A 52,949-nucleotide genomic window follows, 5' to 3' on the forward strand; every position below is an offset into this window, starting at 1 on the left:
TCCAGCGCCGATGGTAGTTGGGGCCAGCGCCCCTGCAAGAGTAGGTCGCTGCTAGGCGGAAAACAGAGCACCTCATTGTGCATGACGCGCAATGGGGTGTTTTTTTTACCCTTTATCGTCTACTAGTATAGAATGTTATCAGTGTGGGAAACATAGAGAATGGGAGGTGGAGAGCGTGGGGGCGCCGGTGATTGGGAAAAATCGACGTGAAAAAGTTTGTCTCGTTTGTGAGCAAGAAAAAGAGAAGGGCATTTTCCTTTTTGGCCATTTTCTTTGTATTGACTGCAACCAAGCGATTGTACAAACGAATACGGATGATCCAAATTACGCATTTTATGTGCAGAAGCTTCGGAAAATGGTTGCGTCGAAAATTTACTCATGAAGGCCTGTACAAGGCCTGTTTTTATTTTTCTTCGGGAAAAATGGCGGCCGCTGTCTGTTCATTTTCTTTCCGGCTGGTTCATGTTAATATTATTTTTAGCATTTCCCATCAGGCTGGCGAAACACAATGATTTCGGCCGACCCGTGTTTTGGGCTGCAAGGGAAGAGCTGTTTTGAAAAGGTTTCTCATCTTGGAAAAAGCACGTTTGGGGCCGATGGTTCAACCAATCATCAGCCTTCATACATATCGGGTGTCTGTGTACTTTTGGTGCATGCGGCCGTTGCACTTCGTAAATGATGATTAGGAAAGAGGATCATGATGGATCAAGCGAAAACTCCTTTATATGATGCATTGGCACGGCATTGGGCCCGCCGCCCCGTGTCTTTCCATGTGCCGGGGCATAAGTATGGGGCGTTGTTTCCGCCGCAGGCAACGGAATTTTTTGCGCCGTTGCTGGCTCTTGATGCGACGGAGATCGGGGGGCTTGACGATTTGCATCATCCGGAATCGGTTATCGCTGAGGCGCAGTCATTGGCGGCTGAACTGTATGGGGCTGCTAAGACATTTTTCCTTGTCAACGGGTCAACAGCGGGCAATTTAGCGATGATTGCCGCTGTATGCGATAAAAATAAACAGAAAGTCATCGTACAGCGCAACTGCCATAAGTCAGTGATGCATGCGCTGCAAATCGCGGGGGCGGCTCCGGTTCTCCTTTCCCCCGAATTTGACAGCGATGTACGCGTCGCCTCGCATGTTCGTGCCGAAGCTGTCAAGGAAGCGCTTGAGCTTCATCGCGATGCGGCGGCTGTTGTGTTGACCAATCCAAACTATTACGGGATGTCCATTGATGTAACGGACATCGTCCGCTTTGCCCATGAACGCGGCGTTCCCGTTCTAGTTGATGAAGCGCATGGCGCCCATTTTGCGGCTGGCCCGCCGTTTCCTCAGTCAGCGCTTGCCTGCGGCGCCGATGTCGTTATCCAGTCGGCGCATAAAACGCTGCCGGCGATGACGATGGGAGCGTTTTTGCATGTAAACAGCGAGCGGGTTGATCTTGAACGGTTGAAATATTTTTTGCAGTTGTTTCAGTCAAGCAGCCCGTCTTACCCGATTATGGCCTCGCTCGATTTGGCGCGGCGCTACGTCGCTCAGCTGACGGCGGACGATGTCGCGGCGATTGTCGCTGAAATTGACGGATTTAAGACAGCGCTTGATCGTATTAGCGGGGTGGCGGTCGTTTCCTCCCGTCAGCCCGGTGTTCAAACCGATCCGCTGAAGGTGACGGTGCAGACGCGCAGCTCGCTGACGGGCTATGAACTGCAGCGGCGTCTTGAGGAAGAAGGAGTGTTTGCCGAACTGGCTGATCCTTCCAATGTTTTGCTCATTTGCCCGCTTGCTGCCACTGGACGGTTGATGGAGGCGGCGGAGAAAATCAAATGGGCGTGGCGCGATCTGCCGGTTGAGGAAACGCCGCCGTTTGACTTCATCCCTTGCGTACATCCTCCGATGTCGACGGTGGTTCCATACGATGAGTTGCGCCATGTGCGGACAAAAGCCGTCGCGATCGAGGAGGCGGAAGGGTGCATAGCGGCGGAAACGGTTATTCCGTATCCACCCGGGGTGCCGCTCGTTTGGGTTGGGGAGCGGATTGACGGGCGCCATATTGAGCAGATTCGCCGTCTTCTCGGCCATCGGGCGCATATACAAGGAGGGAGCCGGCTTAGGCACGGGCAGCTGGTCGTCTATGAACTCGAATGAGAGAAAGGATGCCGTGAACGATGAACGGGTATTTTTTTTCGTTTGAAGGGCCGGAGGGGGCTGGAAAAACGACGATGGTCGGCAAGCTCGAATCGTTGTTGCGCAAGCGTGGATTTGACGTGATGGCGACGAGGGAGCCGGGCGGGGTGCGCATCGCCGAGGCGATTCGCGCCATTATTTTGAATCGCGATTATACGGAAATGGATGGACGGACGGAAGCATTGCTGTACGCGGCGGCCCGGCGCCAACACTTGCTCGAGAAGATCGTGCCGGCGCTTGAGGCGGGGCGCATTGTTCTTTGCGACCGGTTTGTGGACAGTTCGTTGGCTTACCAAGGGTTTGCCCGTGGGCTTGGCATTGAGGAGGTATGGAAAATTAACGAGTTTGCCATTGATGGATATATGCCATCGCTCACCATTTATTTCGATCTTGACCCAAAAATCGGGCTCGAACGGATTCGGAAACATACGGGGCGGGAGGTCAACCGGCTCGACCTCGAGGCGTTGTCTTTCCATACGAAAGTCAGGGAGGGGTACTGGAAGCTCGCCAAGCGGTTTGCCGACCGAATCGTGGTGATCGATGCGAGCCGGCCGCTCGATGTCGTGTTTGACGAGACGGCCGCGGCAGTGCTCGCCTGCCTGGAAGGAAGATCAAAGCGCGATTTCCATGAATCCGGCCGTGATGATTTGCCATAAACATGATAGAATAGAAGGTAAGAAATGAGAGAGAGTGATGGCGATGCGATGGGAGCAGCTGGCCAAGCATCAGCCGGTGGCGGCGAAAATGCTGCAAAGCGGCCTTGAAAAAGGGCGGATTTCCCATGCGTACTTGTTTGAAGGGCAGAGGGGGACGGGAAAAAAAGCCGCTAGCTTGTTGTTGGCAAAAAGCTTGTTTTGCTTGTCCCCGTCAGGAATCGCCCCGTGTTTGGAATGCCGCAACTGCCGGCGCATCGATTCCGGCAACCATCCGGACGTTCGGATGATCAGCCCGGATGGAGGGTCGATCAAGAAAGAGCAAATCGAATGGCTGCAACAAGAGTTTACAAAAACAGCCGTTGAGTCGGATAAGAAGATGTATATCGTCGAGCACGCCGATCAAATGACAGCCAGCGCAGCCAACAGCCTGCTGAAGTTTCTGGAGGAGCCGCATCCGGGAACGGTGGCCGTGCTGTTGACCGAGCAATATCACCGAATGTTAGGAACGATTATTTCCCGCTGTCAAGTTCTTTCTTTCCGACCGCTGCCGCCGGCGGAACTCGCGGCCCGGCTCATGGAGGAGCGCGTGCCGCCTTCGTTGGCGTTGCTGGCGGCCCACGTGACGAACAGCTACGATGAGGCGTTGGCGATCAGTCAAGACCGTTGGTTTGCTGATGCGCGAACGTTAGTGCTACAATTGTATGAGATGCTCGGCAAACCGGAGCTGCAGTTGCTGTTTTTCATCCACGATCGTGTGGTTCCGCACTTTTCGGAAAAACACCAGCTTGACCTTGGCCTCGATTTGCTTTTATATATATACCGCGATTTATTGCATATTCAGGTGGGACGGAGCGAGGGCGCCCTCTATCGCGACCATCTTGACCGCCTGCAGCAGTGGGCGCTTTCTTGCCCGCAGCGGCGGATTTTGGACAGCATGGAAGCGATTTTGCAAGCGAAAGCGCGTTTAAATACAACGAACATGAGCCAGGCGCTGTTGATGGAGCAGCTCGTTCTTCAATTAAAGCGGTAAAGGAGGGAGAGCGTTGTATACTGTCGTCGGTGTCCGCTTTAAAAAAGCGGGGAAAATTTATTATTTTGATCCAGGCGATTTCATCATTCCCGTCGGCGAATTTGTCATCGTCGAAACGGCGCGCGGCATTGAATACGGAAAAGTCGTCGTCGCCAATAAACAAGTCGATGAAAACGATGTGGTGCTGCCGCTGAAAAAAGTGATCCGCGTCGCGAACGAAAAAGACAAATGGGTCGTTGAAGAAAATAAAAAAGCGGCGCGCGAGGCGTACGACATTTGTTTGCGCAAAGTGGAAGAGCACGGGCTGGAAATGAAGCTTGTTGATGTTGAATATACGTTTGACCGCAACAAAGTCATCTTTTATTTCACCGCCGATGGCCGCGTCGATTTCCGTGAGCTTGTCAAAGACTTGGCCTCGATTTTCCGGACGCGCATCGAGCTGCGGCAAATCGGGGTGCGCGATGAGGCGAAAATGCTTGGCGGCATTGGACCGTGCGGCCGCATGCTTTGCTGTTCGACCTTTCTTGGCGATTTTGAGCCGGTGTCGATCAAGATGGCGAAGGATCAAAACTTATCGCTCAACCCGACGAAAATTTCCGGGTTGTGCGGACGTCTCATGTGCTGCTTAAAATATGAGAGCGAGGAGTACGAAACAGCGAAAGAACAACTTCCTGATTTAGGGGAATATGTCGAAACGCCGTATGGCTTTGGCAAAGTCGTCGGGTTAAACATTTTGGAGCGGGTGTTGCAGATCGAATTGCCGGAGCACGGGCGGGTCGTTGAATATACGCTCGATGAGCTGATGAAGAACGGGACGCTGTCCATTCGTGTCGCAGATTAATTTGGGGTGGGGCCATGTGGAAAAGGTAGACAAAAAAGAAGTGTTTCAATTGGTGGCCAATATGGAGGAGCAGCTGAGCCATTTTTACCGTGAGCTTGTGCAGCTGAAGCAACGCGTATCAGAACTTCTCGAGGAGAACCATCAGCTGCAGATTGAAAACGCCCATTTGCGCCGGCGGCTCGAGCAGATGTCGGAAGCATGGGATGAGGAGAAGAAAAAAGAAACGAAACAGGGCAAAAAGCTGCTTGACATTGGCGAAGGGTATGACAATTTGGCACGCCTTTACCAAGAAGGATTCCATATTTGCCACGTCCACTACGGAAGCGTTCGCACGGAAGGCGATTGTTTGTTTTGCTTGTCGTTTTTGAACAAAAAATAAAGGCAGTGCTCCCCTTTCCATTTCGGAAAGGTTATTTTTTTCTATGGAGGATTGTGCGCAAAATGGTGGAATTGTACGCAGATGAACGACTCGATTATTTGCTCAATGAGGAGCTTCGCATTATCCAAAGTCCGTCTGTGTTTTCCTTTTCCCTTGATGCCGTGCTGCTTGCCCATTTTGCCTACATGCCGATTCAAAAGGGGAAGATTGTCGATTTATGCACAGGCAATGGGGTCATCCCGCTGCTGTTAAGCCGGCGGACAAAGGGGAAGATTATCGGCATCGAAATTCAGGAGCGGCTTTGCGACATGGCGAGGCGGAGCGTCGCATACAACGGACTTGAAGGACAAATTGAAATCATACACGGTGACATTAAAGAGGCGCCGCAGCGCATCGGCTACAGCCAGTATGATGTTGTCACATGCAACCCTCCGTATTTTCCGACTGTTGGCCGAGAGGAGCTAAGCAAAAATGAACATTTTGCCATCGCCCGCCATGAAATTTACTGCACGCTGGAGGATGTCGTTCGTGTCAGCAGCCAGCTGCTGAAACAAGGCGGAAAGGCGGCGTTCGTCCATCGGCCTGGACGGCTGTCCGACCTTGTGACGTTTATGCGCCGATACCGGCTTGAGCCGAAACGGCTTCGGTTTGTATATCCAAAAGCGGGCAAAGAAGCGAACATGATTTTAATCGAGGGGATGAAAGATGCGAACCCGGACTTAAAAGTGTTGCCCCCGCTCATCGTGTATGGTGAGGATGATGAATATACCGAAGAAACGAAGCGCATTCTATACGGCATCATTTCATCGTAAAGGGGCGGGAGACGGATGCTTTGGCACCAAAAAAGCTTTGCTGACCGGGATAAACAAGGAACGCTGTACATCGTGCCGACGCCGATCGGCAATTTGGACGATATGACGTTTCGCGCTGTGCGGATCCTGCGGGAGGCGGACGTGATCGCTGCGGAAGACACAAGGCAGACGAAAAAGCTGTTGTCGCATTTCGACATTCATACGCCGCTCGTCAGCTACCATGAACACAATAAATATGCGAGCGGCCGGCAGCTTGTCGAATGGCTGAAAGAAGGGAAAACGGTGGCGCTGGTGAGCGACGCCGGCATGCCCGGCATTTCCGACCCTGGCTATGAGCTTGTTGCTGCTGCACTGGATGAACGGTGCCGCGTCGTGCCGCTTCCCGGAGCCAACGCGGCAGTGACGGCGCTCGTCGCCTCCGGGCTGCCAACGGAGCGTTTTTTGTTCGTCGGTTTTTTGGACCGGTCGAAAAAAGAAAAACGAGAGCAGCTGCTGTCGTTGAAAACAGCGCGGGAAACGTTGATTTTTTATGAGGCGCCCCATCGCTTGAAAGAAACGCTTGCTGTCATGTACGACGTGTTCGGTGAACGGCGCATTGCTCTTTGCCGTGAGCTGACGAAACGGTTTGAGGAATTCATCCGCGGCGATTTGAGCGAGGCGGTTGCTTGGGCCGAGACGGCGGACATCCGCGGCGAATTTTGCCTCATTGTCGAAGGGGCGCGCGGCGGTGGACATGAAGCCATGCAAGAGGAGGGGGCATGGTGGCAGCCGCTGTCGATTGTCGAACATGTCGACTATTATGTTCAAGAGCAGGGCCTTTCCGTAAAAGAAGCCGCAAAGCAGGCAGCGGCTGATCGGCATATGTCCAAACGCGACGTCTATCAACAGTACCATCAGCAGCAAGAAAAAAAAGAGTTTCTCTGAAACCAGAGAAACTCTTTTTTTTACTCGTTGTCCGCCGCTTCTTGCAAATGCTGGCGGATTTCCTGCAGCAAAATTTCCGCGCCTTCGCGGCTTAAAATGATTTTGCCGCCCGCTAATTTAAAGTTGTCGTCCGATACTTCCCCCGTGACGACGCATGTCATATTCGGCTTATATTTTTTCAAAATGATGCGATCGTCATCGACGTAAATTTCCAATGCATCCTTTTCGTTAATGTCCAGTGTACGGCGCAACTCAATCGGGATGACGACACGGCCCAACTCATCGACTTTACGTACGATCCCCGTCGATTTCATCGTCTGCTCTCCTCTCCGCAATGATTTTTGTCGTTTATTCGTCAATATTCGACAAATTTCCTACACCCTAATCATATCAGTGTTTCCATTATGCGTCAATCCTTTAATATGTAAAATTTAAAAAAAATGTATATTGTTATTGTGGAAAAAAGTTTGTGGTTGGGTATAAAGGAACATGAACCATTTTATTTGCCAAAACTCTATCCCTCTATAATAAATTCGCGGCGATTGCCCAAAATAAGGAGGTATTTTTGCCCATTTGCGTATATTTTTTTCGTCAAGGAGAAATAGATGTTTTTGTACAATGAAAAAATTATGTAAAATAGAAGTAACGCCGCTCTCGTCCTCAGGACGGGGGCTTTTGTGCGCAACAGTACGAGGGAGGGCCTAACCGATGGAGAAAAAGACGTTTTATTTGACGACGCCGATTTATTACCCAAGCGACAAATTGCACATTGGCCATGCTTATACGACCGTGGCGGGGGATGCGATGGCTCGCTATAAGCGGCTGCGCGGCTATGATGTCATGTATTTGACCGGAACGGACGAACATGGGCAAAAAATTCAGCGCAAGGCGCAAGAAAAAGGGGTCACGCCGCAGCAATATGTCGACGACATTGTCGCCGGCATCCAAGAGTTGTGGAGAAAACTGGACATTTCATACGACGATTTTATCCGGACGACACAGGAGCGGCATAAAAAAATTGTCGAAAAGATTTTCGCCCGTCTTGTCGAACAAGGCGATATTTATTTAGGCGAGTATGAAGGCTGGTACTGCACGCCGTGCGAATCGTTTTACACCGAACGGCAGCTTGTTGACGGCAACTGCCCAGACTGCGGCCGGCCTGTTGAAAAAGTGAAAGAAGAGTCGTACTTTTTCCGGATGAGCAAATACGTCGACCGCCTGCTGCAATATTACGAAGAAAATCCAGATTTCATCCAGCCGGAATCGCGGAAAAACGAGATGATCAACAACTTCATCAAGCCGGGGCTCGAGGACTTGGCTGTATCGCGGACGACGTTTGACTGGGGCATTAAAGTGCCGGGTGACCCGAAGCACGTCATTTACGTCTGGATCGATGCGCTGGCCAACTACATCACAGCGCTCGGCTACGGTACGGACAACGATGAAAAGTTTCACAAATATTGGCCGGCGGATGTCCATCTCGTCGGCAAGGAGATCGTCCGCTTCCATACGATTTACTGGCCGATCATGCTGATGGCGCTCGGCCTGCCGCTGCCGAAAAAAGTGTTCGGACATGGCTGGCTGCTGATGAAAGATGGGAAAATGTCGAAATCGAAAGGCAATGTCGTGGATCCGGTGATGATCATTGACCGGTACGGGCTTGATGCACTCCGCTACTATTTGCTGCGGGAAGTGCCGTTTGGCTCTGACGGGGTGTTTACGCCGGAAGGGTTTATCGAGCGCATCAATTACGATTTGGCCAACGATTTAGGCAATTTGTTGCACCGGACCGTCGCGATGATTGAGAAATATTTTGGCGGCGCGATTCCGCCGTACCGCGGCCCGAAAACGCCGTTTGACCGAGATCTTTCCGAAACGGCGCGCGAGGTTGTCCGTCAATATGAAGAGGCAATGGAGCGGATGGAGTTTTCCGTTGCCCTCTCCGCCGTTTGGCAGCTGATTGGCCGAACGAACAAATATATCGACGAAACGCAGCCATGGGTGTTGGCGAAAGAGGAAAGCAAACGGGAGGAACTTGCCTCTGTCATGGCCCATCTAGCCGAATCGCTCCGCCATACGGCGGTGTTGCTGCAGCCGTTTTTGACGCGCACGCCGGAGCGCATCTTCACCCAGCTCGGCATCAGCGACCGTTCATTGAAAGAGTGGGACAGCCTGTACGATTTCGGCCTTATTCCGGAAGGGACGAACGTGCAGAAAGGGGAGCCGCTCTTCCCACGCTTGGATATCGGCGTTGAAGTCGAGTACATTAAGGCGCATATGCAAGGCGGCAAACCGGCGGAAGCGGCCAAAGAGGAAAAACAAGCGGCTCGGGCGGAGGAAATCTCCATCGACGACTTTGCGAAAGTCGACTTGCGCGTCGCCGAAGTCGTGCACGCCGAGCGAATGAAAAACGCCGACAAGCTGCTGAAGCTCCAGCTTGATCTCGGCGGCGAGAAGCGGCAAGTGATTTCCGGCATCGCCGAGTTTTACAAGCCGGAGGAACTTGTCGGCAAAAAGGTCATTTGCGTCGCCAACTTAAAACCGGCCAAGCTGCGCGGCGAATGGTCGGAAGGAATGATTTTGGCCGGCGGCAGCGGCGACGGCTTTTCGTTGGCAACCGTCGACCAGCACGTGCCAAACGGCACAAAAATCAAATAATGCAACGGATGAGGGGGTGTCGTCGTTGACACCTCCTTGTTGCTATTTTGTAATGGAAATGTTACTGAGTTGTGACATACGTAACCAATTTCTATGCTACACTTAACATCAAGGTGGAAAAGAGGGACTTCGTATGCTTTTTGACACTCATGCTCATTTGAACGCCGTCCAATATGAGGAAGACTTGGAGCAAGTGATCGAGCGCGCCCGCGCTGAAGGAGTTTCGCACATCGTGGTTGTCGGGTTTGACCGGCCGACGATTGACCGGGCGATCGAGCTCGCTGAGCGATATCCGTTTATTTATGCAGCGGTCGGCTGGCATCCGGTCGATGCGATTGATATGACCGATGACGACTTGGAGATGATTGAACAGCTCGCCGCCCATCCGAAAGTGGTGGCCCTCGGCGAGATGGGACTCGATTACCATTGGGACAAATCGCCGAAAGACGTGCAGCAAGACGTTTTCCGCCGGCAAATCGCGCTGGCGAAAAAAGTGAAGCTGCCGATCATCATCCATAACCGTGAGGCAACAGCCGATATTTTAAAAATTTTGCAAGAGGAAAACGCTGCTGAAGTCGGTGGGATTATGCATTGTTTCAGCGGCAGCGTTGAGGTGGCCAAACAATGCATTGACATGAACTTTTTCATTTCCCTTGGCGGCCCGGTCACGTTTAAAAATGCGAAAAAGCCGAAAGAAGTGGCGAAAGAAATTCCGCTCCGCCATTTGTTAATCGAGACGGATTGCCCGTACTTAACGCCTCACCCTTTCCGTGGAAAACGAAATGAGCCGAGCTATGTCAAATACGTTGCCGAGGCCATCGCGGAAATTAAAAACGTTTCTTTTGCCGAAGTAGCGGAAACAACGGCGGAAAATGCCAAAAAATTGTTCGCCATCGACCGCTAAAATTAGGCGTCGAATAGCGGGGAGGCTTGTCGAAGGTGCGGCGAAGACGATAAAATTCTACAAATTCAGCCGATATGAACCAACCGCGTGTCGACAAGTCTCCCTTCCTTTTTCACTGAATTTTCTGCATAATAGAGTATGCTCGCGCGTACATGTTAGAGGGAGAGGGGATTTCAGAGGAAAAGGAGGCGTTTCCGATGTTGCCAAACAGGAGAAAGTGGCTGGACTTATGGAGGAAAAATGCGACCGTTACGGCGAGCGGATTTCTCGCCATCTCGGCAACCACAGGGGTGGCCGGCTACGAGATGGCCAAAGATGATGTAACGCTCACGATCAACGGAAAAAAGCAGGAAATCCGCACTTATGCGAAGGATGTGGAGGAACTGCTTGAGGAACAAGGCATTCAGCCTCGCAAGGAAGATTACGTCTATCCGTCTCTAAATACACCGATCACCGACGATCTTCACATCATTTGGGAAGCAAGCAAAGAAGTGACATTGACGATCAATGGAAAAAAGAAAAAAGTGTGGACGACGGCCGATACGGTCGGGGAATTGCTCCGTTCGCAACACGTGGCAGTCGGGCCGCATGACAAAGTGGCGCCGTCGCTTTCCGCCAAAGTTCAAAAAGGCATGAACATCGGCATTGAAAGGGCGTTTCCGGTTCGCCTAAATGTCGGCGGCAAACAGCAACAGGCATGGACCACTTCGACTACGGTCGCTGACTTTTTGAAACAGCAAGGGATCTCGTTGGGCCAATGGGACCGAATTGAACCTTCCTTGCAAGAAACAGTCAAAGCTGGGATGACGGTTTACATCGTTCGGATTAAAAAAGTCACCGATGTAGTGGAAGAGCCCGTCGACTTTGCCGTGGTGACGAAGCGGGACGATTCGCTGCCAAAAGGAGAGCGGCGCGTCATTGCACCCGGGGAAAAGGGAAAAATCGAAAAAACGTATGAAGTGACATTGGAAAACGGCAAAGAAGTGGCGCGCAAATTGCTGGCGACAAGAACGATAAAAGAGAGCAAACCGCGCATTGTCGCCATTGGCACTAAAACGGTGCACCCGGTTGCATCATCCGGCCGGCCGTCCTCGCGCGGCGCCGATCAAGCCGCGAAGGAGTTTTACGTCACCGCCACCGCCTATACCGCCTATTGTGCGGGTTGCTCAGGCATAACGAGCACAGGCATCAATTTGCGCCAAAATCCTTCCGTCAAAGTGATTGCCGTCGACCCGTCCATCATCCCCCTCGGGTCGAAGGTGTATGTGGAAGGATACGGATATGCCATTGCCGCTGACACCGGCTCAAGCATTCGCGGATATAAAATCGACGTGTTTTTCCCGGAACGGTCGGATGCGTTTCGTTGGGGCAGAAAGCGTGTCAAAATACGGGTGCTGCCATAGAAAGGCGATTGGAGAATGCAAGCGGAGGGGTTTTTCCCCTCTGCTTTTTTTCGCTATAATGGCATTGGGCCGCAACAATGCGCGTATTGCTCCATCTGTCTAATTAGACTTCTGATGCAGAAAAAAGTTTCAACAAAGTTGAAAAAATAAAATAGGGGCATGGAGCGGCGGCGGTTCGCTCTACCCTTTATTTTACCGGAAAGGAGGCATTGCAGAAATAGGAAAAATCGCTCATTCCGCTGTTTCTGCAATGATGGGATGAAGATTAAAGAAGTGATTGTCGTGGAAGGGAAAGATGATACAGCGGCGATCCGGCGCGCCGTTGATGCCGATACGATCGAAACAAACGGGGCGGCGGTGGGGGCGGAAGTCATCGAACGGATCAAGCTGGCGAAAGAGCGGCGCGGGGTGATCATCTTCACCGATCCCGACTTCCCCGGCGAGAAAATCCGCCGCACGATTGCCGAGCAAGTGCCGGGATGCAAACACGCCTTTTTGCCGCGCGAAGCCGCGAAAGCGAGAAGCGGGAAGGGCATTGGGGTCGAGCACGCTTCCCCCGACGACATTCGCCAGGCGCTTGCGAACGTGTATGAAGAGACAGCCGATTGGGAAGAAGAAATTACGTTTGCAGAATTGATTGAAGCCGGACTGGTTGGCGGGGAGATGGCGCGCCGGCGCCGGCAGCGGCTCGGGGAGGAGCTGAAAATCGGTTATGCCAACGGCCGACAGTTTCATAAGCGGCTGAAAGTGTTCCGCATTTCCCGAGACGCCTTTTACGCCGCGCTGGCGCAAGTGATGCGGGAGGAGGCGGGCGATGCATAAAGACATTGCAACACCGGGGCGGACGAAAGAAATTTTGGAGCGGTATGGTTTTTCGTTTAAAAAAAGCCTCGGACAAAACTTTTTGATTGACGCGAACATTTTGCGGAAAATTGTTGATGCTGCCGGCGTCTCCAGCGATACGGGGGCGATTGAAATCGGACCCGGCATCGGGGCGTTGACCGAACAGCTCGCACGGCGGGCAAAAAAGGTCGTTGCCTTTGAAATCGATGGCCGGCTGCTGCCGATTTTGGCGGATACATTGTCCCCCTACGACAATGTGCGCATTATTCACCAAGATGTGTTGAAGGCGGATTTGCATGCGGTCATTGCGGAAGAGCTGGCCGATGTGAACGACCGGATGGTGGTCGCTAACTTGCCGTATTATGTGACCACACCGATCATTATGAAGCTGCTTACCGACCGGCTCCCAATCCGCGGCATCGTCGTCATGCTGCAAAAAGAGGTGGCCGACCGCCTCGCTGCCAGGCCGGGAACGAAAGATTACGGCTCGCTGACGATTGCTGTGCAGTATTACACAGAGGCGGAAGTCGTGATGGCGGTGCCGCGCACCGTGTTTATGCCGCAGCCAAACGTCGATTCCGCCGTCATCCGGCTGACGAAACGGGCCCATCCGCCTGTCGCTGTTGAGGATGAGGACGTGTTTTTCCAAGTGGTGCGGGCGAGCTTTGCTCAGCGCCGCAAAACGCTGCTCAATAATTTAGTGAGCAGCTTGCCAGGCGGAAAAGAGAACAAAGAACAAATCGAACAGGCGCTTGTTGCGGTGGGCATCGATCCGCGCCGCCGCGGGGAAACGCTTCATATAACCGAGTTTGCCTCGTTAAGCAACGCATTGGCGCCGCTTTTTCGCCGTTGAGGCCGCAGCAGCTGAAAACAGGCGTCTATCACCTATTGTCCGCGTCTGCATATCGTATGGATGACAACGATTATGCAATGGAGTGAGCGGTGATGGACGTCAAAATCGGCGATATTGTCGCCCGCAAGTCTTACCAATGCGACGTATTGTTCCGCGTCATTGACCTTAAAGAAAAGGACGGGGAATGGGAAGCCATTTTATATGGCGAGGACGTGCGGCTTGTGGCCGACGCCCCGTGCAGCGACTTGGTCATTATCGATGAGCGGGGGCAACAAGAACGAAAAAGGCGGGAAATCGAACTGATTGAACAGTCATACCGGCTGTTTCGCCAAGATTATCAGATGATCAAGCAAAAAGTCGAGTATCGGGCAACCGGCGGGTACCGGGTGGAGAAAGATTTTTTTCAAATTCCGGGATGCGTCCTTCATTTGGACGGCGACCCGTTATATTTGCGCAAATGCATGGATTTGTATGAACGGATTGGGGTGCCGGTGCACGGCGTTTACTGTGAGGAAAGCGAGATGCCGGAAAAAGTCGGCTCCTTGATTGAGCAGTTTCGTCCGGATATTTTAGTCATTACCGGTCATGACTCGTATTCAAAGTCAAAAGGAAAGCTTCATGATTTGAAAGCGTACCGCCATTCACGCCATTTTGTTCAAACAGTGAAAGAAGCGCGCAAAAAAGTGCCGCATCTCGATCAGCTCATCATTTTCGCCGGCGCCTGCCAATCGCATTTTGAATCGCTCATCCGCGCGGGGGCGAATTTTGCCAGTTCGCCGGCGCGGGTCAACATTCACGCCTTAGATCCGGTTTATATCGTTTCTCGTCTCAGTTTTACCCCGTTTACGGAAACGGTCGATGTGTGGGATGTGCTTCGCAACACGCTGACCGGGGAAAAAGGGCTGGGTGGAGTCGAGACGAAAGGTGTGCTCCGCACCGGGATGCCGTTTCGCCTGATCGACGAACGGGGGGAAAACCGCCGCAATTGACGGGCGGTTTTTTTATGTCTTTCGCCATATTTTTTACAAAAAAGTTCCACAAGGTACATAAAAAGAAGGATATTGTAGAAAACTATTCATTGACAGCAATAAAAACACGCTGATATAATTTTTATTTTTTTGACTTTGAAGACCATCTTTGTTATAATTGCAAATAGTGAGGTGGATGACGAATGCCAAAAACTTTATCCGATATTAAAAAAGCGCTGGACTCTAATATCGGGAGACGTTTAACGCTGCGGGCCAACGGCGGACGCAGAAAAATGATCGAGCGTTGCGGCATTTTGGCGGAGACTTACCCATCGGTATTTGTCATTGAACTGGATCAAAAAGAAAACTCGTTTGAACGTGTATCGTTCAGCTACGCCGACGTGTTGACAGAGACCGTAAAGCTGACGTTTTGGGACGATGAGCAAGCAGGGGGGCAGTAGACAAATTTGTTTGCTGCTTTTTGTTTTGTCATAAATAGGCGGACATAAAGCCGCCTTCCTCACTTCATACTAAAACTGCCGCAGCCGCCTTTCATCTGCCCCATGACCAGGCGAGTCAGCCGGCTGTTGCGCCGGCGGGTTGCACAACGTTTCGCGCCTTAACGCCAACGAACATGGAAAGGGGTTGCTGACATTGGGTCGACGCCGCGGGGTTATGTCGCAACGCTTAAAAGAAGAGCTGGCAAAAGAGCTGGGCTTTTACGATGTCGTGCAGCGTGAAGGGTGGGGAGCCATCCGCGCGAAAGACGCAGGAAACATGGTAAGATTGGCGATTGAACGGGCGGAACGGCAGCTGGCCGGAAAAACGGAATAGCGCCGGCGGCGATGGCGCGCTGCGGCAAGGGTGCCCTAGCAGGGGCGCCCTTTTTACATATATCGTTTGGCGACGGCACCAGGACATGGTAATATGGTAAAATGGGTTGATGAAAAAAGCGCGAATGTCACGCGGGAAAACGCTGAAAATAGGAAACAACGGGCGGATAGGCGGCTGGCCAGAAGCCGTTTATCATCAATGTGCGTGGAAGTAGGTGAAGATGAGTGAGGCTGTCGATCAAAGCGCCGGCAAAAATTAATTTATCACTTGATGTTCTTTATAAACGCCCCGATGGCTACCATGAAGTGAAAATGGTGATGACGACGATCGATTTGGCGGACCGCATTGAGCTTATTCCGCTGCCTGAGGAGGATGTGATCCGCATTGTGTCGCAAAACCGCTTTGTGCCGGATGATTGCCGCAATTTGGCGTACCAGGCGGCGAAACTGATGAAGGAGACGTTTTCGATCCGCCAAGGGGTGGCCATTTCGATTACGAAGCATATTCCGGTGGCGGCCGGCCTGGCAGGGGGAAGCAGCGACGCGGCCGCAACGTTGCGCGGGCTCAACAAGCTTTGGCAGCTCGGATTGACCGTCCGGGAATTGGCTGAGCTTGGTGCGCAAATCGGCTCGGATGTTGCGTTTTGCGTCTACGGCGGAACAGCTGTGGCGACCGGGCGCGGCGAAATCATCACCCCCATCCCGTCGCCGCCGCCATGCTGGGTGGTGTTGGCCAAGCCCCCAATTGGCGTGTCGACGGCCGATGTGTACCGAAATTTGCAGCTTGAGCATGTCTGCCATCCGGATGTCGATGCAATGGTGAAAGCGATCGAACGGCAAGATTATGAGGGCATTTGCCGGTTGGTCGGCAACGTGTTGGAGGAAGTGACCTTAAAAAAATATCCGGAAGTTGCGCATATTAAAGAGCAAATGAAACGGTTCGGAGCTGATGCGGTGCTGATGAGCGGAAGCGGGCCGACAGTGTTTGGGCTGATCGAGCATGATTCGAGAATGCAGCGGGTGTATAACGGACTGCGGGGCTTTTGCGATCAAGTGTTTGCGGTCAGGCTGTTGGGGGAGCGGCATTCGCTTGATTAAACACGTACATTTTTGTTAAAATAAATTTATAATATTCGGTTTTAGGAGGTCGGCTATGAAGCTTAGGCGAAGCGGCCGTTTAGTCGATATGACGCATTATCTTCTCGAACGGCCACATCAGCTCATTCCGCTGACGTTTTTTGCCGATCGGTACGAATCGGCCAAATCATCGATCAGCGAAGACTTGACGATTATTAAACAAACGTTTGAGCAGCAAGGAATCGGGACGGTTCGGACGCTGCCCGGCGCGGCCGGCGGCGTGCAATACATTCCGAAAATGGCTGCCGGGGAGGCGGAGGAAGTGATCGCCTATTTGTGCGAGCAATTGTCGCGCCCGGACCGGCTTCTTCCCGGCGGATATTTGTATATGACCGACATTCTTGGCGACCCCCGTATTATGAACAAAATCGGCCGCCTTTATGCGTCGATGTTTGCCGACCGTCCGGTGGATGTCGTCATGACCATTGCCACCAATGGAATTCCGCTCGCATATGCGATCGCCAATTTTTTGTATGTGCCGGTTGTGATTGTCCGCCATGACAATAAAGTGACGGAAGGGCCGATGGTGAGCATCAACTACGTATCCGGCTCGTCCAAACGCATCCAAACAATGGTTTTGTCGAAGCGCAGCCTGGCGGAGGGAGCCAACGTGCTGATTGTCGATGACTTCATGAAAGCGGGCGGCACGATCAACGGTATGGTCAGCTTATTGCAAGAGTTTAACGGCAACGTCTCCGGCATCGGTGTGCTCGTTGAGTCTGAGGAAGCAAAAGAGCGGCTTGTCGACGAGTACATCTCGCTCGTCAAACTGTCGGCGGTGGACGTGAAAGAAAAGCGGATCGCCGTCAAGGAAGGCAATTACAAAGCGTTTTTTTAGGCAGCCTGCTGCCTGATTATAAAACTTTAGAAAGGGGATTTCTTTCAATGAAAAAAGTGGAAACGACCAATGCGCCGCAAGCGATCGGCCCGTATTCGCAAGCGATCATCGTCAACAATATGGTTTACAGCTCTGGGCAAATTCCGCTCACTCCAGAGGGGGAAATGGTAAAAGGCGACATTCAGGCGCAGACGCATCAAGTGTTTCAAAATTTGAAAGCGGTGCTGGAAGCCGCCGGCGCCTCACTCGACACAGTCGTGAAAACAACCGTTTTTTTAAAAAGCATGGATGATTTTGCGGCCATGAACGAAGTGTACAGTCAATATTTCCCGAACCATAAACCAGCGCGCTCATGCGTTGAGGTGGCTCGGCTGCCGAAAGACGCCCTAGTTGAAATCGAAGTCGTTGCCCTCGTGCGATAAAGAGGGGCGCATCCATCTTTTCCCTTGCTGAAATTTAGAAAAAATTTTTTGAAAAAGGAAGGAAATTGCCGAAAGGCGTGGAATTAATTACATCGAGTCTTATATAGGGGAAAAGGTGGTGAACATAATGGAAGTGACAGACGTAAGATTACGCCGCGTCAACACCGAAGGACGGATGAAAGCGATCGCCTCCATTACGTTGGACAATGAGTTCGTTGTCCATGACATCCGCGTCATTGACGGGAATAACGGCTTGTTTGTCGCGATGCCAAGCAAGCGTACACCGGACGGGGAGTTCCGCGATATCGCGCATCCGATCAACTCCGCTACGCGCGGAAAAATTCAAGAGGCGATCTTAGCTGAGTACCACCGCCTCGGGAAGCTGGAAGAAGAACTTGAAGAAGCGGGCGCTTCGTAAACATATGAAAGGGGGCTTAGGTGAAATTCACCAAGCTCCTTATTTTTTGCCAGCCGCATTGTTTCCTTGAAAAGTGCTGTTGATTCATATATATTCAATTATGGGCGAACTACTCCCACTTCGCTTTGCTTGAAGTGGGAGCTTCTCAGTTCCATGACGAAAGCCATTCTTTCGTCTCCCTGAGCGTCACTTCGGGTCGTCCCAACCCTGGTTCGACGATTTGGGGTTTTTTCGCGCCTTTGAATATGGTACGCATGGAAGGCTTTGCTTGTTTTCGCATTGAATGTTCTCCATGCAACCCGCTATATCTAGTTTACAAAGAACATGATATACATTGATTTGATTATGTGTTTTGGCTGATGCCACCGGCATTCCCCCGCTGGTCGTGGGGCTTCGTCTTTCACGCGCTTGAAGCGGGGGGGATCTTCTCTTGGGACTATGATTAAAAGGATAATTGGAGGCTTTTCACATGAAGCGATATGCGGTCGTTTTGGCGGCCGGACAAGGAACGCGGATGAAGTCGAAGCAGTATAAGGTGCTTCATCCCGTTTGCGGCAAGCCAATGGTTCAGCACGTCATGGACCAAGTATCCAAACTTGGGGTGGAAAAAACCGTCACGGTCGTTGGATTTGGGGCGGAGCAGGTGAAAGAGCAGCTTGGCGCCCAATGCGAGTACGCATTGCAAGAGGAACAGCTTGGGACGGCGCATGCGGTGATGCAGGCAGCCCCATATTTGCAAGGCCTCGAAGGGGTGACGATCGTCGTCTGCGGAGACACGCCGCTCATCACAGCTGAGACGATGAAGGCGCTCGTCGAGCACCATTTGGCCGCCAAAGCGAAGGCGACGGTATTGACAGCCATCGCTGACGACCCGGCTGGATATGGCCGCATCGTCCGCAACAGTGCCGGCGGCGTTGAAAAAATTGTTGAACATAAAGATGCGAATGAAGAGGAACGGGCTATTCGCGAGATTAACACTGGAACGTATTGCTTTGACAACCAAACATTGTTTCAAGCGCTTACAAACGTGACAAACAACAACGCCCAAGGGGAATATTATTTAACCGACGTGATTGAAATTATCAAAGCGGGCGGCGGCACAGTATCCGCTTATCAGGCGCCGTCATTTGAGGAAACGATCGGGGTCAATGACCGCATCGCCCTTGCCGAGGCGGAGCGGATCATGCGCGAGCGCATTTGCCGCCGGCATATGGAAAACGGGGTTACGATCATCGACCCGGGCTGCACGTATATTTCCGCCGACGCGACGATTGGCCGCGATACGGTCATTTATCCCGGCACAGTCATCGAAGGCGAAACAGTGATCGGCGAGGATTGCACGATTGGACCGCATGCGGAAATTAAAAACTGTCATATCGGCCACCGCACGTCCATCCGCCATTCGGTCGCCCATGACAGCGAGATCGGCAACGATGTCACGATCGGCCCGTTCGCCCATATCCGCCCGCTGTCGAAAATTGATGACGAGGTGCGGATCGGCAATTTTGTCGAGGTGAAAAAATCGACGTTCGGCAAAGGAAGCAAAGCCTCGCATTTAAGCTATATCGGCGACGCGCAAGTCGGCGCCGATGTCAACCTTGGTTGCGGGTCGATTACCGTCAACTATGATGGCGTGCATAAGTATATGACCAAAATTGAAGACGGGGCGTTTATCGGCTGCAACGTCAACTTGATTGCCCCGGTTACGGTCGGCCGGGGCGCTTACGTTGCCGCCGGATCGACGATCACCGACGACGTTCCCGGCCGCGCCCTCGCCATCGCCCGCGCCCGGCAAGTCAATAAAGAACATTATGTTGATCGCCTGCCAGGCAAGAAAAAATCTTAATGGAGGTTTATCATGTCTGAATGCCAGCACCAACTAAAGTTGTTCGCCCTTAACTCGAACATGAGGCTAGCGAAAGAAATTGCGGAAGTCATGGGGATCGAGCTTGGCAAATGTTCCGTTTCCCGCTTTAGCGACGGGGAGATCCAAATTAACATTGAGGAAAGCATCCGCGGCGACCATGTATTTGTCATTCAATCGACGAGCGTCCCGGTCAATGAGCATTTAATGGAGCTGCTCATTATGATCGATGCGTTAAAGCGGGCGTCCGCGCGCACGATCAATATCGTCATCCCGTATTACGGCTATGCCCGCCAAGACCGGAAAGCGCGGGCGCGCGAGCCGATCACGGCCAAGCTGGTGGCGAACTTGCTTGAGACGGCCGGGGCGTCGCGCGTCATTACGCTTGATTTGCATGCCCCGCAAATCCAAGGGTTTTTTGATATCCCGATCGATCATCTAATGGGCGTGCCGATTTTGGCTGATTATTTTAAAAGCAAACAGTTGGATGACATTGTCGTTGTGTCCCCGGATCACGGCGGCGTAACGCGGGCGCGCAAACTCGCCGACCGTCTGAAAGCGCCATTGGCGATCATCGACAAACGCCGGCCGCGCCCGAACGCGGTGGAAGTGATGAACATTATTGGGCAAGTGAGCGGGAAAACGGCCATTTTGATTGACGACATTATCGACACGGCCGGCACGATTACGCTCGCGGCGAACGCTCTTGTTGAACATGGGGCGAAGGAAGTGTACGCGTGCTGTACACATCCGGTGCTGTCCGGCCCGGCGATCGAGCGCATTCAAGGGTCTAAAATTAAAGAGCTTGTCGTCACCAATTCGATTGCCTTGCCAGAAGAAAAGAAAATTGATAAAATTGTAGAGCTGTCGGTGGCGCCGCTCATTGCTGAAGCGATTACGCGCGTGTATGAAATGAAGTCTGTCAGCGTCCTGTTCGACTGACATAAAGCATGTTTAGCCCTTCTTGTTTTAGGATAAAGTAGACAATAGATTCTAATTCAGGAAGGTGAGGAAACATGGCGATTGTGTTGGAAGCGAAAGAACGCACAGACAAAAAACATTCGACATTGCGCCGTATTCGTTCGCAAGGGGGCATTCCAGCGATTTTGTACGGCAAAAAAGTCGAAAACAAAATGATTTTTGTCAGCGCTGCTGAACTGGAGAAGGCGCTTCGTGAAGGTGGGCGCACGAGCTTGATAACGTTGAAAGTCGGCGGCGACGACTATTCGGTGCTCTTGCGCGAGCTGCAGCGCGATCCGCTGCGCGGCGAGCTCCTTCACGCTGATTTTCAAGCGGTCGACATGTCGACAGAAGTCGATATTGACGTAGAAGTCCGATTGGTGGGCGAAGCGCCGGGGGTAAAAGACGGCGGCGTGTTGCAGCAAAACTTGCATGAGTTGTCGATCCGCGTCTTGCCGGCGAACATTCCGCCAGCGATTGAAGTGGACATCTCCGGTTTGCAAGTCGGCGATACCGTCACGGTTGGCGATGTGCAGACAGATGGAAAATTTGAAATTAACCATGAACCTTCCGAAGTGATTGCGACGATCTTGCCGCCGCAGCAGGAAGAGGAAATCCATAGCGGCGAGCAGCAAGAGCCGGGGCAGCCTGATGCCGAGGAAGGAAGAGAGACGACGCCAGAAAAGTGACAGACGTAACCGTTTCGGTTACGTCTTTTGTAGTATCATGCATAGAGAGGGGTGCAACGATTGAAGCTGTTTGTCGGGCTTGGAAATCCGGGCAAGGAATACGAGCAAACGCGGCACAACATCGGTTTTTTCGTCATTGATGAGCTGGCCAAACGTTGGGACGTTTCGTTGAAAACCGGCAAGTTCCGCGGCCTGTTCGGAACGGCGTCCGTTTTCGGCGAAAAAGTGGCATTATGCAAACCGTTGACATATATGAATTTATCAGGGGAATGTGTTCGCCCGCTCATCGATTACTATGGCATCGCCATTGAAGATGTCATTGTCATTTACGATGACCTCGATCTTCCGCCAGGAAAAATCCGCCTTCGCTTGAAAGGGAGCTCCGGCGGTCACAACGGTGTCAAATCGCTTATCCATCACCTCGGCACCGAGCAGTTTAAGCGCATTCGCATCGGCATCGGCCGGCCGGCCGGCGGGCAGCCGGTGGCGGATTATGTGCTCAGCCGTTTTACGGAGGAGGAGAAGCCGGCGGTCGCTGAAGCGGTTTTGCGGGCTGCCGATGCGTGCGAACAGGCGGTGGCGGCGCCGTTTACCCAGGTGATGAACGAGTTTAACAAGTGAATATTTTCCTCCAAACTGGTGCACAATGTGAGTACGGAAGGCATGGGGCGCCGGCTCCATCCGCCCTGCGGACGGAACAGCCCAGTGAGGAGGTTTGCTTCGATGGCATTGCATTACTATTGCCGCCATTGCGGCGCCAAAGTCGGAACTATTGACCAGGTATCCGTCTATAGCGAAAAGCTCGGATTCCACCATTTAACGGAAGAGGAACGGCTTGATATGATTTCGTACGAGCCGAACGGGGATATTCACGTCAAAACCATTTGCGAAGACTGTCAAGAAGCGTTGGCGCGAAATCCGGAGTGGCATCAATACGAAAAATTTATCCATTAGGCGCAGCTTTGGGCGACCAAAGCATTTTTATGTTTTGGCTGAACGCGGAAAGAGAAAGAAACTAGCATTGAGAGGAGGGAGAATAGGGGTGCTTTCATTGCATCGCTATTTAGCTGAGAACCAAGATGTTCGCACCATCATAGAAGGAATCCACGCCCGCCTGAAAGAACAGCTTGTCGCCGGGCTGTCGGGGTCGGCCCGGTCTGTTTTTGTTTCCACGCTTTATAAGGAAACGGGACGCCCGTTGCTCGTAGTGGCTTACAACTTGTTTCAGGCGCAAAAAATGTATGATGACCTCGTTTCGCTGCTCGGTCCGGACGAGGTGTTTCTGTATTCCGTCGATGAAGTGATCGCCGCCGAAATGGCAGTCGCCAGTCCGGAGCTGAAGGCACAACGCCTCGAAATTATGAACCATTGGGTGCAAGGCGGGAAGGGGATCGTCGTCTGTCCGGTCGCCGGCCTGCGGCGCTTGCTGCCGCCGCCATCGCTTTGGAAACAGTATTTGTTCACGTTCACGGTTGGACAAGAGCTGGATCTCGAGCAGTATAAACAGCGGTTTGTCCAAATGGGATACAAGCGGGTGGCAACTGTTTCCGCCCCTGGGGAGTTCAGCATCCGCGGCGGCATCGTGGATATTTATCCGCTCACGGCCGAGCTCCCGTACCGGATCGAGCTGTTTGATACGGAAATCGAATCGATTCGCACGTTCACCCCCGATGATCAGCGCTCGCACGGGCAAGTAGAGAGCATCGCCATCGGCCCAGCCGACGAAATCATTCTCGACGAGGGGACGCGGCAGCGGGGGATTGAACGAATTGAAGCCGGTTTGGCGGCCAGCCTCGAAAAAATGAAGGATGACGCCGCCAAGCAGCGGATGTACGAACAGATCCATGCCGAATTGGAACAGTTGCGCGAGGGCCGGGAAATCGAGCAACAATATAAATATATGTCCCTTTTCTATGAGAACGTTTCAAGTTTGCTAGATTATATGCCGGAAGACGGCGTGCTGCTGATGGATGAAATGAGCCGGTTGCAGGAGACGGCGGAGCGGCTCGACCGCGAAGAAGCGGATTGGTATACAAGCCTGCTTGACAGCGGGAAAATCATTCATGATGTGCCCATTTCGCACTCATTTTCTGAATTGTTGCAAAAACATCGATTCCAGCGGGTCTATTTGTCCTTGTTTTTGCGCCATGCGCCTTATACCCATCCGCAAAATGTCGTCAATATTACGTGCAAGCAAATGCAAAACTTCCACGGACAAATGGCGCTTCTCCAGTCTGAAGTCGAGCGTTGGAAGAAAGCGAATTACGCCGTCGTCTTTTTGGCGCCGGATGCCGAACGGGCAAAAAGGCTGCAGTCAGTTTTGGAAGATTATGGGGTCGATGCAGCGCCGCTTCCGCCTGAGGCCGCACTGCTTTACGGCAAATGCCAACTTCTCGAAGGCGATTTAAATACAGGATTTGAGCTGCCGCTGCAAAAGCTGGCTGTCATTACGGAAGAGGAACTGTTTAAGAAGCGAGCGAAACGCCCGGTGCGCCGGCAAAAGCTGTCCAACGCCGAGCGGATCAAAAGCTACGCTGAACTGCAAGTCGGCGATTACGTCGTCCATGTCAACCACGGCATCGGAAAATATTTAGGCATCGAGACGTTAGAAATCAATGGAGTGCATAGAGACTACATCCATATCCAATATCAAGGCGGCGACACGCTGTACGTCCCGGTCGACCAAATGGATCAAGTGCAAAAGTACGTCGGTTCGGAAGGAAAAGAGCCGAAAATTTATAAGCTTGGCGGCTCGGAATGGAAAAAAGTCAAAAAGAAAGTGGAATCGTCTGTTCAAGATATCGCGGAAGATTTGATCAAGTTGTATGCCGAGCGCGAGGCGAGCAAGGGGTACGCGTTTTCGCCGGACACGGAAATGCAGCGCGAATTTGAGGCCGCGTTTCCGTATCAAGAGACGGAAGACCAGCTCCGGTCGATTGAAGAAATTAAGCGCGATATGGAAAGCGAAAAGCCGATGGACCGCCTCCTTTGCGGCGATGTCGGCTACGGGAAAACGGAAGTGGCGCTGCGCGCGGCGTTTAAAGCCATTATGGACGGCAAGCAAGTCGCTTTTCTTGTGCCGACGACGATTTTGGCTCAGCAGCATTACGAAACGGTGCGTGAGCGGTTTCAAGGATTTCCGATTAACGTCGGGCTGCTCAACCGGTTCCGCACGAAAAAACAGCAGGCGGAGACGATCAAAGGGTTGAAAGACGGCACAATCGATATGGTCATTGGCACGCACCGGCTGCTGTCGAAGGATGTCAAGTTTAAGGATTTAGGGTTGCTCATCATCGACGAGGAGCAGCGGTTTGGCGTGGCGCATAAAGAAAAAATCAAGCAGCTGAAAGCGAATATCGACGTGCTCACCTTAACGGCGACGCCGATTCCGCGGACGCTTCATATGTCGATGATCGGCGTGCGCGATTTATCGATCATCGAGACGCCGCCGGAAAACCGGTTCCCGGTGCAGACGTATGTCATGGAATATACGCCGGAGCTTGTCAAAGAGGCGATTGAACGTGAGCTCGCCCGCGATGGGCAAGTGTTTTTCCTCTACAACCATATTGAAGACATCGACTTGAAAGCGGAAGAAATCGCCCAGCTTGTCCCGGAAGCACGCGTCACGTTCGCGCACGGGCGGATGTCAGAAACCGAACTTGAATCAACGATTTTAGCGTTTTTGGAAGGACAATATGACGTGCTCGTGACGACGACGATTATTGAGACAGGCGTCGATATTCCAAACGTCAATACACTCATCGTGTACGATGCCGACCGGATGGGGCTGTCGCAGCTGTACCAGCTGCGCGGGCGCGTCGGCCGTTCGAACCGCGTTGCCTACGCGTATTTCACCTACCGGAAAGACAAAGTGCTGAATGAAACGGCGGAAAAACGGCTGCAAGCCATTAAAGAGTTCACCGAGCTTGGCTCCGGCTTTAAAATCGCCATGCGTGACTTGTCGATCCGTGGCGCCGGCAATATTCTCGGCGCTGAACAGCACGGCTTTATCGACTCGGTCGGATTTGACTTATATTCGCAAATGTTGAAAGAGGCGATCGAAAAACGGCGCGGCTTGAAACGGGAAGACGAGCGGCCGGAAGTGACGATCGACGTGGAAGTCGACGCCTACATTCCGGATGCCTACATTTCCGATGGGCTGCAAAAAATCGAGATGTACAAGCGGTTTAAAGCGGTCGAGACGCTCGAAGATGTTGAAGCGCTGCGCGAAGAGATGGTGGACCGCTTCGGCGATTATCCGGATGCCGTCGCCTATTTGCTGCAGATTGCCGAGATCAAAGCGCTGGCGAAACAGCTCGGTGTTGAATCGATTAAGCAACATAAGCAGCAAGTTGACATTCTATTCACTGAAGAAGCGTCGAAAACGGTGGAGATTCAGCGCTTGTCCGGCGTCGGCCGCCAGTACGGGCGCCTGTTTGGGTTTGGCATGGAGGGGGTGAAGCTGAAAATTGTGCTTTACATTAAGCAAATGAAAGCGCACGAGTGGCTGGCGATTTTATATGAGACGTTGAGGGAATTGTCCGGAGTGAAAAACGAAAAGTCGATCATCGCCTAGCTATAAAGAAAAAATGAGGCGTTATGTTCATTTTATACGTTTACGGTTTTGCTGATGTGGCGATAGTGAAGGATGGGCAATTTTATCTAAAATGGCCAAAATCACTTTCATCGTGCATAGAACGTGGATTGTGAAGGATACTAATGACAACAATGGTGAATTCCCCATTACAACAGGATTCATCGGAGTATCCTTCAAATCCTAGATGAAAGTGAGGGTATACAAGGCATGAAAGCAACCGGTATTGTTCGTCGGATTGACGACTTAGGCAGGGTTGTGATTCCGAAGGAAATTCGCAGAACATTACGCATTCGCGAAGGAGATCCGCTCGAAATATTTGTCGATCGCGATGGAGAGGTCATTTTGAAAAAATATTCGCCGATCAGTGAGCTCGGCGACTTTGCCAAGGAGTACGCCGAGGCGCTGTTTGACAGCCTCGGACAGCCGGTGCTCATTTGCGACCGCGACGTATTTATTGCCGTTGCCGGTGTTTCGAAAAAAGAATACATGAACAAAAGCGTCAGCCCGTTAGTGGAGAGAGCCATGGAAGATCGCAACTCCGTTCTCCATACGGAGGAGGGCGAGGTCGAGCTGGTCGACGGGATGACGGAAACGTTGAAGTCGTATACGATCGGCCCGATTGTGGCCAACGGCGATCCGATTGGAGCCGTCATCATTTTATCGCGCGAGAAAACGCTCGGCGAAGTTGAACATAAAGCAGTGGAAACAGCGGCCAGCTTTTTGGCCCGGCAAATGGAACAATAAATGGAACGCAAAAAGAGGGTGTCCCAAAAGATCGGGACACCCTTTTTGATCGGGCCGCACATTTATCGTTGATGGGAGAAGGTCGGGATCTTTTCCTTTCTGCTTTGTCTGCAATGGGGTTGCTATGTTGGTTGGTTCGCTCCCGTTCCGCTGGACTGAGGCCATGGCCGATGGGCGGCTCCCGCTTTTGTCTCATCGCCTGCATTGCGCTATAATATCGAGCGTAGCCGTTTGTTGCGGTAATGTTGACGGTTTGCGCGGCCAGTGCTCTTGATGGACTGTTCGCCATCTGGCGCCATACAACGGGAGGAGAAGAGGCATGGGAAACGTATGGAAAGGTGCAGCTGCCTTGACTGCTGCCACTTTGCTTACGAAGCTGTTAAGCGCGCTCTACCGCATCCCGTATCAAAATATGGTCGGGGATGTCGGTTTTTATATTTACCAACAAGTTTACCCCATTTATGGAATCGTTGTCGCGCTGTCGCTGACCGGTTACCCGGTTGCCATTTCGAAGCTCATCGCTGAGCGGCTGGCGGCGCGGGACGAGGCGGGCGCGGCCGCTGTCGGCCGCATCGCGCTGCTGCTGTTGGGCGGGGCGGGAGCGGTGCTGTTTGCCGTGTTATATATAGGAGCCGGCGCCATTTCGTCATGGATGGGCGACAGGCAGCTTGAAGGGTTGGTGCGGGTGCTTTCATTTTCATGCTTATTCTTTCCGCTCATTGCGGTGTTGCGCGGCGTTTTTCAAGGGCGCCATGACATGGCGCCGACGGCAGTGTCCCAAGTCGGCGAGCAGACGGTGCGTGTGACGGCGATTTTAGGGTTGTCTTATTGGGCGATCAAGCGCGGCGCTGACGCCTATGCGTGCGGCATGGCTGCGGTCGGCGGGACGTTGGCGGGCATGGCGGCCGCGCTTCTCATCTTGCTCTTTTATCTGGTCCGGCGCGGACGGCAAAAACCGGCCGGGCGTACGCCGCCCGGCTCGGTGCGACAGGCGGGATGGCATTTGCTTACAGTTGGAACGGTCATTTGTTTCACCAACATGGTGTTGACGCTTGTTCCGCTCGTCGACTCGTTTTTGTTCGTCCCGCTTCTCCAAGAAACCGGGCTGGAGTTGAATGAGGTGAAAGAGTTGAAAGGGGTGTACGACCGCGGCCAGCCGCTGATTCAGCTTGGCACGGCTGTCGGCACATCGCTTTCATTGGCGCTTGTTCCGTTCGTTTCCGGCATGCGGCGCGGGCGGGAGCTGTCCTTTCTGCACAGCATGCTGCCGATCCGGTTCGCCGCGGTCATCGGCGTCGGCGCTTCATCGGGGCTCATTTGCCTCATTCGCCCGATCAACACCATGCTGTTTGAAAACGACCGCGGTTCGTTGGTCCTTGCCGTCTTGTCCGCTTCTGTCTTTTTTGCGACGATGGCGTTGACTGCCTCCGCTTTATTGCAAGGAATGGGGAAAGAGTGGACAGCGGCGGCCGGCGTGGCGGCGGCTTTGGCAGGGAAAATCGTCCTTATGCGCTGGCTTGTGCCGTCGTTCGGCGCCCTTGGCGCCGCCTTGGCGACAACAGGGGCTTATGCGCTTATGGCAGGCTTCTTATACGTGCGTTTGCCGCGTGAATGCCGGTCAGCGCGCGCCCGAGTATGCATATATCCAATTGTGAAGGCGGCTGTCGCCATGATGGCGGTGCTGAAGTTGTATACATGGTTAATGGACGCTTCAGGCGGGGGACGCCTATGGGCGTCCGCCGAGGCGCTTGGCGGCGTCGTTCTCGGCGCGGCTGTCTATATCGCATGCATCGTGAGGGGGAGTGTATTTTCCGAACAAGAGTTGTCCGCTCTCCCGTTCGTTCACAAATTTCATTTACGATTAGGAAGCAGGTGATCAGCGGTGAATACGATTTATATTTTCGGCCTTGGCGCCGGGGATGTGGAGCAGCTGACGGTCGGCGTGTATCGAAAGCTAAAAAAGGCGCATCCACTTTTTTTGCGGACGAAGGAGCATCCGGCGGCCGAAGGGCTTCAAGAAGAGGGCATCGCGTTTACATCGTTTGATGATGTTTACGAAAAACATGAGCAATTTGCTGATGTATATGAAGAAATTGCCGGCACTCTCATCGAGCAGGCAAAACACGGGGATGTGTTTTACGCTGTCCCTGGCCATCCGCTTGTCGCCGAACGGACGGTGCAGCTGTTGTTGGAAGCGGAGCAACGCGGCGATTGCCGGGTGGTCATCGAGGGCGGGCAAAGCTTTTTAGATGCGTTGTTTACAGCGGTGCGCATTGATCCAATCGAGGGGTTTCAGCTGTTGGATGCGACCGCTTTCCAAGGGGACGAATGGTCGCCATCGCTGCATGCTGTCTTTTGCCAAGTGTACGACCCGTTCGTCGCTTCAAATGTGAAACTGTCGCTGATGGAACAGCTTCCGGACGACTATCCGGTCTATATTGTGACCGCGGCCGGGACGAAGAGCGAACAAGTGAAGCAAGTGCCGCTCTATGAATTGGACCGTCAGGCGGCGCTTGACAATTTAACGAGCGTCTATGTGCCGCCGGTCAAGGATGAGCCGCTGCTATACCATCGGTTTGAAACGTTGCGCCGCGTCATCGCGACGTTGAGAGGGCCGCACGGCTGCCCGTGGGACCGGAAGCAGACGCATGCGTCGCTGAAGCGGTACTTGCTTGAAGAGGCGTATGAGTTGCTTGAAGCCATTGACGATGATGACGATGACCATATGGTCGAAGAGCTCGGTGACGTGCTGCTGCAAGTGATGCTCCATGCCCAGATCGGCGCTGACCGTGGGATGTTTTCGATTGATGACGTCATCCGGACATTGACCGCGAAGATGATTCGCCGCCATCCGCACGTATTTGGCGATGCAACGGCTGAAACAGCTGAGCAAGTTACAGCGAACTGGGAAAAAATTAAGGAGAAGGAAAAAGGGACCGGCCGGCCAGCGTCGATTTTAGCGGATGTTCCAAAAAGCCTGCCGGGGACGATGCGGGCGTATGAGCTGCAGAAAAAAGCAGCAAACGTCGGCTTTGACTGGGACGATGCCGCTCCCATTTGGGAAAAGGTAGAGGAAGAAATGGCGGAGTTCCGGGCTGAAGCGTCGGGCGGCCGCCGCGCGGCGCTCGTCAGCGAGTTCGGCGACGTATTGTTTGCGCTTATCAACCTTGCCCGCTATTATGATATTCAGCCCGAAGAAGCATTGCAGATGGCGAACGACAAATTCGCCCGCCGCTTCGCCTACATTGAGGAGCAAGTGCGAAAAAGCGGCCGACCGATCACATCGTTCTCGCTCGCTGAGCTCGACCGCTTTTGGGAAGAAGCAAAAGAAAACGAACAGTAAGGGGGAAAGGGCATGCGCCTTGATAAATTTTTAAAAGTATCCCGCCTCATTAAACGCCGCACATTGGCAAAAGAAGTCGCCGACCAAGGCCGGGTGTGGATCAACGGCCACGTCGCGAAGGCAAGTTCAGATGTAAAAATCGGCGATGAACTGACGATTCAGTTCGGGCAAAAACGGGTAACGGTAAAAGTGACTAGCGTAAAAGAAACGGTGAAAAAAGAAGAGGCAGCCGAAATGTACGAGCTCGTTCGCGAGGAACGGACGGCCCCTGATCCGGATCAAGGCGGCGTTTAACGGATTTCCGAAAGACGTCTCCTATCTCAGGGAGCGCGAAGGGCGAAGCCTAGTGAATAGGGGGAAGTGAATTTCGGCCGGCAATCGCCAATTGAATATCATTCGGTTCTTGTTCGAACGGGCTCCTTCGGAACGAAGGGAAGCGTCAAGGATTCCTGTGCAGGGCTGCCGTTCAGCGGAGCACGCACAAGGCGCTGGAAGCCCCCGCCTCTAAGCGAAGCGCAGGCGGTGGGGGTTCACTTTGTCCTTAAGGCTTGTTCTAAACGATCCCCCGCTGACATACATATGGTACAGACAGCAGATGAGAAACAACGGGCGGCCTAGCCGGCTTTCATTCTAAATCGGAAATGCGGGGGATGAACATGAACCGACATGAGGAATTTGGCGGAAACACGAACAAAGGCCCGGTCCAAGAACACGACGTGATCATGCGCGGCCGGCGCCTCCTTGACATTACCGGGGTCAAACAAGTGGAAAGCTTTGACAATGAGGAGTTTTTGCTTGAGACGGTCATGGGTTTTTTGGCGATCCGCGGGCAGAATTTGCAAATGAAAAACTTAGATGTCGACAAAGGCGTCGTTTCGATTAAAGGGCGCATTTTTGACCTTGTTTACTTAGACGATCATCAGGAGAAGGCTAAAGGATTCTTTAGCAAGTTGTTCAAATGACCATCACCACACAGTTCCTCACCATGCTCGCGATGATTGGCATGGGGGGCTGGCTCGGCATGGCGCTGGACACGTACAATCGGTTTCTCAACCGGCGTGAACGGGCGCACTGGCTCGTTTTCGTGAACGATGTACTGTTTTGGGCGGTGCAGGCGCTTCTCGTATTTTATGTGTTGCTGCTCGTCAACAATGGCGAGCTTCGCTTTTATCTGTTTTTGGCGCTGTTGTGCGGCTATGCCGCCTATCAAAGCCTGCTCCGTTCGTTGTACGTTCGGGTGCTGGAATGGCTCATTCAGCTGGCGGTCAGAACCGGGAACATCATCGCCCAGCTGTTCCGTTACATCGTGATCCGCCCGCTCGTTCTTCTCGGGCAAATGGCGCTTGCGCTTCTTTTGTTTGCTTGGCGGCTTGTGATATGGACGGGACGATTTTTGTTGCTTGCGGTTTGGAAAGCCGTTGTTCTTCTGTTTGCCCCGTTTCGTTGGACGGGCATCGCCGTTTGGCGGCGGATTCCGCCGTCCCGCCGGGCTTGGGTGGAAAAATTTTTTCGCCGTTTGAAGGGATTTGCTGGACAAATCAAGAATACACAAGAGAAAATAGGCATGTGGCTTGCGAAATGGCGAAAGTAAAAGAGGTGCAAAGGCAATGAACATGCCCAGGAGAACAAACGTGACGAAGCTGGCATCGACGTATGCGGCCGAGCAGGAGGAGAAACAGCGGAGGGCGTCGCGAAGACGGCGAATTTTGGCCATCCGTTTTGCCTTTTGGTCGTTGCTGTTGGCCGTGGTCGCCTCCGTCCTTGTCTATGCTTTGCACCTGCAGGCAAAGACGGTTGACGCGAAAAGGGCGGAAAAAGAAAGGTTGACCAAACAGCTTGCGGAACTGGAACGCCAGGAAAAGCAGCTGAAAGAGGAAATGAAAAGGCTGCATGATGATGACTACATCGCTGAGCTGGCGCGAAAAAAATATTATTTGTCAAAGGATGGGGAAATTATTTTTGTGTTGCCCGAAAAGTAACAAATCCCTCCAATGCCCGTTCAATACGGGCATTCGTCATATTGACACTTATTTTTTTTATTCGCTATAATGAAAGCAACACCATCTTTAAAGCGTTTTAAGGAGGAGCACTTTTTTTATGTCGATTGAAGTAGGCAGCAAGTTACAAGGCAAAGTCACAGGCATTACGAAATTCGGGGCGTTTGTGGAGCTGCCGGAAGGTGTGACAGGACTCGTTCATATCAGCGAGGTAGCCGATAACTACGTCAAAGATATCAACGACCATTTGAAAGTCGGCGACACGGTGTATGTAAAAGTCATTAACGTCGGCCAAGACGGAAAGATCGGCTTGTCCATTCGCAAAGCAAAGGATACGCCTTCTTCGCAGCGGCCGCGCCGGGCGCACGACCGCTCTGCGGCTGACAGCTTAGAGCAAAAAATCAGCCGTTTCCTGAAAGAGAGTGAAGACCGATTGGCGTCGCTGCGCCGCCATACCGAATCGAAGCGGGGAGGTCGTGGAGCGAGACGCGGGTAACTTGCTGCTGAATGAATGCCGGAAAGATGACGAATAGGGGGACAACAAAGCATCCATGGTCATGGATGCTTCTTTGTTGGGTTTGGCGAAAGAAAGGGTGTATTTTCCTGAACGATACATATTGACAATCGGTATGGGCTCCAGTATTATATTAACTGTTGCCACACGGCGGTGTAGCTCAGCTGGCTAGAGCGTACGGTTCATACCCGTGAGGTCGGGGGTTCGATCCCCTCCACCGCCACCAAAATTCAATATGGCCCGTTGGTCAAGTGGTTAAGACACCGCCCTTTCACGGCGGTAACACGGGTTCGAATCCCGTACGGGTCATCATCATTGACGAACGAGCATGCGCCATGAAGCGACATGCTCGTTTTTCGTTTTTGTCTGCTTCTGTCGGAACAAAAACGTTGCCTGCACATTGTCGGGAAAAACGTCGAACGATTTTTTATTTTTCTCCGTTATTTTGACAAATTTTTGGCAATTTCAAATATATAATAGGGGGTAATAGAAAAGCAAAGGAGAGGATCGGGAATGGAAAGAGTAGAAAGAGGGACGGTGCGCCGCATTTCGGAAGTGCCGATTCATGACACGCAAGCAACCGTATCGCGTTGGATACGCCATGTGAAGCTGCGCCTTGGCCACTTGTTCGTCCATCAAGGATTTTTGCTTCTTCTCGTCGGCTTTTTGCTTGGACGAGCACTCATTTTGGCGAAGCTGACCCCGTTTGCGCTGCCGTTTTTCGTTTCCGTCTATATGTTGCGCCGTGACAAGGCGGCCTTTGCTTTGATTGCCCTAATGGCCGGCGCGTTGACACTGTCGTTCGATGTTTTGCTGTTTGTCGGCGTTTCCATTTTCGGCTTTCTCTTTATTTACGGATGGGTGCGCAGGGTGATCAGCGAATCGTTAAAAATCGTCCCGTTCGTCGTCTTTGCGGTCTCATTGGCAGCGAAATGGCTGATCTCCTACTACTGGGTCGGGGAGCGGACGGTTTACGGGACGGCCATGGCGGTTGTCGAAGCCGGGCTTTCGCTTGTGCTTACACTGATTTTTATGCAAAGCATCCCTTTGCTGACGGTCCGGAAACACAAACATGCCTTGCGGGCTGAGGAAATCATTTCATTGATTATTTTGCTTGCCTCGATGTTGACAGGGATGATCGGTTGGTCGGCGTATGGCTTGTCGCTTGAGCATGTGATGTCGCGTTATCTCGTGCTGCTGTTCGCATTTGTCGCCGGGGCGGCGACCGGTTCGACTGTCGGAGTGGTCACCGGCCTCATTTTGAGCTTAGCGAACGTCGGCAACTTGTCGGAAATGAGCTTGCTTGCCTTCGCCGGGCTGCTCGGTGGGCTGCTTAAAGAAGGGCGAAAGCTTGGGGTCGCGTTCGGGCTTATCGTCGCGACGTTGTTAATGGGTTTATACGGGAATGGAAAGGCGGAGCTTGTGCCGACGTTGCTTGAATCAGGCATCGCCATTGTGCTGTTTTTGTTCACGGCCCGCTCCTTGACAGAGAAAATCGCCAAATACATTCCGGGTACGGCCGAATATATCAATGAGCAGCAACAATACGTCCGCAAAATTCGCGACGTGACCGCCCAGCGCGTTTCACAGTTTTCGAACGTCTTCCAAGCATTGGCAGAAAGTTTTTCACCCGAACCATTGTCAGATGACAGTGAACATCAGGAGCGCGAAGAAGACTACTTTCTTGGCGATATTACGGAGCAAACGTGCCAAACGTGTTTCAAAAAGGCCCAGTGCTGGGTGACAAACTTTAGTACAACCTATGCGTATATGAAGCGAATGATGCATGAAGCCGAAGAAAAAACATTGGCGCACAACCATCAGCTGCTGCGCGAATGGGAGCGCCATTGCGTAAAAGCAGGCAAAGTCGTTGACGCGATGGAAAAGGAGATGGTCATTTATCAGGCGAATCGCAAACTCAAACAGCAAATTTATGAAAGCCGAAAACTCGTCGCCGAGCAGTTGCTGGGCGTTTCCCAGGTGATGGACGATTTCGCCAAAGAAATGCAAAAGGAACAGGAAAACCATTATTTGCAGGAAGAGCAAATTTACCACGCTTTGCAAGAGTTTGGCATCGAAATCGGCCACGTCGATATTTACAGTTTGGAAAAGGGAAATATCGATATTGAAATGAGCATTCCGTATTGCGAGGGGCGCGGCGAGTGCGAAAAACTGATCGCGCCGATGCTGTCGGACATTTTAGGAGAAACAATTGTTGTCAAGCGTGAAGAGTGCGCCGCTTACCCGAACGGCTACTGCCGTGTTGCCTTTGGTTCAACCAAAGCGTTTGTCGTGGAAACGGGAGTCGCGTTTGCGGCTAAAGGGGGCGAGCTCATTTCCGGCGACAGCTATGCGACGATTGAGCTCGGCACCGGCAAATATGCGGTTGCCATCAGCGACGGCATGGGCAACGGCGAACGGGCGCACTACGAAAGCCGCGAGACGCTGCGCCTGCTGCAAAAAATTTTGCAGACAGGGATGGACGAATCGATTGCCATTAAATCGATCAATTCGATCCTGGCGCTGCGGACGACAGAGGACATGTATGCGACGCTCGATTTGGCCATCATCGACTTGCAAAACGCCGCGACAAAGTTTTTGAAAATCGGGTCGACGCCGAGTTTCATCAAGCGGGGCAACAAAGTGATCAAGGTAGAGGCGAGCAACTTGCCGATGGGGATCCTTAAAGAGGTCGAATTTGATGTCGTCAGCGAACAGTTAAAATCGGGCGACTTGCTCATCATGATGAGCGATGGGGTGTTTGAAGGGCCGATGAACGTAGAGAACCATGATGTATGGATGAAGCGAAAAATTCAAGAGTTAAAAACGAACGACCCGCAGGAAGTCGCCGATTTGATCATGGAAGAAGTGATCCGCCAATGCGGCGGGGAAATTGAAGACGATATGACGGTCGTTGTCGCGAAAGTGCGGCACAACACGCCAAAATGGGCGACGATTCCCGCGTATATGTATATGAAAAAGGCGCAGTAATGCGCGTATAAAAATGTTCCCTGGCGGCGATGATGGTAATACTTATTCGCCAAGGAGGGGAACGAACATGCGGAAGGGAACGTTGCGGCAAATTTTGTTGATTACGGACGGCTGCTCAAACCATGGCGAGGACCCGGCTGCGATGGCGGCATTGGCTCGCGAACAAGGCATTACAGTGAACGTGATCGGCGTGTTGGATCAAGACACGATTGACGAAAACGGACGGCGGGAAATTGAAGCGATCGCTGCCGCCGGCGGCGGCATGAGCCAAATCGTGTACGCGAAACAGCTGTCGCAGACGGTGCAAATGGTGACGCGCCAGGCGATGACGCAGACGCTGCAAGGGCTCGTCAATCGCGAGTTGAAACAAATCTTTGGTTCTGACGTTTCGCTTGAGGACTTGCCGCCGGACAAGCGCGGCCAAGTGATGGAAGTCGTCGATGAACTTGGGGAAACGGCCGCACTTGATGTGCTCATCTTAATCGATACGAGCGGAAGCATGAAGACGAAACTGCCGATGGTCAAAGAGGCGCTCCTTGACTTGTCGCTCAGTTTAAACGCGCGCATGGGCGAAAATCGCTTTTCTGTGTTTATTTTCCCGGGCAAACGGAATTACGCTGAGAAAATGATGGATTGGACGCCGAAAATTGAAGAGCTGTCCACCATCTTTCCAAAGCTTTCATCAGGCGGGCTGACGCCGACCGGACCGGCGTTGCGTGAAGCGATGGCCTATTTCGGCCGCAATCGGTCGCTAAGGAGTTGGATTCATGATGGCGATGAGCCATACATCGAAGGATCGTCTTGGTAATCTTCCGCCCGGCACGGTCATCACTGGCAAATGGCACGGCCATTCGTACCGGTTGCTGCGTCGGCTCGGCAGCGGGGCGAACGGCGTCGTCTATCTGGCGGAGAGCGGCCGCCGCCGCGTTGCGCTGAAACTGAGCGACGACTATGCGTCGCTAGCCTCGGAAATGAATATATTGCGCCGTTTTGCCAAGGTCCAGGGAGCCGCCCTCGGGCCTTCTTTGCTGGAAGCCGATGATTGGCAAAGCCCGTTTGCCCGGAGGGTGGTTCCGTTTTATGCCATGGAGTACATTGAAGGGGAGCAGTTCTCCGCTTTCGTCCGCCGGCGCGGAAAAGAATGGGCGCCGGTGCTGCTTATGCAGCTTTTGTCTGTGCTCGGACGGCTTCATGAAGAAGGATGGGTATTCGGTGATTTGAAGCCGGACAATTTGATCGTCACCGGGCCGCCGCCGTCCGTCCGACTGTTGGATGTCGGGGGGACGACGATGCAGGGGCGGGCGATCAAAGAGTTTACCGAGCTGTATGACCGCGGCTATTGGGGGCTCGGGTCGCGCAAAGCAGAGCCGTCGTACGATTTGTTTGCGGCGGCGATGGTGATGATTGCCGCCTGTTATCCGGGGCCGCTCGAGAAAAAAGGGAACGGGAGGGCGCAACTTTTGTCCATCATTGAAACGGATCGTTTTTTAGCCCAATATAAAGAAGTTTTGCAAAATGCGCTTGACGGCCGGTATGCGAAGGCCGAGGACATGCGCCGCGACTTATTGGCTGCCTCTTCCCGCCGCGTGGCGGCACACTATGAGGTCAAGACAGCAGCGGCCGCACCGAACCGCCGGTCGGGGCGGCGGGCCGCCAAGCGCCGCAAAACGGGCAGGATTGCCGAAACGGTGCTGATCGCTGTCTTGCTGCTTGGCGCGTACGGTTTTTATATATACTGGCATCTGTCGATGTAACCTAGTAAAATAAAGAAACGGAAGTTTTGAGAAAATGGGGCGGTCGTGTTACGATGAAGCTAAAAGAGGGTAAAGAGGGTTTCGGCGATGATGGATAAAGTGCGCGCCTTTATTGACAGGCACGGACTGCTTTCAAAAGGGGCGACAGTCATTGTCGGCGTTTCCGGGGGCCCCGACTCGCTTGCTCTGCTGCACGTGTTTCTTTCGCTTCGCGATGAGTGGAAGCTTCGCCTTGTAGCGGCCCATGTCGACCATATGTTTCGCGGGCGGGAATCGGAAGAGGAGATGGAGTTTGTGAAACATTTTTGCGCCGAACACCGTATTTTATGTGAGACGGCGCAAATCGACGTTCCCGCTTTCCAGCGCCGCACGGGCCTTGGCGCCCAAGAGGCGGCGCGCAACTGTCGATACCGCTTTTTTGCCGAACTGGTGAAAAAACATCAAGCCCAGTATGTCGCTGTCGGCCATCACGGCGATGACCAAGTCGAGACGATTTTAATGCGGCTTGTGCGCGGCAGCACAGGAAAAGGATATGCCGGTATCCCCGTCAAGCGGCCGTTTCACGGCGGGTATCTCATCCGCCCGTTTTTAGCCGTCAGCCGGGCGGATATCGAGGAGTATTGCGAAAAGGCAGGGCTCGCCCCGCGCCGCGATCCAAGCAACGAAAAAGACGACTACACGCGCAACCGGTTCCGCCGCTATATTATTCCGTTGCTGAAACAGGAAAATCCGCGCTTGCATGAGCGATTTCAACAATATAGTGAAATGATGGCGGAAGATGAGCAGTTCTTGGAGGAATTGGCAATCGACGCGCTGAATAAAGTAATGGAAAAACAATATAATGAAGTTGTGTTGCATCTCCGCCCGTTTCTCGCATTGCCTCGGCCGTTGCAGCGTCGGGTGTTGCAGCTTTTGCTGCTTCGCCTTTACGACGCCGTTCCGGCGGCGTTGACTTTTGTACATATCGGTCATATACTGATGCTTTGCGAACGCGCCCGCCCTTCCGGACAAATTGATTTGCCAAAAGGGCTCAAAGCGATCCGCTCGTATGACCGCTGTTTGTTTACGTTTGGCGTCCAAAGCGGCGCTCCAAGCTATCAGCTTGACTTGCCGGTTCCAGCGCTATTGCCCCTCCCAACCGGTGGTGCAATCGTGAGTGAATTTAGGGAACACTATCCGAAGGGACGGCTGGGAAACGATTCGTTTGTGGTTGACCCCGATGCGGTGTCCCTTCCGCTTCGCGTGCGGACGCGCCGCGAGGGCGACCGGATGGTGCTGAAAGGGACGGGAGGCACGAAAAAAATTAAAGAGATTTTCATTGAAGCCAAAGTTCCGCGGACGGAAAGGGATGGCTGGCCGATCGTCGAAGATGCCGACGGCCGCATTCTCTGGGTGCCCGGGCTGAAAAAATCGGCTTTTGAAGCCGAAGACCGCGGGCAAGCCCGTTATATCCTGCTCCATTATGAGGCGATGAACAGCTAGGAGGAAAAAAGATGGGAATGAAAGACGATATTCAAAAAGTGTTGATCACTGAGGAGGAAATTCAGGCGAAAGTCAAAGAACTCGGCGGCTTGTTGACGAAAGAGTATGAGGGGCGTTTTCCGCTCGCCGTCGGCGTCCTCAAAGGGGCGATGCCGTTTATGGCCGATTTGCTCAAACATATCGATACATACTTGGAAATGGATTTTATGGATGTGTCAAGCTACGGCAATGCGACTGTTTCATCCGGTGAAGTGAAAATTGTCAAAGACTTAAATACATCGGTTGAGGGCCGCGACATTTTGATCATTGAAGACATTATCGACAGCGGGTTGACGCTCAGTTATTTGGTGGATTTGTTCCGCTACCGGAAAGCGAATTCGATTAAAATCGTCACCCTCCTTGACAAGCCGTCGGGCCGGAAGGCGGATATTCAGGCTGATTACACTGGATTTACCGTCCCCGACGAATTCGTTGTCGGCTATGGCCTCGATTATGCTGAAAAATACCGCAACCTCCCGTTTATCGGCGTCTTAAAGCCAGAAGTGTACCAAAAGTGAAGCGATTGTCGTGCACCGGCCGAATTGTTTGTATTTAAGCAAATTTCTATGCTAGTATTGAGTATAGTGTGTTTCATATGGGAGGAGGCAAGAAATGAACCGGATTTTCCGCAACACCATCTTTTATTTGCTGATTTTCCTCGTCGTGATCGGCGTCGTCAGCTTTTTTAACGGCACGAACCAGCGGACTGAGCCGATGACGTACGATGCGTTTATCACTCATCTGGAAAACGGGGACGTTGAGTCGTTTTCCATTAAGCCGGAGCGCGGCGTATATGAAATCAAAGGCCGATTGAAAACATACAATGAAGGTCAGTATTTTTCCGCTTATGTCATGAACAGCGACAAAGTGCTGGACCGCATTGATGCAGCGGCGGCACGGACGCGGGTGGAAGTTGTGCCTGCGGATGAAACGAGCGGATGGGTGACGTTTTTCACTTCCATCATTCCGTTTGTGATTATGTTTATTTTGTTTTTCTTTCTGTTGAATCAGGCGCAAGGCGGCGGCAGCCGGGTGATGAATTTCGGCAAAAGCCGGGCGCGGCTGTATACGGATGACAAGCGGAAGGTCCGTTTTCGCGATGTGGCTGGAGCGGACGAGGAAAAAGAAGAGCTCGTGGAAATTGTTGAGTTTTTGAAAGATCCGCGCAAATTCGCCGAACTCGGCGCCCGCATTCCAAAAGGGGTGTTGCTTGTCGGGCCGCCGGGGACCGGGAAAACGTTGTTGGCGCGCGCGGTTGCCGGGGAAGCGGGCGTGCCGTTTTTCTCGATCAGCGGGTCGGATTTCGTAGAAATGTTCGTTGGGGTTGGCGCTTCGCGCGTGCGCGACTTGTTTGAAACAGCGAAAAAGAACGCACCGTGCATCATTTTCATCGACGAGATTGACGCCGTCGGCCGCCAGCGCGGCGCCGGCCTTGGCGGCGGCCATGATGAGAGGGAGCAGACGCTCAACCAGCTGCTTGTGGAAATGGACGGTTTTAACGGCAATGAAGGCATCATCATTATTGCGGCAACAAACCGGCCGGACATTTTAGACCCGGCGCTGTTGCGCCCGGGCCGCTTCGACCGGCAGATTACCGTCGACCGGCCGGATGTGAAAGGGCGCGAAGCGGTGTTGCGCGTGCATGCCCGCAACAAGCCGCTCGATGAGTCGGTTGATTTGAAGGCGATCGCCATGCGCACGCCGGGATTTTCCGGCGCCGATTTGGAAAACTTGTTGAACGAGGCGGCGCTCGTTGCAGCGCGCCGCAACAAAAAGAAAATCGACATGAGCGACATCGACGAGGCGACCGACCGCGTCATTGCCGGACCGGCGAAAAAAAGCCGCGTCATTTCGGAAAAAGAGCGGCGGATCGTCGCGTTTCACGAAGCTGGGCATACGGTCATCGGCATGGTGCTTGCCGACGCGGAAATGGTGCATAAAGTGACGATCGTTCCGCGCGGCCAAGCCGGAGGCTATGCGGTCATGCTGCCGAAAGAAGACCGGTACTTTATGACGAAAGCCGAATTAATGGATAAAATCACCGGCCTGCTCGGCGGGCGCGTCGCCGAGGAAATCGTGTTCAACGAAGTGAGCACGGGGGCCCACAACGATTTTCAGCGGGCGACAAACATCGCGCGCCGGATGGTGATGGAGTTCGGCATGAGCGAAAAGCTTGGTCCGCTGCAATTCGGCCAACCGAGCGGGCAAGTGTTTTTAGGACGCGACTTGCATAATGAGCAAAATTACAGCGATAAAATTGCTTACGAAATTGACTTGGAAATCCAGCGCATCATTAAAGAGTGCTACGAAAAGGCGAAGCAGATTTTAACGCAGCACCGTGACAAACTGGATCTAATCGCCACAACGTTGTTGGAAGTCGAAACGCTTGATGCGGAACAAATTAAACATTTATTTGAGCACGGCACGCTGCCGCCCGACCGCAAAGGCCGCGATGAAGCAGGCAAGGGCGACATCGACGTGAAAATCAATATTCAAAAGAAAGAGGAGTAATCGATGTCTCTATTCAGAGGCATCTTTTTTTTAGCCGCGGCCCCGTAGGTTGGCGCTGTTTTTTTCCGCGGGAAAGTCAAGTATGATATGATAGAGAAAGGAACTTATTGAAGAAAAGTGGGGAATGAGGCCATGATTTTTGTGTTGGACGTCGGCAACACCAATACCGTGTTGGGGGTTTATGACGGCGATGAATTAAAACACCATTGGCGCATCGAGACGAGCCGGGCGAAAACGGAAGACGAGTATGGCATGACCATCAAGGCGCTCTTGAGCCATGTCGGCTTGCAGTTTTCCGACATCCGCGGCATCATCATTTCTTCGGTTGTGCCGCCGATTATGTTTGCCCTTGAACGCATGTGCTTAAAATATTTCCACGTAAAGCCGCTCGTTGTCGGACCGGGCATTAAAACCGGGCTGGACATTAAATACGATAATCCGCGCGAAGTGGGCGCCGACCGGATCGTCAATGCGGTCGCGGGCATCCATTTGTACGGCAGCCCGCTCATTATTGTCGATTTTGGCACGGCGACGACGTATTGTTATATTAACGAACATAAACAATATATGGGAGGGGCTATTGCCCCGGGAATTATGATTTCGACGGAGGCGCTGTTTGCGCGGGCAGCAAAATTGCCGCGCATTGAAATCGCCCGTCCGGACGATATCATCGGCAAAAATACAGTCAGCGCCATGCAGGCCGGCATTTTATACGGATATGTTGGACAAGTGGAAGGCATCGTGTCGCGCATGAAGGCGAAAAGCAAAGTTCCGCCGAAAGTCATCGCCACTGGCGGCCTTGCGCCTCTCATTGCCGGCGAATCGGACGTGATCGATGTCGTGGATCCGTTTTTGACGCTGACAGGCTTAAAATTGTTGTACGAGAAAAACACCGAGAAAAAAGGATGAAGGGTTTGGTGAAGATGGGAGATTACTTAGTCAAAGCGCTCGCCTATGACGGACAGGTGAGGGCGTATGCGGCAAGGACGACGGAGACGGTGGCGGAAGCGCAGCGCCGCCATCAAACGTGGCCGACCGCCTCGGCGGCGCTCGGACGGGCGCTGACGGCCGGCGTTATGATGGGAGCAATGTTAAAAGGGGATGAAACGTTGACCATCAAAATTGATGGCGGCGGGCCGATCGGCACGATTTTAATCGACAGCAATGCCAAAGGGGAAGTGCGCGGCTATGTGACCAATCCGCACGTGCATTTCGAGCTGAATGAACACGGGAAACTCGATGTCGCGCGGGCGGTCGGCAAAAACGGGATGCTGACGGTCGTCAAAGACCTCGGGCTGCGCGACTTTTTCACCGGTCAAGTGCCGATCATCTCGGGGGAGCTCGGTGAGGATTTCACCTATTATTTCGCTTCTTCCGAGCAAATCCCGTCGTCCGTCGGCGTCGGCGTGCTCGTCAACCCCGATTACACGATCCGGGCCGCGGGAGGGTTTATCATTCAATTGATGCCTGGAACGGAAGAACAAACGATCAGCCGCATTGAGGAGCGGTTGAAACAAATTCCGCCTGTGTCGCGCATGATTGAAAACGGCCTAACACCGGAGCAAATATTGGAACAATTAGGCGGCGGCGTCCGGGTGTTGGAGACGATGCCGGTGTCATTTGTCTGCCGCTGTTCGCGCGAGCGGATCGCGGATGCGCTCATCAGCCTGGGGCCAGGGGAGATTCAAGATATCATCGACAAGGAAGGGCAGGCGGAAGCGTCATGCCATTTTTGCAATGAAACATACCATTTTGCGAAAGAAGAGCTCGAACAGCTGAAGCAACTTGCCGAAAAACGGTGAAAACGCGAAAATGATTGACAATTTCACTAATAGCTGATACATTGGAAATAAATTCGATAAAATTAATCGGGATTAGGGGTGGAACCATGGCACGCACAGTCAATTCTGTAACGGAACTGATCGGCGATACACCAGCCGTGAAATTAAATCGTATCGTCGATGAGGACAGCGCTGATGTTTATGTAAAATTGGAGTTCATGAACCCGGGCAGCAGCGTCAAAGACCGGATTGCATTGGCGATGATTGAGGCGGCGGAAAAAGAAGGGAAACTGAAGCCAGGCGATACGATCGTCGAACCGACAAGCGGCAACACCGGAATCGGGCTGGCAATGGTCGCGGCGGCGAAAGGATACAAAGCAGTGTTGGTCATGCCGGATACGATGAGCTTAGAGCGCCGCAACCTGTTGCGGGCGTATGGAGCTGAGCTGGTGCTCACGCCGGGCGCTCAAGGAATGCGTGGTGCGATCGAAAAAGCGGAAGAGCTCGTTCGCGAGCATGGCTATTTTATGCCGCAGCAATTCAAAAACGAAGCCAACCCGGAAATTCATCGTTTGACAACGGGCAAAGAAATCGTCGAACAAATGGGCGACCAGCTTGACGCGTTTGTGGCCGGCATCGGGACGGGCGGAACGATCACAGGCGCCGGCAAAGTGTTGCGTGAAGCGTATCCAAACATTAAAATTTATGCGGTTGAGCCGGCTGATTCGCCGGTCTTGTCGGGCGGCAAACCGGGCCCGCATAAAATTCAAGGAATCGGAGCCGGATTTATCCCGGATATTTTGGATACAAGCATTTACGATGAAGTCATTACCGTCACAACCGACGAAGCGTTTGCGGCTGCCCGCCGCGCCGCCCGCAAAGAAGGCATCCTTGGCGGCATTTCGTCCGGCGCTGCCATTCATGCGGCGTTGAAGGTGGCGAAAGAGCTCGGCAAAGGGAAAAAAGTGCTTGCCATCATCCCGAGCAATGGGGAGCGCTATTTGAGCACGCCGCTTTACCAATTCGAAGACTAAGCAGCTTTACTTTCGGCAGGGGTGACCCTGTCGAACTTTTTTATGTTTATGGGTGATATGAGCGCCGACTCATTGTACAATAAGGATAATGATGAGCGTCGTAAAGGGGTTGGCTGTGATGAAACAAAGACGAAGGCGGCTGAAGCGGACCATTCATTACAGCGGGCGGGATTGGTTTTATCAGTATGAGCAACTGGCATACGGCCGGCGGCACCACGTGTTGCTGGAGAGCGGACAAGGGGGAAGATACAGCATCATCGGCCTCAATCCGAGCGGGATCATTCGTGCCGCCGGGCATCAGCTGTCCATTATCTATCGTGGAAAAGAAACGGTGCTGAACGGGCCGCCGCTCGAGTTGCTGCAGCAATGGTTTTCACAACGTGTGGCGCCGGGGGAGGGGGAGCCGCTCCCGTGCCAAGGCGGGTTGGTCGGCTATATCAGCTATGACGCCGCTCGTTATATCGAACGGCTTCCATCGCTGGCTGTAGATGATTTGCAGCTGCCGTCTATGCAGTTTTTTGTATTTGACGATGTGGCGATTTACGATCATCAAACCGATCGCCTTCATTTGCTCGCTTATGCAGATGAAGGGGAAGAAGGAGAAGCGGAGCGGCGGTTGGAGATGTATGAACGGCTGTGGCTTGAAGAGCGAAGCAGCCCGCCGGTTTGGCCGTCCGTTGTCTCATCGGCTTGTCCATCGGTTTCCATGACAAAGGAGCAGTTTATGGAAGCGGTCCGCCGCGTTCAACATTATATTGCAGCGGGCGATGTGTTCCAAGTCAATTTGTCGGTGCGCCAGTCCCGTCCGCTGTTGACCCACCCGTTCGCTGTGTACAAACAACTGCGGACCATTAACCCGTCGCCGTACATGGCGTATGTGCATACCCCTGAATGTCAAATTGTCAGCGGTTCGCCGGAGCTGCTCGTCCGCAAGCAGGGAGAACGGCTGGAAACACGCCCGATAGCCGGAACCCGCTCGCGCGGACGCACGGAAGCGGAAGACGGGCAAATCGCCCGCAAACTGCTAGCCAGCGAAAAAGAGCGGGCCGAGCACGCCATGCTCGTTGATCTTGAGCGGAATGACCTTGGGCGTGTCTGTGTCTATGGGACGGTGCGTGTCGATGAGTGGATGACGGTGGAAAAGTATTCGCATGTGATGCATATTGTTTCCCACGTATCCGGCATCATGGCTCCGGAACATGATGCGTTTTCTGTTATTCGTGCGATGTTTCCCGGCGGAACGATCACCGGTGCTCCGAAAGTGCGGACGATGGAAATCATCGAAGAATTGGAGCCGGTTCGCCGCGGTTTGTACACCGGTTCGATCGGCTGGATCGATTTTCAAGGGAATATGGAGCTAAACATCGCCATCCGCACGATGGTTGTGAAAAACGGGCTGGCCCATGTGCAAGCAGGCGCAGGCATTGTCATCGATTCCAACCCGGAGCACGAGTACAAAGAATGTTTGAAAAAAGCCGCTGCCCTCTGGAAGGCGAAAGAGCTGAGCGAAGCAGAGACTTTATTTCAGAGCATGAGGTGAGAAGGATGATCGTCATGATCGATAACTATGATTCGTTTACGTACAATTTGGTGCAATATTTAGGGGTTTTAGGCGAAGAGCTGCTCGTAAAGCGGAACGACGAAATTACGGTGGACGAGATTGAGCGGCTTCATCCCGATTTTATCATGATTTCCCCCGGCCCATGTACACCGAATGAGGCGGGAATCAGCTTGGCCGTTATCGATCGCTTCGCCGGCCGCATCCCGATTTTTGGCGTCTGCCTCGGCCATCAGGCGATCGCCCAGGCGTTTGGCGGCCGCGTCATCCGTGCCCCAAGGCTGATGCACGGGAAAACGTCGTCCGTTTACCATGACGGGGAAACGATTTTCCGCGGCGTGCCAAGCCCGTTTACAGCGACGCGCTACCATTCCCTTATCGTTGAGAAAGAGACGCTTCCAGACTGTTTCATCGTGTCGGCTTGGACGGACGAAGACGAAGTGATGGCCATTCGCCATAAAACATTGCCAATCGAAGGAGTACAGTTCCACCCGGAGTCGATTATGACCAGCCATGGGATGCAACTGTTGAAAAACTTTATCAACACGTATAAAAAGGCGTGACAGTCATGTACGTGTATATCAACGGCGCGGTCGTTCCGCGCGAAGAAGCGCAGTTATCAGCGTTTGATCACGGCTTTTTATATGGGCTTGGCTTATTTGAAACATTCCGCACGTATAGCGGCCACCCTTTTTTGCTTGACGATCATTTGGCCCGATTGAACAAAGGGCTGTCTGAGCTTCACATCGAAAGGCAGTTCGGCCGCGCCGAAGCGGTGGCGATCATCGAGCAGTTGCTCGAGGCCAATGGCTTGCGCGACGCTTATGTGCGCTTCAATGTATCGGCCGGGGTCGGCGATCTCGGCTTGCCGATCGAACGTTACCGAAACCCGACCGTCATCGTCTATATGAAGCCGCTGCCGCCATCCGCCCCTCCAGAAGGGAAAGAAGGGGTCGTTTTAACAACGAGGCGGAACAGCCCTGAAGGCGATGAACGGTTAAAATCGCATCATTATTTAAACAATATAATTGGAAAGTGGGAGCTTGGCCGCCGTGTGGATGTGGAAGGCATTTTTTTAAATCGGGACGGGCAAGTAGCCGAGGGAATCGTTTCGAATATTTTTTGGGTCAAGGACGGCGTTGTCTACACCCCGGCGCCGTCTGTTGGCATATTAAACGGCGTTACGAGGCAGTTCGTCATCGCCTTGCTCGAACGGCTTCATATCCCGATTAAAGAGGGAGCGTATCCCCTGTCCCATTTGCAGGAGGCTGATGAGGTCTTTATTACGAATTCACTGCAGGAAATTGTGCCGCTTCACCGCATCGGCCGCCGCTCTTATAGCGGAAAACATGGCCCGGTGACCTGTTCGCTGCAACATCATTACCGCCGCTTTACCGATACATTATGGACGAGGAACGAACTGAAAGAAAGGATGAACGAATGATGGCAACGATGACGCGTTCCTTTGTATTAAAATGCCGCGGGCATGAGCTGGATTTGCGCCAAAAAACGTTGATCATGGGCATTGTCAATGTGACGCCTGACTCGTTTTCCGACGGCGGCCGGTTTTATGAAGTGGAAAAAGCGGTCGAGCATGCGAAACGGCTCGTGGCGGAAGGAGCCGACATCATTGACATCGGCGGTGAATCAACTCGTCCGGGGGCGGATCCAGTGCCGCTTGATGAAGAGCTACAGCGCGTCATTCCGGCAGTCAAAGCGATCGCCGATGCGGTGGACGTGCCGATTTCCGTCGACACGTATAAAGCCGAGGTCGCAAGGCAGGCCATTGAAGCGGGAGCGTATATCATCAACGACGTTTGGGGCGCCAAAGCCGATCCGGATATGGCCCACGTCGCCGCTTCGTACGGAGTGCCGATCATTTTAATGCACAACCGTCACGATATGGCATACCGCGATCTCATTTCCGACATGATCGCCGACTTGAAGGAGAGCATCCGTATTGTCAAACAGGCGGGAGTAAAAGAGGAAAACATTATTGTAGATCCGGGGATCGGATTTGCCAAAACGGTTGAACATAACCTGGAAGTGATGCGGCGTCTCGATGAGTTTGCTGCTTTGGGATACCCACTTTTGCTTGGCACATCGCGCAAACGGTTTATCGGCCATGTGCTCGATGTGCCGGTTGAGGAGCGGGTCGAAGGAACGGGGGCGACGGTTTGCCTTGGCATCGTGAAGGGGGCGCATATCGTCCGCGTCCATGACGTATTGCCGATCGCCCGCATGGCGAAAATGATGGATGCGATGCTCGGGAAAGGAGAGAGCGGCCATCGATAAAATTTATATTCAAGGTATGGAATTTTACGGTTATCACGGAGTGCTCCGAGAAGAAAACGTCCTCGGCCAGCGGTTTTTGGTCGATGTGGCCCTTGAGCTCGACTTGCGCCCAGCCGGCCGGAGCGACCGTCTCGAGCATACGGTGAACTATGCGGAAGTATACGAGCGCTGTCGGACGATCGTGGAAGAGAGGACGCTCGCCTTGATCGAAGCGGTTGCCGAGGCGATCGCGGATGAGCTGCTTGCCGCTTTCCCCGCCGTTCAGCGGTGCACGGTGAAAGTAATCAAGCCGAATCCGCCCATTCGCGGCCATTATCAGCATGTCGCCGTTGAAATCTACAGGGGGCGGTAAGATGGAAAACATTGCGTATATTGCTTTAGGTTCCAACCTTGGAGATCGTGCGTACTATTTGCGTTCAGCCGTCGCGGCGCTTCATCGCCATAAGGGAATTTTTGTCACATCGGGTTCGTCCATCTATGAAACCGACCCGGTCGGTTACGTCAACCAAGACAAGTTTTTAAACATGGTGATTGAGGTGGCGACCGCTTTGTCGCCATTTGCTTTGTTTGACGTGACGCAACAAATCGAACAGGAATTTGGCAGGAAAAGGGAAACTCGCTGGGGGCCGCGCACGTTAGACCTTGACATTTTGTTGTACAATCATGAAAATATTGAAACAGAGCGACTTGTCATTCCGCATCCGCGCATGGCGGAGCGGGCGTTTGTTTTAATCCCGTTGCTCGAGATCAATTCCCATTTGACAATACCGAACGTTTCGGAACCGTTAGCAGACATTATTGACCGACTACCCGACAAAAAAGGAGTTCGTGTATGGAAGCAGAAAGATGGGGAAGACGTATTCGCGCTTTTCGAAAGCTGAAAGGATATACACAAGAAAAGTTGGCCAAGGAACTCGGCATTTCCGTTTCGATTCTCGGCGAAATTGAACGGGGGAACCGGATGCCGTCCGACACGCTTGTCGGACAGATCGCCGAGCGGCTGAACGTATCGGTTGAGGAGCTGGCACCGCCAAAGTTCGAATCAAACAGGTAGAAAGGAGGCGTTTTTATGTTTCGCATTGGTGATGTGGAAATTCAAAACCGTGTCGTCCTTGCGCCGATGGCAGGCGTGTGCAATTCGGCTTTCCGCCTGACCGTAAAGGAGTTCGGCGCCGGTCTTGTATGCGCAGAGATGGTGAGCGATAAAGGAATCGTATACAACAATGAAAAGACGTTAAATATGCTCTATATCGACGAACGCGAAAAGCCGCTCAGCTTGCAAATTTTCGGCGGTGAAAAGGAAACACTTGTCAAAGCAGCGAAATTTGTCGACAAAAATACAAATGCCGATATTATCGACATCAACATGGGCTGCCCAGTGCCGAAAATTACGAATTGCGATGCCGGAGCGAAATGGCTCCTCGACCCGAACAAAATTTACGATGTCGTCGCCGCCATTGTCGACGCCGTCGAAAAACCCGTCACGGTCAAGATGCGAATCGGTTGGGATGACCAACATATTTACGCCGTTGAAAACGCCCAAGCGGTCGAACGCGCCGGCGGCAAAGCCGTCGCCGTCCATGGACGGACAAGGGTGCAAATGTATGAAGGGAAGGCGAATTGGGATATCATTAAGCAAGTCAAAGAGGCCGTCAACATTCCAGTCATCGGAAACGGTGATGTCAAAACGCCGCAGGATGCCAAGCGGATGCTCGAAGAAACTGGGGTTGACGGCGTGATGATCGGGCGGGCGGCGCTCGGCAACCCGTGGATGATTTATCGCACGGTCCGCTATTTAGAAACAGGGGAGCTCATTCCCGAACCGACCCCAAGGGAAAAAATCGATGTCTGCCTGCTGCACTTGGACCGTCTGATCGCCCTTAAAGGCGAGGATATTGCGGTGAAAGAAATGCGCAAGCACGCGGCTTGGTATTTAAAAGGCATCCGCGGGGCGGCGAAAATCCGCAACGCCATCAACGAGTGCGAGACGCGGGACGAATTGGCCGCGCTCTTGCTTCAAGTCGCCGAAGAAGCGGAAAGCCGGGCGGCGAACGCCGAAGCCGTTTAACGGATTTCGGAAAGAAGTCTCCCACCTCAAGGAACGCGAAGGGTGTAACCCAGTGAGTAAGTGGGAGATGAATGTCGTTTGGCGTTAGCCAACGAATAGGATAGAATATGGCTAGAACGGACACCTTCGGAACGAAGGGAAGCGTAAAGGGTTCTGGTGTGTGGCTTACCGTTCGGCGAACACGCACAAGTCGCTTGAAGCCTCCACCTCTAAGCGAAGCGTAGGTGGCGGGTAGTTCACACAACGGAGATGACGTTCATGCAGCGGAAGACTGCCAGCGGGTGCTGGCAGTATTTTTCGTAAAAAATCGCTAAATGGAGTGAATGAGGTATGAGCCATGAAGAATTGAACGACCAACTGCGCGTCCGCAGGGAAAAGCTGAAAAAAATTGAGGAATTGGGTGTCGATCCGTTTGGCAAACGGTTCGAGCGCACGCATAAAGCGGAAGAGCTGTTTGAACTGTACGGAGATTTGTCAAAAGAGGAACTCGAAGAGCAACAAATCGAAGTCGCCGTCGCCGGCCGCATCATGACAAAGAGAGGCAAGGGAAAAGCGGGCTTTGCTCACATCCAGGACGTGACGGGACAAATTCAAATTTACGTCCGCCAAGACGATGTTGGCGAACAGCAATACGAGCTGTTTAAAATCTCCGACCTCGGCGACATCGTCGGCGTGCGCGGCACGATGTTTAAAACAAAGGTCGGCGAACTTTCGATCAAAGTATCGTCGTATGAATTTTTAACAAAAGCGCTGCGTCCGCTGCCGGAAAAATACCACGGCTTAAAAGATATCGAGCAGCGCTACCGCCAACGCTACCTCGATTTAATTATGAATCCGGAGAGCAAAAAGACGTTCATCACCCGCAGTCTCATTATTCAATCGATGCGCCGCTATCTTGACAGCCATGGCTACTTGGAAGTCGAAACACCGATGATGCACGCCGTAGCAGGCGGTGCGGCGGCGCGCCCGTTCATTACGCATCATAATGCGCTCGATATGACGCTGTATATGCGGATCGCCATCGAGCTGCATTTGAAACGGCTCATCGTCGGCGGCTTGGAAAAAGTGTATGAAATCGGGCGCGTTTTCCGGAATGAAGGCATTTCCACCCGCCATAACCCGGAGTTTACGATGCTCGAATTGTACGAGGCGTATGCCGACTTCCGCGATATCATGAAATTAACGGAGAACTTGATCGCTCATATTGCCACGGAAGTGCTTGGCACAACAAAAATCCAGTACGGCGAACATCTTGTCGACTTGACGCCTGAATGGCGGCGCCTCCATATGGTCGATGCGATCAAGGAATATGTCGGCGTCGATTTCTGGCGGCAGATGAGCGACGAAGAGGCGCGGGAGCTGGCCAAAGAACACGGTGTCGAAGTCGCGCCGCACATGACGTTCGGCCATATCGTCAATGAATTTTTTGAACAAAAAGTAGAGGATAAACTGATCCAGCCGACGTTCATTTACGGCCACCCGGTCGAAATCTCGCCATTAGCCAAGAAAAACCCAGACGACCCGCGCTTTACCGATCGGTTTGAGCTGTTCATCGTCGGGCGCGAACATGCGAACGCCTTTACGGAACTAAACGACCCGATCGATCAGCGTCAACGGTTTGAGGAGCAGCTGAAGGAGCGCGAACAAGGAAACGATGAAGCGCACGAAATGGACGAAGATTTCCTCGAAGCGCTCGAATACGGCATGCCGCCGACGGGCGGACTCGGGATCGGGGTCGACCGGTTAGTCATGCTTTTGACCAATTCACCGTCCATTCGCGATGTATTGCTCTTCCCGCAAATGCGCCATAAATAACCACGATCGTCCCCTGTTGCGAACAACGGCAGGGGACAGTTTGTTATGAGAACTCGATTCAAGAAAAAGCCGGCTGCTGCCAGCCCCTAAGAAGGCCGGTGAAAAACAACGGATTCGTTTGGTTTTTGAGAAATCGAAAGGAACGAAGTTATAGTGTTGCAAAGTTTCTCAATTTGCCGCCCGTCCTAGACAAATGGAAAGATCTAAACCGGAAAATCGTTGATCATTACTATCGTCTTGGCAAATCATATTTGCATCATACACCACTCGCATTTGCCTATAACACGTACCAACGCTAATTTTCGTTCGACGATTGACTTTTAGTCATAGAATGTATATAATGAGCAATGTTGTTTTTGAGAACAAAACAAAAAACGAAATGAGTTGACAAGCTTTCTTCAGTGTGTTATATTATGATAGCACGTGAGACGTCAATAATGACGCACAAAAGGATATTGACAAGCAAACAAATTTGATTATAATGTAACTTGTCTGTTCTGTTGACTGCCTAGTGATGATAGCGGAGGGGAAACACCCGTTCCCATCCCGAACACGGAAGTTAAGCCCTCCAGCGCCGATGGTAGTTGGGGCCAGCGCCCCTGCGAGAGTAGGTCGTCGCTAGGCAACAGCGTGGAGGATTAGCTCAGCTGGGAGAGCACTTGCCTTACAAGCAAGGGGTCGGCGGTTCGATCCCGTCATCCTCCACCATTTATATACCATGAGCCATTAGCTCAGTAACGAGCGTTGCATCTTCGAGTTCGCTGCGAGTTGCCCCGACGCACTTGACTTCTTCGAATAAGCTTGTAGAGGAAGGG

53 protein-coding genes, 3 tRNA genes and 1 rRNA gene are annotated in these 52,949 nt (G+C 52.7%); 56 read left to right on the top strand and 1 reads right to left on the bottom strand.

Annotated features, from left to right (window positions below; all coding sequences use genetic code 11):
• Positions 1 to 91 precede the first annotated feature (91 nt).
• The 8 genes from CV944_RS07065 (at position 92) to rsmI (ending at position 6,821) form a co-directional block, all read left to right on the top strand.
• A complete protein-coding gene (locus tag CV944_RS07065; protein ID WP_080729565.1) occupies positions 92 to 382 on the top strand; it encodes a sigma factor G inhibitor Gin in 291 nt (96 codons plus the stop codon).
• Between the two features lie 318 nt (positions 383 to 700).
• Positions 701 to 2,140 carry an aminotransferase class I/II-fold pyridoxal phosphate-dependent enzyme gene (locus tag CV944_RS07070; RefSeq protein WP_044746532.1) on the top strand — a complete coding sequence of 480 codons (1,440 nt, stop codon included), beginning with the start codon at positions 701 to 703 and terminating at the stop codon, positions 2,138 to 2,140.
• Between the two features lie 20 nt (positions 2,141 to 2,160).
• The gene (gene tmk / locus CV944_RS07075; RefSeq protein ID WP_033009015.1) at positions 2,161 to 2,835 is read left to right on the top strand and encodes a dTMP kinase; all 675 of its coding nucleotides are present in this window, start codon (positions 2,161 to 2,163) and stop codon (positions 2,833 to 2,835) included.
• A gap of 37 nt (positions 2,836 to 2,872) precedes the next feature.
• Positions 2,873 to 3,865, top strand: coding sequence for a DNA polymerase III subunit delta' (gene holB, locus CV944_RS07080; RefSeq protein ID WP_033009012.1), 993 nt, complete (start codon positions 2,873 to 2,875; stop codon positions 3,863 to 3,865).
• A 13-nt stretch (positions 3,866 to 3,878) separates the two neighbouring features.
• Complete coding sequence (locus CV944_RS07085) at positions 3,879 to 4,706, top strand: PSP1 domain-containing protein (RefSeq protein WP_033009010.1); 828 nt, start codon at positions 3,879 to 3,881, stop codon at positions 4,704 to 4,706.
• Between the two features lie 16 nt (positions 4,707 to 4,722).
• Positions 4,723 to 5,085, top strand: coding sequence for a DNA replication initiation control protein YabA (yabA, locus tag CV944_RS07090; protein WP_033009009.1), 363 nt, complete (start codon positions 4,723 to 4,725; stop codon positions 5,083 to 5,085).
• A gap of 62 nt (positions 5,086 to 5,147) precedes the next feature.
• Positions 5,148 to 5,897, top strand: coding sequence for a tRNA1(Val) (adenine(37)-N6)-methyltransferase (locus CV944_RS07095; protein WP_044746533.1), 750 nt, complete (start codon positions 5,148 to 5,150; stop codon positions 5,895 to 5,897).
• A 15-nt stretch (positions 5,898 to 5,912) separates the two neighbouring features.
• Entirely contained in the window at positions 5,913 to 6,821 is a 909-nt protein-coding gene (rsmI, locus tag CV944_RS07100; protein WP_033009008.1) for a 16S rRNA (cytidine(1402)-2'-O)-methyltransferase, read from the top strand.
• A 20-nt stretch (positions 6,822 to 6,841) separates the two neighbouring features.
• Here the strand turns inward: rsmI and CV944_RS07105 are convergent, their stop codons facing one another.
• Entirely contained in the window at positions 6,842 to 7,135 is a 294-nt protein-coding gene (locus CV944_RS07105; protein ID WP_033009007.1) for a transition state genes transcriptional regulator AbrB, read from the bottom strand.
• A 394-nt stretch (positions 7,136 to 7,529) separates the two neighbouring features.
• Between CV944_RS07105 and metG the strand changes: the two genes are divergently transcribed.
• The 48 genes from metG (at position 7,530) to CV944_RS07350 (ending at position 52,842) form a co-directional block, all read left to right on the top strand.
• On the top strand, positions 7,530 to 9,479 hold the full coding sequence (gene metG / locus CV944_RS07110; protein ID WP_100659371.1) for a methionine--tRNA ligase: 1,950 nt from the start codon (positions 7,530 to 7,532) through the stop codon (positions 9,477 to 9,479).
• A 133-nt stretch (positions 9,480 to 9,612) separates the two neighbouring features.
• Positions 9,613 to 10,383: a TatD family hydrolase gene (locus CV944_RS07115; protein WP_033009004.1), complete on the top strand. Its 771-nt coding sequence runs from the start codon at positions 9,613 to 9,615 to the stop codon at positions 10,381 to 10,383.
• 197 nt (positions 10,384 to 10,580) lie between these two features.
• The gene (locus tag CV944_RS07120; RefSeq protein WP_033009002.1) at positions 10,581 to 11,786 is read left to right on the top strand and encodes a G5 and 3D domain-containing protein; all 1,206 of its coding nucleotides are present in this window, start codon (positions 10,581 to 10,583) and stop codon (positions 11,784 to 11,786) included.
• A 258-nt stretch (positions 11,787 to 12,044) separates the two neighbouring features.
• On the top strand, positions 12,045 to 12,608 hold the full coding sequence (rnmV, locus tag CV944_RS07125; protein ID WP_033009000.1) for a ribonuclease M5: 564 nt from the start codon (positions 12,045 to 12,047) through the stop codon (positions 12,606 to 12,608).
• Complete coding sequence (rsmA, locus tag CV944_RS07130; protein ID WP_094239408.1) at positions 12,601 to 13,482, top strand: 16S rRNA (adenine(1518)-N(6)/adenine(1519)-N(6))-dimethyltransferase RsmA; 882 nt, start codon at positions 12,601 to 12,603, stop codon at positions 13,480 to 13,482. Before rnmV ends, rsmA begins: the two co-directional genes overlap by 8 nt.
• A gap of 92 nt (positions 13,483 to 13,574) precedes the next feature.
• A complete protein-coding gene (gene yabG / locus CV944_RS07135) occupies positions 13,575 to 14,471 on the top strand; it encodes a sporulation peptidase YabG (RefSeq protein ID WP_095858696.1) in 897 nt (298 codons plus the stop codon).
• Positions 14,472 to 14,653: 182 nt separating this feature from the next.
• Entirely contained in the window at positions 14,654 to 14,911 is a 258-nt protein-coding gene (gene veg / locus CV944_RS07140) for a biofilm formation stimulator Veg (protein WP_033008996.1), read from the top strand.
• Positions 14,912 to 15,104: 193 nt separating this feature from the next.
• Positions 15,105 to 15,284: a small, acid-soluble spore protein, alpha/beta type gene (locus CV944_RS07145; protein WP_011886605.1), complete on the top strand. Its 180-nt coding sequence runs from the start codon at positions 15,105 to 15,107 to the stop codon at positions 15,282 to 15,284.
• A gap of 224 nt (positions 15,285 to 15,508) precedes the next feature.
• Entirely contained in the window at positions 15,509 to 16,381 is an 873-nt protein-coding gene (gene ispE, locus CV944_RS07150) for a 4-(cytidine 5'-diphospho)-2-C-methyl-D-erythritol kinase (RefSeq protein WP_033008994.1), read from the top strand.
• A 55-nt stretch (positions 16,382 to 16,436) separates the two neighbouring features.
• Entirely contained in the window at positions 16,437 to 17,258 is an 822-nt protein-coding gene (purR, locus tag CV944_RS07155; RefSeq protein WP_033008992.1) for a pur operon repressor, read from the top strand.
• A 47-nt stretch (positions 17,259 to 17,305) separates the two neighbouring features.
• Complete coding sequence (locus CV944_RS07160) at positions 17,306 to 17,680, top strand: RidA family protein (RefSeq protein WP_033008991.1); 375 nt, start codon at positions 17,306 to 17,308, stop codon at positions 17,678 to 17,680.
• A 127-nt stretch (positions 17,681 to 17,807) separates the two neighbouring features.
• Positions 17,808 to 18,098 (top strand): septation regulator SpoVG, encoded by a 291-nt coding sequence (gene spoVG / locus CV944_RS07165; RefSeq protein ID WP_003247437.1) that lies wholly within the window; start codon positions 17,808 to 17,810, stop codon positions 18,096 to 18,098.
• Positions 18,099 to 18,567: 469 nt separating this feature from the next.
• Positions 18,568 to 19,944, top strand: a complete 1,377-nt coding sequence (gene glmU, locus CV944_RS07170) for a bifunctional UDP-N-acetylglucosamine diphosphorylase/glucosamine-1-phosphate N-acetyltransferase GlmU (RefSeq protein ID WP_033008990.1) — start codon at positions 18,568 to 18,570, stop codon at positions 19,942 to 19,944.
• A gap of 12 nt (positions 19,945 to 19,956) precedes the next feature.
• Positions 19,957 to 20,904 carry a ribose-phosphate diphosphokinase gene (locus CV944_RS07175; protein WP_044746529.1) on the top strand — a complete coding sequence of 316 codons (948 nt, stop codon included), beginning with the start codon at positions 19,957 to 19,959 and terminating at the stop codon, positions 20,902 to 20,904.
• A 74-nt stretch (positions 20,905 to 20,978) separates the two neighbouring features.
• Positions 20,979 to 21,611: a 50S ribosomal protein L25/general stress protein Ctc gene (locus CV944_RS07180; RefSeq protein WP_033008987.1), complete on the top strand. Its 633-nt coding sequence runs from the start codon at positions 20,979 to 20,981 to the stop codon at positions 21,609 to 21,611.
• Between the two features lie 60 nt (positions 21,612 to 21,671).
• Entirely contained in the window at positions 21,672 to 22,232 is a 561-nt protein-coding gene (gene pth / locus CV944_RS07185) for an aminoacyl-tRNA hydrolase (RefSeq protein WP_100659372.1), read from the top strand.
• 102 nt (positions 22,233 to 22,334) lie between these two features.
• Positions 22,335 to 22,565 carry an anti-sigma-F factor Fin gene (fin, locus tag CV944_RS07190; RefSeq protein WP_033008984.1) on the top strand — a complete coding sequence of 77 codons (231 nt, stop codon included), beginning with the start codon at positions 22,335 to 22,337 and terminating at the stop codon, positions 22,563 to 22,565.
• Between the two features lie 88 nt (positions 22,566 to 22,653).
• Positions 22,654 to 26,187, top strand: a complete 3,534-nt coding sequence (gene mfd, locus CV944_RS07195) for a transcription-repair coupling factor (RefSeq protein WP_100659373.1) — start codon at positions 22,654 to 22,656, stop codon at positions 26,185 to 26,187.
• 228 nt (positions 26,188 to 26,415) lie between these two features.
• Positions 26,416 to 26,952 carry a stage V sporulation protein T gene (gene spoVT, locus CV944_RS07200; protein WP_033014196.1) on the top strand — a complete coding sequence of 179 codons (537 nt, stop codon included), beginning with the start codon at positions 26,416 to 26,418 and terminating at the stop codon, positions 26,950 to 26,952.
• A gap of 319 nt (positions 26,953 to 27,271) precedes the next feature.
• Positions 27,272 to 28,828 (top strand): putative polysaccharide biosynthesis protein, encoded by a 1,557-nt coding sequence (locus CV944_RS07205; protein WP_094239412.1) that lies wholly within the window; start codon positions 27,272 to 27,274, stop codon positions 28,826 to 28,828.
• Between the two features lie 6 nt (positions 28,829 to 28,834).
• Positions 28,835 to 30,295, top strand: coding sequence for a bifunctional methyltransferase/pyrophosphohydrolase YabN (gene yabN, locus CV944_RS07210; RefSeq protein ID WP_033008979.1), 1,461 nt, complete (start codon positions 28,835 to 28,837; stop codon positions 30,293 to 30,295).
• Positions 30,296 to 30,307: 12 nt separating this feature from the next.
• Positions 30,308 to 30,589: an RNA-binding S4 domain-containing protein gene (locus CV944_RS07215; RefSeq protein ID WP_033008978.1), complete on the top strand. Its 282-nt coding sequence runs from the start codon at positions 30,308 to 30,310 to the stop codon at positions 30,587 to 30,589.
• A gap of 362 nt (positions 30,590 to 30,951) precedes the next feature.
• On the top strand, positions 30,952 to 31,257 hold the full coding sequence (gene yabP, locus CV944_RS07220; protein WP_033008977.1) for a sporulation protein YabP: 306 nt from the start codon (positions 30,952 to 30,954) through the stop codon (positions 31,255 to 31,257).
• A complete protein-coding gene (yabQ, locus tag CV944_RS07225; protein WP_033008975.1) occupies positions 31,254 to 31,886 on the top strand; it encodes a spore cortex biosynthesis protein YabQ in 633 nt (210 codons plus the stop codon). The genes yabP and yabQ overlap by 4 nt, the downstream gene beginning before the upstream one ends.
• Positions 31,887 to 31,902: 16 nt before the next feature.
• The gene (locus CV944_RS07230) at positions 31,903 to 32,274 is read left to right on the top strand and encodes an FtsB family cell division protein (protein WP_033008972.1); all 372 of its coding nucleotides are present in this window, start codon (positions 31,903 to 31,905) and stop codon (positions 32,272 to 32,274) included.
• 118 nt (positions 32,275 to 32,392) lie between these two features.
• Positions 32,393 to 32,788, top strand: coding sequence for a S1 domain-containing RNA-binding protein (locus CV944_RS07235; RefSeq protein WP_033008971.1), 396 nt, complete (start codon positions 32,393 to 32,395; stop codon positions 32,786 to 32,788).
• A 167-nt stretch (positions 32,789 to 32,955) separates the two neighbouring features.
• Positions 32,956 to 33,032: transfer RNA gene (locus CV944_RS07240), tRNA-Met, on the top strand.
• Between the two features lie 11 nt (positions 33,033 to 33,043).
• Positions 33,044 to 33,115 (top strand) — tRNA-Glu (locus tag CV944_RS07245).
• Between the two features lie 204 nt (positions 33,116 to 33,319).
• Complete coding sequence (spoIIE, locus tag CV944_RS07250) at positions 33,320 to 35,797, top strand: stage II sporulation protein E (protein WP_100659374.1); 2,478 nt, start codon at positions 33,320 to 33,322, stop codon at positions 35,795 to 35,797.
• A 13-nt stretch (positions 35,798 to 35,810) separates the two neighbouring features.
• Positions 35,811 to 36,605, top strand: a complete 795-nt coding sequence (locus tag CV944_RS07255) for a vWA domain-containing protein (RefSeq protein ID WP_080706498.1) — start codon at positions 35,811 to 35,813, stop codon at positions 36,603 to 36,605.
• Complete coding sequence (locus tag CV944_RS07260; RefSeq protein WP_033009022.1) at positions 36,568 to 37,551, top strand: protein kinase domain-containing protein; 984 nt, start codon at positions 36,568 to 36,570, stop codon at positions 37,549 to 37,551. Before CV944_RS07255 ends, CV944_RS07260 begins: the two co-directional genes overlap by 38 nt.
• 87 nt (positions 37,552 to 37,638) lie before the next feature.
• Complete coding sequence (tilS, locus tag CV944_RS07265; RefSeq protein ID WP_033008967.1) at positions 37,639 to 39,033, top strand: tRNA lysidine(34) synthetase TilS; 1,395 nt, start codon at positions 37,639 to 37,641, stop codon at positions 39,031 to 39,033.
• Positions 39,034 to 39,044: 11 nt separating this feature from the next.
• Positions 39,045 to 39,590: a hypoxanthine phosphoribosyltransferase gene (hpt, locus tag CV944_RS07270; RefSeq protein WP_012820458.1), complete on the top strand. Its 546-nt coding sequence runs from the start codon at positions 39,045 to 39,047 to the stop codon at positions 39,588 to 39,590.
• A 94-nt stretch (positions 39,591 to 39,684) separates the two neighbouring features.
• Positions 39,685 to 41,583: an ATP-dependent zinc metalloprotease FtsH gene (ftsH, locus tag CV944_RS07275; RefSeq protein ID WP_100659375.1), complete on the top strand. Its 1,899-nt coding sequence runs from the start codon at positions 39,685 to 39,687 to the stop codon at positions 41,581 to 41,583.
• A gap of 132 nt (positions 41,584 to 41,715) precedes the next feature.
• Positions 41,716 to 42,492, top strand: a complete 777-nt coding sequence (locus CV944_RS07280) for a type III pantothenate kinase (RefSeq protein ID WP_033009019.1) — start codon at positions 41,716 to 41,718, stop codon at positions 42,490 to 42,492.
• Between the two features lie 14 nt (positions 42,493 to 42,506).
• On the top strand, positions 42,507 to 43,385 hold the full coding sequence (gene hslO, locus CV944_RS07285) for an Hsp33 family molecular chaperone HslO (RefSeq protein ID WP_033014188.1): 879 nt from the start codon (positions 42,507 to 42,509) through the stop codon (positions 43,383 to 43,385).
• Positions 43,386 to 43,471: 86 nt separating this feature from the next.
• Positions 43,472 to 44,398: a cysteine synthase A gene (gene cysK / locus CV944_RS07290; protein WP_100659376.1), complete on the top strand. Its 927-nt coding sequence runs from the start codon at positions 43,472 to 43,474 to the stop codon at positions 44,396 to 44,398.
• Positions 44,399 to 44,516: 118 nt separating this feature from the next.
• Entirely contained in the window at positions 44,517 to 45,938 is a 1,422-nt protein-coding gene (pabB, locus tag CV944_RS07295; RefSeq protein ID WP_033008962.1) for an aminodeoxychorismate synthase, component I, read from the top strand.
• A 5-nt stretch (positions 45,939 to 45,943) separates the two neighbouring features.
• Positions 45,944 to 46,519 carry an aminodeoxychorismate/anthranilate synthase component II gene (pabA, locus tag CV944_RS07300; protein WP_100659377.1) on the top strand — a complete coding sequence of 192 codons (576 nt, stop codon included), beginning with the start codon at positions 45,944 to 45,946 and terminating at the stop codon, positions 46,517 to 46,519.
• A gap of 5 nt (positions 46,520 to 46,524) precedes the next feature.
• A complete protein-coding gene (gene pabC / locus CV944_RS07305; RefSeq protein WP_100659378.1) occupies positions 46,525 to 47,400 on the top strand; it encodes an aminodeoxychorismate lyase in 876 nt (291 codons plus the stop codon).
• Entirely contained in the window at positions 47,397 to 48,251 is an 855-nt protein-coding gene (folP, locus tag CV944_RS07310; RefSeq protein WP_100659379.1) for a dihydropteroate synthase, read from the top strand. The genes pabC and folP overlap by 4 nt, the downstream gene beginning before the upstream one ends.
• Positions 48,244 to 48,603 (top strand): dihydroneopterin aldolase, encoded by a 360-nt coding sequence (gene folB / locus CV944_RS07315; RefSeq protein WP_287136198.1) that lies wholly within the window; start codon positions 48,244 to 48,246, stop codon positions 48,601 to 48,603. Before folP ends, folB begins: the two co-directional genes overlap by 8 nt.
• Position 48,604: 1 nt before the next feature.
• Positions 48,605 to 49,132, top strand: a complete 528-nt coding sequence (folK, locus tag CV944_RS07320; protein WP_033008956.1) for a 2-amino-4-hydroxy-6-hydroxymethyldihydropteridine diphosphokinase — start codon at positions 48,605 to 48,607, stop codon at positions 49,130 to 49,132.
• The gene (locus CV944_RS07325; RefSeq protein WP_033008955.1) at positions 49,084 to 49,305 is read left to right on the top strand and encodes a helix-turn-helix domain-containing protein; all 222 of its coding nucleotides are present in this window, start codon (positions 49,084 to 49,086) and stop codon (positions 49,303 to 49,305) included. The genes folK and CV944_RS07325 overlap by 49 nt, the downstream gene beginning before the upstream one ends.
• Positions 49,306 to 49,320: 15 nt before the next feature.
• Positions 49,321 to 50,319 carry a tRNA dihydrouridine synthase DusB gene (gene dusB / locus CV944_RS07330; protein ID WP_100659380.1) on the top strand — a complete coding sequence of 333 codons (999 nt, stop codon included), beginning with the start codon at positions 49,321 to 49,323 and terminating at the stop codon, positions 50,317 to 50,319.
• Positions 50,320 to 50,649: 330 nt separating this feature from the next.
• Positions 50,650 to 52,134, top strand: a complete 1,485-nt coding sequence (gene lysS, locus CV944_RS07340; protein WP_033008952.1) for a lysine--tRNA ligase — start codon at positions 50,650 to 50,652, stop codon at positions 52,132 to 52,134.
• A 507-nt stretch (positions 52,135 to 52,641) separates the two neighbouring features.
• A 5S ribosomal RNA gene (rrf, locus tag CV944_RS07345) occupies positions 52,642 to 52,758 on the top strand.
• A gap of 8 nt (positions 52,759 to 52,766) precedes the next feature.
• Positions 52,767 to 52,842 (top strand) — tRNA-Val (locus tag CV944_RS07350).
• Positions 52,843 to 52,949: the final 107 nt, after the last annotated feature.

Origin of the sequence: Geobacillus sp. WSUCF-018B, from assembly GCF_002809985.1 — a bacterium.
Lineage (GTDB): Bacteria > Bacillota > Bacilli > Bacillales > Anoxybacillaceae > Geobacillus > Geobacillus thermophilus.

What these genes read in the sequence shown, in the direction of transcription:
- rsmI (WP_033009008.1), top strand. Translation starts at nt 5,913, where the DNA reads ATGCTTTGGCACCAAAAAAGCTTTGCTGACCGGGATAAACAAGGAACG.
- dusB (WP_100659380.1), top strand. Translation starts at nt 49,321, where the DNA reads ATGTTTCGCATTGGTGATGTGGAAATTCAAAACCGTGTCGTCCTTGCG.
- yabP (WP_033008977.1), top strand. Translation starts at nt 30,952, where the DNA reads ATGAACCGACATGAGGAATTTGGCGGAAACACGAACAAAGGCCCGGTC.
- CV944_RS07260 (WP_033009022.1), top strand. Translation starts at nt 36,568, where the DNA reads ATGGCGATGAGCCATACATCGAAGGATCGTCTTGGTAATCTTCCGCCC.
- yabQ (WP_033008975.1), top strand. Translation starts at nt 31,254, where the DNA reads ATGACCATCACCACACAGTTCCTCACCATGCTCGCGATGATTGGCATG.
- pabC (WP_100659378.1), top strand. Translation starts at nt 46,525, where the DNA reads ATGTACGTGTATATCAACGGCGCGGTCGTTCCGCGCGAAGAAGCGCAG.
- rnmV (WP_033009000.1), top strand. Translation starts at nt 12,045, where the DNA reads ATGAAGATTAAAGAAGTGATTGTCGTGGAAGGGAAAGATGATACAGCG.
- CV944_RS07120 (WP_033009002.1), top strand. Translation starts at nt 10,581, where the DNA reads ATGTTGCCAAACAGGAGAAAGTGGCTGGACTTATGGAGGAAAAATGCG.
- CV944_RS07160 (WP_033008991.1), top strand. Translation starts at nt 17,306, where the DNA reads ATGAAAAAAGTGGAAACGACCAATGCGCCGCAAGCGATCGGCCCGTAT.
- tmk (WP_033009015.1), top strand. Translation starts at nt 2,161, where the DNA reads ATGAACGGGTATTTTTTTTCGTTTGAAGGGCCGGAGGGGGCTGGAAAA.
- CV944_RS07280 (WP_033009019.1), top strand. Translation starts at nt 41,716, where the DNA reads ATGATTTTTGTGTTGGACGTCGGCAACACCAATACCGTGTTGGGGGTT.
- rsmA (WP_094239408.1), top strand. Translation starts at nt 12,601, where the DNA reads ATGCATAAAGACATTGCAACACCGGGGCGGACGAAAGAAATTTTGGAG.
- spoIIE (WP_100659374.1), top strand. Translation starts at nt 33,320, where the DNA reads ATGGAAAGAGTAGAAAGAGGGACGGTGCGCCGCATTTCGGAAGTGCCG.
- glmU (WP_033008990.1), top strand. Translation starts at nt 18,568, where the DNA reads ATGAAGCGATATGCGGTCGTTTTGGCGGCCGGACAAGGAACGCGGATG.
- ftsH (WP_100659375.1), top strand. Translation starts at nt 39,685, where the DNA reads ATGAACCGGATTTTCCGCAACACCATCTTTTATTTGCTGATTTTCCTC.
- folP (WP_100659379.1), top strand. Translation starts at nt 47,397, where the DNA reads ATGATGGCAACGATGACGCGTTCCTTTGTATTAAAATGCCGCGGGCAT.
- CV944_RS07205 (WP_094239412.1), top strand. Translation starts at nt 27,272, where the DNA reads ATGGGAAACGTATGGAAAGGTGCAGCTGCCTTGACTGCTGCCACTTTG.
- CV944_RS07230 (WP_033008972.1), top strand. Translation starts at nt 31,903, where the DNA reads ATGAACATGCCCAGGAGAACAAACGTGACGAAGCTGGCATCGACGTAT.
- CV944_RS07180 (WP_033008987.1), top strand. Translation starts at nt 20,979, where the DNA reads ATGGCGATTGTGTTGGAAGCGAAAGAACGCACAGACAAAAAACATTCG.
- yabG (WP_095858696.1), top strand. Translation starts at nt 13,575, where the DNA reads ATGGACGTCAAAATCGGCGATATTGTCGCCCGCAAGTCTTACCAATGC.
- hslO (WP_033014188.1), top strand. Translation starts at nt 42,507, where the DNA reads ATGGGAGATTACTTAGTCAAAGCGCTCGCCTATGACGGACAGGTGAGG.
- CV944_RS07175 (WP_044746529.1), top strand. Translation starts at nt 19,957, where the DNA reads ATGTCTGAATGCCAGCACCAACTAAAGTTGTTCGCCCTTAACTCGAAC.
- folK (WP_033008956.1), top strand. Translation starts at nt 48,605, where the DNA reads ATGGAAAACATTGCGTATATTGCTTTAGGTTCCAACCTTGGAGATCGT.
- spoVT (WP_033014196.1), top strand. Translation starts at nt 26,416, where the DNA reads ATGAAAGCAACCGGTATTGTTCGTCGGATTGACGACTTAGGCAGGGTT.
- CV944_RS07115 (WP_033009004.1), top strand. Translation starts at nt 9,613, where the DNA reads ATGCTTTTTGACACTCATGCTCATTTGAACGCCGTCCAATATGAGGAA.
- CV944_RS07215 (WP_033008978.1), top strand. Translation starts at nt 30,308, where the DNA reads ATGCGCCTTGATAAATTTTTAAAAGTATCCCGCCTCATTAAACGCCGC.
- pabB (WP_033008962.1), top strand. Translation starts at nt 44,517, where the DNA reads ATGAAACAAAGACGAAGGCGGCTGAAGCGGACCATTCATTACAGCGGG.
- CV944_RS07325 (WP_033008955.1), top strand. Translation starts at nt 49,084, where the DNA reads ATGGAAGCAGAAAGATGGGGAAGACGTATTCGCGCTTTTCGAAAGCTG.
- lysS (WP_033008952.1), top strand. Translation starts at nt 50,650, where the DNA reads ATGAGCCATGAAGAATTGAACGACCAACTGCGCGTCCGCAGGGAAAAG.
- veg (WP_033008996.1), top strand. Translation starts at nt 14,654, where the DNA reads ATGCCAAAAACTTTATCCGATATTAAAAAAGCGCTGGACTCTAATATC.
- cysK (WP_100659376.1), top strand. Translation starts at nt 43,472, where the DNA reads ATGGCACGCACAGTCAATTCTGTAACGGAACTGATCGGCGATACACCA.
- CV944_RS07065 (WP_080729565.1), top strand. Translation starts at nt 92, where the DNA reads ATGGGGTGTTTTTTTTACCCTTTATCGTCTACTAGTATAGAATGTTAT.
- CV944_RS07105 (WP_033009007.1), bottom strand. Translation starts at nt 7,135, where the DNA reads ATGAAATCGACGGGGATCGTACGTAAAGTCGATGAGTTGGGCCGTGTC.
- purR (WP_033008992.1), top strand. Translation starts at nt 16,437, where the DNA reads ATGAAGCTTAGGCGAAGCGGCCGTTTAGTCGATATGACGCATTATCTT.
- hpt (WP_012820458.1), top strand. Translation starts at nt 39,045, where the DNA reads ATGGGAATGAAAGACGATATTCAAAAAGTGTTGATCACTGAGGAGGAA.
- CV944_RS07095 (WP_044746533.1), top strand. Translation starts at nt 5,148, where the DNA reads ATGGTGGAATTGTACGCAGATGAACGACTCGATTATTTGCTCAATGAG.
- holB (WP_033009012.1), top strand. Translation starts at nt 2,873, where the DNA reads ATGGCGATGCGATGGGAGCAGCTGGCCAAGCATCAGCCGGTGGCGGCG.
- spoVG (WP_003247437.1), top strand. Translation starts at nt 17,808, where the DNA reads ATGGAAGTGACAGACGTAAGATTACGCCGCGTCAACACCGAAGGACGG.
- metG (WP_100659371.1), top strand. Translation starts at nt 7,530, where the DNA reads ATGGAGAAAAAGACGTTTTATTTGACGACGCCGATTTATTACCCAAGC.
- pabA (WP_100659377.1), top strand. Translation starts at nt 45,944, where the DNA reads ATGATCGTCATGATCGATAACTATGATTCGTTTACGTACAATTTGGTG.
- CV944_RS07070 (WP_044746532.1), top strand. Translation starts at nt 701, where the DNA reads ATGGATCAAGCGAAAACTCCTTTATATGATGCATTGGCACGGCATTGG.
- tilS (WP_033008967.1), top strand. Translation starts at nt 37,639, where the DNA reads ATGATGGATAAAGTGCGCGCCTTTATTGACAGGCACGGACTGCTTTCA.
- CV944_RS07255 (WP_080706498.1), top strand. Translation starts at nt 35,811, where the DNA reads ATGTTCCCTGGCGGCGATGATGGTAATACTTATTCGCCAAGGAGGGGA.
- CV944_RS07235 (WP_033008971.1), top strand. Translation starts at nt 32,393, where the DNA reads ATGTCGATTGAAGTAGGCAGCAAGTTACAAGGCAAAGTCACAGGCATT.
- fin (WP_033008984.1), top strand. Translation starts at nt 22,335, where the DNA reads ATGGCATTGCATTACTATTGCCGCCATTGCGGCGCCAAAGTCGGAACT.